The sequence below is a fragment of the Brucella pseudogrignonensis genome (genome assembly GCF_002252525.1).
Lineage (GTDB): Bacteria > Pseudomonadota > Alphaproteobacteria > Rhizobiales > Rhizobiaceae > Brucella > Brucella pseudogrignonensis.
On sequence record NZ_NNRM01000048.1, the window covers coordinates 56,580 to 114,250 of the forward strand.

A 57,671-nucleotide genomic window follows, 5' to 3' on the forward strand; every position below is an offset into this window, starting at 1 on the left:
ATTTCTCATCATGTTCCGCGAAGGCGTGGAAGCTGCGCTAATCGTTGGCATTATCGCGAGCTATCTGCATCAGACCGGGCGCAGCGCCTGGATGCCGGTTGTGTGGATTGGTGTCCTGCTGGCTCTGGCGATGTCGCTGGCAGTTGGCGCAATCCTTCAGCTCGTAAGCGCAGAATTTCCGCAAAAGGCGCAGGAGCTTTTCGAGGCCATTATCGGGCTCATCGCCGTTTTCGTGCTGACGTCCATGGTTTTCTGGATGCGTAAGGCCGCCCGGTCCATCAAGGCGGAACTGCATCATTCGATTGATGCGGCGTTTGAAACGCCCACGCATAAGGGCTTCGGCCTGATCCTGATGGTATTCTTTGCTGTGGCCCGTGAGGGGCTTGAGTCGGTCTTCTTCTTGCTTGCCGCATTCCAGCAGAGCGAGGGTGGCGCGGCACCGCTTGGTGCATTGCTCGGTGTTCTGCTTGCCGCTCTGGTTGGTTACGGGATCTATCGTGGTGGCCTGAAACTCAATCTGCGCCGCTTCTTCCGCTGGACTGGTGTGTTCATCCTGATTATCGCAGCTGGCATTCTCGCAAATTCGGTGATGGCGCTGCATGAGGCTGGCATCTGGAACCAATTCCAGACGGTCGTGTTCGACACGAGCGAAATCCTGCCGCTCGACAGCACGCTTGGCTCGGTTCTGGCTGGTATCTTCGGCTATATCGCAACGCCGACGATCAGCGAAGTGGTTGCCTATCTCGGCTTCCTCGTGCCTGCGCTCATTATTTTCCTGATGCCATCTTCCGCACCTGCGCAGAGCGCAGCCGCGAAGCACACAGTTTAATCGAAGAGATTTTCCATGACCAAGCCGCAAAGCCCAAAACCTGCTGCACCATTCTCCCGCAACCTCGTGCGAGCGATTCTGGTGCTGGCCATTCTGCTGGTGCTGGCGGCAGGCGCTGCTTTCTATTACGCCTCGCGCGTTTCAGATAAATCGCGCCATGCAGATGGTGATGGCAAAGTGCAGATCGTGGTCAATGCGAAAAGCTGCGATCCAAATGAACTGACGGTTCCGGCTGGGCGCACGGTTTTTGAAATCGTCAACAAGTCTGACCGCTCGGTTGAATGGGAAATTCTAGACGGCGTGATGGTTCTCGAAGAGCGCGAGAATATCGCACCGGGCTTCAAGCAGACACTTTCCGCCAAGCTTTCGCCAGGCGAGTACCAGATTACTTGTGGCCTTCTTTCCAATCCGCGCGGAAAGCTGATTGTGACGCCATCGGCAAGCAGTGAAGCCGAAAAGGGTAAGATGCCGTTGACCGCTTTCCTTGGTGCGTTGGCTGAATATCAGATTTATCTCGCTACCGAAGTCGCTGAGTTCCAGAAGGCTGTTGCAACGCTTTCGGATGCCGTTTCAAGCGGCAATATTGACGCCGCACAGGCTGCTTATGCACCCGCGCGCGAAGCTTATGCCCGTATTGCTCCCGTTTCAGAAGCTTTCTCTGATCTTGATACAGCGATCAATGCGCGCGCCGATTTCTTTGAAAAACGTGAGCAGGACCCTGCATTTGGTGGCCTGCATCGCATTGAATATGGGCTGTTTGAACAGAAGTCGCTGGACGGCTTGCAGCCCGTCGCCACAAAGCTTGTTCAGGACGCGGCTGGTCTGAAAGATCGTATCCGCGCGTTGCGTATTTCGCCTGACCGGATGCTGGCAGGCACATCATCGGCGCTCAACCGCTTTGCGTCTACCGCTGCTGACGCAGGCGACGATCGCTACGCACACACAGATTTGCAGGTATTTGCAGGCCTTGTTGAAGGTTCCGCAAAGACGGCGGACGTATTGCGTCCGATCGTTGTAAAAGTCGATCCCAAGGCATTTGAAGGGATTGATGCTCAGGTGTCGGCCGTGAAGGCGCTGCTAAGTGCTCAGAACGGCAAGGCATATGACACGCTTTCTACTGACGAGAAGGCGAAGATCAAGGACGGCGCGACTGCTCTCGCCGACCAGTTTTCAAAACTCCGCGATCAACTTGGAGTGGATTAATGACCAAGAAATTTTTCAAAGACGATAGTTCTGAAACAGACAATCCAACATCGCCAACGCGCCGCGCCCTTTTGCTCGGTGCCGGTGCTACAGGTGTCGCGAGCGTGCTTGCATCGCAGGCGGCTAACGCACGCGCCTCTAACAACGCGCTTTCATCGGAAAGCGTGACCAATGCCCCTGAAAGCGACAAGCTGCAGGAGAGCCAGCCATTTTATGGCGTGCATCAGCCCGGCATTGTGACGCCGCGCCCTGCCACTGGTCTCGTGGCCTCTTTCGATGTTCTGGCGCGGGATCGCGCGGGTCTCGAACGCATGTTCAGACTTTTGACAGAGCGCGCAGCCTTTCTCATGAAGGGTGGTGAGCCACCGGCGCTTGATCCCAAGTTTCCGCCATCCGATTCCGGCATTCTCGGGCCGACCGTAACCCCTGATAACCTGACGATCACCGTGGGGCTGGGTAGTTCGCTTTTTGATGATCGTTTTGGGCTCAAGCCGTTCAAGCCAAAGCAGTTGCAGCGCATGACGGGCTTTCCCAATGATGCATTGCAAAAAGATCTCTGCCATGGCGATCTGGTAATCCAGTTCTGCTCGAACACCGCAGACACGAATATCCATGCGCTGCGCGATATTATGAAGAACATGCCTGATCTTCTGATGGTCCGCTGGAAGCAGGAAGGTTCTGTGCCGGTGCAGCCGCCGCATTCACCGAAAGCCAAGGAAAGCGCACGCAACTTCCTCGGTTTCCGTGATGGCTCTGCCAATCCTGATGCCGCTGATGAAGCCTTGATGGATCGCATCGTCTGGATCCAGCCCGGCAAGGATGAGCCCGAATGGGCTTCTCACGGCAATTATATGGCCGTGCGTATCATCCGCAATTTTGTCGAGCGCTGGGATCGCACGCCGCTGCAGGAACAGCAGACAATTTTTGGCCGTCACAAGGATAGCGGTGCGCCATTCGATGGCAAAACCGAAGCTGATGTGCCTGACTATTCAAAAGATCCGGAAGGCAAAGTTACGCCGATGGATTCCCATATTCGGCTGGCCAATCCACGCGATGCCAATGCCGAACAACATCTGATTCTGCGTCGTCCGTTCAACTATTCCAATGGGGTCACGAAGTCCGGCCAGCTCGATATGGGGCTGCTGTTCATCGCTTATCAGGCCGATCTGGAAAAGGGCTTTATCACTGTTCAGAAGCGCCTCGATGGCGAGCCTCTGGAAGAGTATATCAAGCCAATCGGCGGCGGTTATTTCTTCACGCTACCCGGCGTGAAAAATCAAGATGACTTTTACGCAAGTGCTCTTTTGCAGGCGAGTGGGCCGCAGAATGCGCGTGGGTGAAGGTCTTATCACCACGGAGAGGTAAACATGAAATATCGTCTGCCATTGCTCGCGTCGGCTTGCGTCGTCGCCCTGTCTCTCAGCTTCGGTGCTGCAAAGGCCGAAGTGTCCCCACTCGATCTCGTTCAGCCAATTGCTGACTACAAGATTTACGTGCAGGAAAATCTCGATACGCTCGTGAAAGACACCAAGGCTTTCACCGATGCGATCAAGGCTGGCGAACTGGATAAGGCGAAAGAGCTTTATCCGTCTTCACGCGTTTCCTATGAAAAAATCGAGCCAATCGCAGAGCTTTTTGCGGATCTCGATGCTTCTATCGATAGCCGTGCTGACGATCACGAAGATGCGGAGAAGTCGGAAGACTTTACCGGCTTCCATCGACTCGAATACGGCCTGTTCGCTCAGAATTCGACCGAAGGTCTCGATAAATATGCTGACAAGCTCTACGCAGATGTTGTCGAGCTGCAGAAGCGCATCAAGGACATGACCTTCCCACCTGAAAAGGTTGTTGGTGGTGCAGCAGCACTTATGGAAGAAGTTGCAGCAACCAAGATTTCCGGTGAAGAAGATCGCTACAGCCACACGGATATCTGGGATTTCCAGGCTAATGTTGATGGCTCGCAGAAGATCGTCGAACTTTTCCGTCCGCTGATCGAAAAGGAAAATCCTGAGCTTCTGAAGAAGTCGGATGCCAATTTCAAAACCGTCAACGACATTCTTGTGAAATACAAGAAGGGCGATGGTTATGAATTATACGACAAGCTGACCGAGGAAGATCGCAAGGTCATGGCTGGTGCCATCACCACGCTGGCAGAAGATCTTTCGACACTGCGCGGTACGCTGGGTCTTAATTAAGGCATTTACAGCGGTTCCATTTAAGACGGAATCGTTGGAGCCGCTGTTTGTTTTTACGCATTATCTGACGCATAACTGCTTCGCATTTTTGCTGGAAATGCTTTTAAGTTGCACTGAAAATGGCGGGCTTGGCCCGCCATTTTTATTTGTAATGTACGATACTTATAAAGAGATATTGCCCACTGCGATATCAAGCCATAGGCTGGGTTGTCTGGATTCATCGAGGAGGATTGTAAGTCATGACCAAGCTGTCCCGCGCAACGCTCAAGAGCTTCAACAAAGTTGATAAGCCTGGTTATGATCTGGAGGCGCTGACACCGGGAATTGTGCATTTTGGCGTGGGTAATTTCCATCGCGCGCATCAGGCCGTTTATCTCGATGACCTGTTTGGTCTGGGGCTCGATCACGATTGGGCTTTGGTCGGCGCAGGCGTGCGGGCCAGCGACGATGCCATGCGCGATACGCTGAAAGCTCAGGATTGGCTCACCACGGTGGTCGATCAGGAAGCAGAACATTCAGAAGCGCGTGTAACTGCTTCGATGGTCGATTACGTGACTATATCGACGGATGAGGGCCGGAAGGCCTTGATGACCTATCTTACATCGCCGGATATCCGCATCGTTTCGATGACGATCACCGAAGGCGGCTATTATATCGATCCGGCAAGCCAGCATTTTGATCCCGCGCATCCGGATATTGTTTATGACAGCGTTCATACCGACAAGCCGAACACGGTCTTCGGCCTCATCGTGCAGGCGCTGAAACTGCGCAAGCAAGCCGAAGTTGAGCCGTTCACGGTCATGTCCTGCGATAATATTCCCGGCAATGGCCATGTTACCGAAGATGCTGTCGTTGGCCTCGCGAAGCTCAGCGATCCGGAATTTGCGGACTGGATTGCGGCCAATGTGGCTTTCCCGAATTCGATGGTTGATCGCATCACACCTGCAACCGGTGCGCGCGAACGTGATATCGCGCTGAACGAGTTTGAAGTTGAAGATGGCTGGCCGGTTTTCTGCGAAGGTTTCAAACAGTGGGTGGTCGAAGACAAGTTCCCGACCGGACGTCCACGGCTGCATAAAGTAGGCGTGATCTTCTCCGATCAGGTCGACGCTTATGAGCTGATGAAAATCCGTATCCTCAATGGCGGACATGCGGCGATTGCCTATCCGGGCGGGCTTCTCGACATCCATTTCGTTCATGAAGCAATGGAAAATCCTCTCATCCGGCAATATCTGGAAAAACTCACCAAGGAAGAAATCATTCCTGAGGTGCCACCAGTTCCAAATACGGTTCTTGAAGACTATCGCCTGCTTATCGACAAGCGTTTTGCCAATCCAAAGATCGGCGATACGATCCGCCGCTTGTGTCTTGACGGGTCCAACCGTCAGCCAAAATTTATTCTGCCGACAGTTTCAGATCGCCTGGCCAAAGGTCATTCGGTCACGGGCCTTGCACTGGTATCTGCTCTCTGGTGCCGCTACTGCTATGGAACGACGGACAGCGGTGCGGTGATCGAACCCAATGATCCGTCATGGGATCGTCTGGTAAAGCAAGCGGTGCTTGCCAAGGACGAGCCGGCGCGCTGGCTCGAAATGACCGACATCTTCGGCGCATTAGCCAACAATCCTGCTTATATCGATGCCTTCTCGGCGGCGCTCAAGCGTATCTGGCAGGATGGTACAGCCAAAACGCTCGAACGCTATCTGGCAGATCAGACGCTATGAAATCTATCCCGAAAAGTGGAACCAGTTTTCGGGATAGACGTGAAGTGAACAGTTACAATGCGCCCGGATAAACTCTGACTGGGCGGTTGTCTTTGACAGACTCCATCACCACAAAAGTGGAGGTGCTTGCCACATTCGGCAGGCTCGAGATTTTCTCGCCCAGCACCTCGCGGTAACGCCGGATGTTGGGCGTCCGCACTTTCAGCAGATAGTCGAATGAGCTTGCAATCATATGGCATTCTTCGACTTCGCGTATTTTGCGCACGGCAACATTAAAGGCGGTGAGGGCCGCTTCGCGCGTGTCGGATAATTTCACGGTCGTAAAAGCGATATGATCAAGGCCAAGCTTTTCGGGATCAATCGCGGCGCGAAAGCCGATAATATAGCCTTCATCGACCAATCGTTTGACGCGTGCCTGACACGGCGTCTTGGAAAGGCCGACTTTTTTTGACAACTCCGTCATGGCAATGCGACCATCATCGCTCAGCACTTCAAGAATGCGACGATCGAACTGATCCAGATCGTCTACAGAGTCTATCTTTCGCATTCAAACTGCCTCTTAAAGTCACTTTAATAAGATCGATTTGCCTTTATATGGATCAAATGAAGACAGAATGCAATTTGCGTCGATGATAGTGTGCGACCACATATAGCGCATCCCGAAAAGTGTGAAACGGTTTTCGGATAAGATGCGCTTTAAAACAAAGAATGAGAGCGCCGATCTGATAAAATCAGATCGAAATGCGCTCGGAAGCATAGTTGAATTGGGCTTAAGCCTGTTTTTGCGAGCATTGCACCATGACTGATAAAGTATCCGCTCACACCACTACTGTTTTCCAGAGCTTCGCGCCGCCAATCCGCGAGAAGACTCCTCTGCGCAAGGCGATCACCGATGCCTATCGTCGGCCAGAAGCTGAATGCGTGACCGCGCTGGTTCAGCAGGCGACCCTGCCTGAAGAAACGACCAAACAGATCAGAGCGACCGCTCGCAAGCTGATCGAAGCCCTGCGTGCCAAGCACAAGGGAACAGGCGTTGAAGGTCTGGTGCATGAATATTCACTGTCGAGCCAGGAAGGCGTGGCGCTGATGTGCCTTGCCGAAGCTCTGCTGCGTATTCCGGATATGGCAACGCGTGATGCGCTGATCCGCGACAAGATTTCCAATGGCGATTGGAAGTCGCATGTTGGCGGTGGTCGTTCGCTGTTCGTCAATGCTGCAACCTGGGGGCTTGTTGTCACCGGCAAGCTCACCAACACCGTCAATGACAGCGGTCTTTCGGCAGCGCTTACTCGCCTGATCGCCCGTTGTGGCGAGCCGGTTATCCGTCGCGGCGTGGATATGGCCATGCGCATGATGGGTGAGCAGTTCGTCACCGGCGAAACTATCGATGAAGCACTGAAGCGCGCAAAATCGCTTGAAGAACGCGGATTCCGTTATTCCTACGACATGCTCGGTGAAGCTGCCACGACTGCTGCCGACGCAGAACGTTATTACAAGGACTACGAAACTGCGATCCACGCGATTGGTCGCGCTTCCGCCGGCCGCGGCATTTATGATGGTCCGGGCATTTCGATCAAACTTTCGGCGCTGCATCCGCGTTATGTTCGCGCTCAGAGCGAACGCGTCATGGGCGAACTTCTGCCAAAGGTGAAGGCGCTCGCAGCCCTTTCCAAGAAGTACAATATTGGCCTCAATATCGATGCTGAAGAAGCAGACCGTCTGGAGCTGTCGCTCGACCTTCTGCAGAGCCTGATTGAAGATCCTGATCTGGCTGATTGGGAAGGCATCGGCTTCGTGGTGCAGGCCTATGGCAAGCGCTGCCCGTTTGTGCTTGATTTTATTATTGATCTTGCTCGCCGCAACAATCGTCGCGTCATGGTTCGTCTCGTCAAGGGCGCTTACTGGGATGCCGAAATCAAGCGCGCGCAGGTTGATGGCCTTGAAGATTTCCCGGTCTATACGCGCAAGGTTCATACCGACGTTTCCTACATTGCTTGCGCCCGCAAATTGCTTGGCGCCCGTGATGTGATCTTCCCGCAGTTTGCAACGCATAATGCGCAGACGCTTGCCACGATCTATCATCTGGCAGGCCCGGACTTCAAAACCGGCTCTTATGAATTCCAGTGCCTTCATGGCATGGGCGAGCCGCTTTATGACGAAGTTGTCGGTGCATCGAAGCTGGGTCGTCCAGCTCGCATTTATGCTCCGGTTGGTACGCATGAAACGCTGCTGGCCTATCTGGTCCGTCGTCTGCTCGAAAACGGTGCGAACTCTTCCTTCGTCAATCGCATTGGCGACAAGAGCGTGTCAGTTGATGAACTGATTGCCGATCCTGCGGAAGTCGTTCGTTCGATGGCCGTTGTCGGTGCACGTCACGACCAGATCAACCTGCCGGAAGGCCTTTATGGCATTCGTAAAAACTCGGCAGGTTTCGACCTTTCCAATGAAGAGCAGCTGGCAGAACTGAGCGAAACGCTCAAGGCCAATGCTACGCGTGCCTGGACTGCAGAACCGCAGATTGCTGGCGCCAAGGTTAAGGGTGAAAGCCGTCCGGTTCTGAATCCCGGCGATCATTCCGATGTCGTGGGTACGGTTACGGAAATCGCCGCCGACGATGTTGCACAAGCAATGAAAGCGGCTGAGAAGGCTGTTGCAAGCTGGTCTCAGGTTTCGCCTGCTGATCGTGCAGCCTGCCTTGATCGCGCTGCGGACATCATGCAGCGTGAAATGGCAGAACTGCTCGGCCTCATCATGCGTGAAGCTGGCAAGTCCATGCCAAACGCGATTGCAGAAGTACGCGAAGCGATCGACTTCCTGCGTTATTATGCCGAACAGACCCGCCGCACGCTGGGCGTTGCGCACAAGCCGCTTGGTCCAATTGTCTGTATCAGCCCGTGGAACTTCCCGCTGGCGATCTTCACCGGCCAGATTGCAGCAGCCCTTGTTGCAGGCAATCCGGTTCTCGCAAAGCCTGCTGAAGAAACCCCGCTCATCGCAGCACAGGGCGTGCGTATTCTGCATGAAGCTGGAATTCCTGCCGATGCATTGCAGCTTCTGCCGGGCGATGGCCGCATTGGTGCAGCCCTCGTTGCGGCTCAGGAAACATGTGGTGTGATGTTCACCGGCTCGACCGAAGTTGCACGTCTCATTCAGGCGCAGCTTGCGTCGCGTCTGCTGCCAAATGGCAAGCCGATCCCGCTGATTGCTGAAACCGGCGGCCAGAACGCCATGATCGTGGATTCGTCCGCTCTTGCCGAGCAGGTCGTGTTCGACGTGATCGGTTCAGCTTTCGACAGTGCCGGTCAGCGTTGTTCGGCTCTGCGCGTTCTTTGCCTGCAGGAAGATGTTGCTGATCGCATTCTGACCATGCTCAAGGGCGCGCTCAAGGAACTGTCCATTGGCCGCACTGACAAGCTGAAAGTTGATATTGGCGCTGTTATCACTGCGGAAGCCAAGGACATCATCGAGAAGCACGTTCAGACGATGCGCGATATGGGTCGTAAGGTGGAGCAGCTTCCGCTTGGACCTGAAACCGGGAAGGGCACTTTCGTTGCGCCAACCATCGTCGAGATCGACAGTCTGCGTGATCTGAAGCGTGAAGTGTTTGGTCCGGTTCTGCATGTTGTGCGCTACAAGCGTAACGACATGGACCGCCTGATCGATGACATCAATGCAACCGGCTATGGCCTGACTTTCGGCCTGCATACGCGTCTTGATGAAACTATCGCTCACGTTGCTGATCGCATCCGCGTTGGCAACGTCTATATCAATCGCAACGTTATCGGTGCGATTGTGGGCGTCCAGCCTTTCGGTGGCCGTGGTCTGTCCGGCACGGGCCCGAAGGCTGGCGGTCCGCTTTATCTCGGTCGCCTCGTTGATACAGCGCCAATCCCGCCCCGTATGGCTTCGGTTCACACCGATGCCGCGCTCAACGATTTCGCAAAGTGGCTTGGCAATCGCGGCATGAACGAACTGGCGCAGGCCGCTCGTGAAACCGGCAGCGCTTCTGCACTTGGTCTGAATATAGAGCTTCCGGGTCCGGTTGGTGAACGCAACCTCTATGCGCTTCATGCGCGTGGTCGCATTCTTCTGGTTCCACAGACTGAAACCGGTCTTTATCGTCAGCTGACAGCGGCACTCGCCACTGGCAACGAAGCGGTCATCGACGAGGCTTCAGGCTTGCGCAATGTTCTGAAGGACTTGCCTTCAAGCGTCGCTGCTCGCGTTGTCTGGACAAAGGGCTGGCAGGCAGATGCGCCTTTTGCCGGTGCGCTTGTTGAAGGAGAGGGCGAACGCCTGACCGATATCAACAAGAAGCTGGCAGCTCTTCCAGGCCCGCTCGTGCTGACACAGGCAGCAACTTCGGCGCAGCTTGCCGATAGCGCTGATTGCTATTGCCTGAGCTGGTTGCTTGAAGAGGTTTCGACCTCCATCAACACTACGGCTGCAGGCGGCAATGCCAGCCTGATGGCCATCGGCTGATTGGTCTTTAGAGCGCCGATCTGAATGAAACAGGTCGGACTAAGCTCTAAATCAGTTAGAAAGAGGCGATCTTCGGGTCGCCTCTTTTGTTTTTGTGCATCGTTGCAAGGCTGTGCAGAAACAGAATTATTAGACCGTTTCCAGAATTTTCAGAATGAAATTTACAAAAGCAGATTGACACATAAGCTTAAAAGGCAAAGACTGTGCACAGGCTTGCAAAAAGCCGCAGCGTGGAGGCGCTGCATAACAAGTGGAGGTAGAGCGCGATAGGCTTTCAGCCGATCAAGCCGTGCTCTAAAGGGAGGAATAATGATGCGTTGGGCACTCACAGCCGCGGCACTTGCCGCTGGCGTTTCATCATTTGCGGTTTCGGCACAGGCTTCTGGTAATCTCAATCTCATTTGTTCGGCGGACGTGGTGATCTGCGAGCAGATGAAGAACAATTTCGAGAAAGAAACCGATATCAAGGTCAATATGGTGCGCCTGTCTTCTGGTGAAACCTATGCCAAGGTTCGCGCCGAAGCGCGCAATCCGAAGACCGATATCTGGTGGGCTGGTACAGGCGATCCGCATCTGCAAGCTGCTTCCGAAGGCCTGACACTCGAATATAAATCGCCAATGCTCGACCAGTTGCAGGATTGGGCAAAAAAGCAGGCAGAAAGCTCGGAATTCCGCACTGTGGGCGTCTATGCCGGTGCGCTCGGATGGGGCTATAACACCGATATTTTCAAGAAGAAGAATCTGAAAGAGCCAGCCTGCTGGGCTGATCTGCTCGATCCGTCCTATAAGGGCGAAATTCAGATGGCTAATCCGAATTCTTCGGGCACAGCCTATACGGCGCTGGCAACGCTCATCCAGTTGATGGGCGAGGAGAAGGCGTTTGAATATCTGGCAAAGCTGAATGCAAATGTGGCCCAATACACCAAGTCGGGTTCGGCACCTGTAAAGTCAGCTGCGCGCGGTGAAAACGGCATCGGCATTGTGTTTATGCATGATGCGGTTGCGATGACTGCCGAAGGCTTCCCGATTAAGTCCATCGCGCCTTGTGAAGGCACCGGCTATGAAATCGGCTCCATGTCGATCATCAAGGGCGCGCGTAACCTTGAAAACGCCAAGAAATGGTATGACTGGGCGCTGACAGCAGAAGTTCAGTCGAAGATGAAGGATGCAAAATCCTTCCAGCTTCCATCCAACAAAAACGCCGAAGTGCCGAAAGAGTCGCCACGCTTTGAGGATATCAAGCTGATCGACTACGACTTCAAGACCTATGGCGAGCCGACCAAGCGCAAGGAAATCCTTGAGCGCTGGGACAAGGAAATCGGCGCAAAGGCGAATTAAACCTTAACCGCCTCTGCGGTTAGCAATCCATTTTCGTTATCGACCCTCCCGCCGTTATCCGGCGGGAGACGGATAATTGCGTCCACTTTGCCCGCCATGAGCAAAAAATGAGCAGAAAAGCGGATAGGTATGAAACAACACAATCGACGGCTTGATCTGGTTCTGGTGCTGGCTTTGGTCGCGTTCCTGATCCTGCCCTGGTATCGCATCGAGCAAGGCTTCTTCCGTTTCAGCTGGCTTGAAGGGTTTTTCAGTCAGGCCGAAAACGGTCCCGGTATTCTGCAAATATTCGCTTATGGCCGCCCATGGCTGGCTGTTGTCGCTGTACTGATGCTCATTTGCGGCTTCGCACGCTTTGCGATGACGCCGGAAAAACGAACATCCGTTCTGATCGGCGCTAGTCTTCTGGGCGCAGGCTTCCTTGCGCTGCAAGGACTGGCAATCGGTTTCACCGGCTGGAACTGGATGGTAAGCGAAACCCTCTTCGGTCAGCTTGCCGATGGACAACCGGCCTTCGGCGCAGGTGCCGTCCTAACAGGTCTTTGTTTCCTGCTGATCTTTTCTTTCGGGCTTGCCGAACGCGGAGTGATGAAAGGCGATGCCTTTGTCGTTTCCTCGATTACGCTGCTTGTCGCTCTCGTCAGTGTTTTTGTGTTCTATCCGATCTTCAGCATGTTTGCAGGTTCGGTTCAGGATTTTGACGGTTCTTTCAAGCCAGATGGCTTTATCGGCAATATTCAGGATTCTTCCATCTGGAGCCTTGCCTGTGTGATCGGCGAGGGGCGTTGTGGTGTTGCATGGCGCACGCTCTGGCTGGCGCTGATGACGGCAACAGGCTCGACAGTGCTTGGGCTTTCCTTCGCACTCGTTGCAACCCGCACAGGCTTTCCGTTCAAGAAAGGCTTGCGCATTCTCACAGTGCTGCCGATCATCACGCCTCCCTTCGTGATTGGTCTGGCGCTGACATTGCTGTTCGGTCGTGCCGGCGTTGTGACAGAACAGATTTCCAATCTCTTCGGCGTTGAACCGGGCCGTTGGCTTTATGGTCTTACGGGCATCTGGATCGCGCAGGTGCTATCCTTCACACCGATCACTTTTCTTGTGCTAATTGGTGTCGTCGAAGGTGTTTCTCCTTCCATGGAAGAAGCATCGCAAACTCTGCGTGCCGACCGCTGGCGGACGTTCAACCGTGTTTCATTGCCGCTTATGGCGCCGGGGCTGGCCAATGCATTCCTGATTGCTTTCATCGAAAGCATGGCTGATTTCGGCAATCCGATGGTGCTTGGCGGTAGTCATGGTGTGCTTTCGACGGAGATATTCTTTGCCGTTGTGGGTGCGCAAAACGATCCGTCGCGTGCGGCTGTTCTGGCGATTGTGCTGCTCTGCTTCACGCTTTCAGCCTTTCTCATCCAGCGTCTTTGGCTGTCCGGCAAAAACTTTGCAACAGTCACCGGCAAGGGCGACTCCGGCATTCATGCTGGCCTGCCAAAAGGATTGAAGATCGGCGTCTATGCCCTTGTTATTCCGTGGATGGTCTTCACTGTTGTCGTCTATGTCATGATCCTGATTGGCGGGTTCGTGCGCACATGGGGTCTCGATAATTCGCTGACACTTGACCATTATCGCCGTGCTTTCTCTGTGGCATGGACGGATAGCGGCTTTGCATGGACGGGCGTTGCCTGGAACTCGTTCTGGACGACAATGGAAATATCGCTGATCTCGGCACCACTCACTGCTGCAGTCGGATTGCTCACCGCCTATCTGATCGTGCGGCAGCGCTTCTTCGGACGCAACGTGTTTGAGTTTGCACTGATGCTGAGCTTTGCCATTCCGGGTACGGTCATTGGCGTCAGCTACATCATGGCATTCAATCTGCCTCCGCTTGAAATGACCGGCACGGCGCTGATCCTGATTGCCTGCTTCGTGTTCCGCAATATGCCGGTTGGCGTGCGCGGCGGTATCGCTGCCATGAGTCAGCTCGACAAAAGTCTTGATGAAGCATCGCTCACGCTGCGTGCAGGCAGTTTCCGCACGATCCGCAAGGTGATCCTACCGCTTCTGCGACCGGCGATTACTGCGGCTCTGGTCTATTCTTTCGTGCGTGCGATCACATCGATCAGTGCTGTAATCTTCCTTGTTTCGGCGGAATACAACATGGCGACCTCTTATATCGTCGGCCTCGTCGAAAATGGCGAATTCGGTGTGGCGATTGCCTATTCGTCGGCACTCATTCTGGTGATGGTGGTTGTGATTGTCACCTTCCAGCTTCTTGTCGGCGAGCGCCGGTTGCGGCGTGAAAACCGCGTTGCCACGCTCACGCCGATCAAAACCGTTCAACAGGAGAAAGCCGTATGACCACGATCCGTCCCGGCTCCGTTACCTTTCAAAACGTCACCAAGAAGTTTGGCAATTTCACCGCTCTGCCCGATCTGTCACTGACAGTGGAACCCGGCACGCTTGTCACGCTGCTTGGTCCTTCGGGTTGCGGCAAAACCACGACCCTGCGCCTTTTGGCGGGGCTGGAACATCCGACATCGGGCCGCATCCTGATCGGCGGCAAGGATGTGACCATGCTGCCTGCCAATGAGCGCGATGTGTCCATGGTGTTTCAGTCCTATGCGCTGTTTCCACATATGAGTTCGCTCGATAACGTCGCCTATGGGCTTGAATCTTCGGGATTAAAGAAGAAGGAAGCGCGTGAGCGGGCGGAGGAAGGGTTGAAGCTTGTTGGCCTTGCCGGTATGGGGCATCGACTTCCGGCCGAGCTTTCAGGTGGGCAGCAACAGCGTGTGGCCGTGGCCCGCGCATTGGTGCTGGAACCACAGGTTCTGCTGCTTGATGAGCCGCTTTCCAATCTTGATGCGCGTCTGCGCCGCCGTGTGAGAACGGAAATCAGAGAACTTCAGCAAAGGCTTGGTTTTACTGCAGTTTATGTCACCCACGATCAGGACGAAGCTTTGGCCGTGTCCGATACAATTATTGTCATGAAAGACGGCGATATAGCGCAGCAAGGCAGTCCGCGTGACCTTTATGAGTCTCCCGCATCTGCCTTCATTGCAGACTTCATGGGTGAGGCCAATGTCGTGCCCTGTGAAGTTGTCAGCGCAGAAAATGGAGAAGCTGTCATTCGTATCGGGAAGCTCAGTCATCGACTGGCATCGTCACATGCAAGGCTAGGACCAGCGCAGCTGGCGGTGCGCCCAAATGCGGTGAGCCTGCAAGCCCAGAGTGGCGGAGACTTTCCGGGACGCGTGGCCCATTCCGCCTATCTCGGTGATCATATCGAATATGAAATTGAGACTGAACACGGCAAGCTTTTCATTGTCGATCCGGCTGTGGAAGAAGCGCTTCCGCCACAAACGGATGTGGCTATCCATTTCAAGCCGCGCGGCCTTGCCATCATCAACAATTGAGCGCATGAACCATGCGCCTTTATTCCCTCTGACTGGAAACCAAGCATGACATCGGACATTTCAAAAGAGCTTGAAGCACGGTTTAAGCTTGCGCAGGATATTGCGCGCGAGGCTGGTGCGCTGGCACTCGATTATTTCAATCGCCGCGAGACGCTGGTGATTGAAATCAAGCGCGATCCGCAGGATGTGGTGTCCATTGCTGACCGCAATGTCGAACAGCTGATCAATGAACGTGTATCGGCAGCTTTCAGCGACGATGGCTTTCTGGGTGAAGAATATGGACTGAATGCGGGTAGCTCAGGCTATACATGGGTGGTTGATCCCATTGATGGCACCAGCCCTTTTGTCAACGGAATGCCGAACTGGTGCGTTTCCATTGCCGTGCTGAAAGATGGTGAGCCGGTGATCGGTGTTATTCAGGCGCCATGTTTTGATGAGCTTTACGCATCCGCCAAGGGGCAGGGTGCAACGCTTAATGGCAAAAAGCTTGTGCTTGATGAAACGCGCACAATTCGCAACGCGGTGACGGGCATTGGTGCCAATAATTACGTAACGCCGCAGGTGGTTGCGAAGATTGTCGAAGATTTGCTTGAAGCAGGCGGCACATTCATTCGCAATGGCTCTGGCGCGCTGATGATTGCCTATGTGGCAGCAGGGCGCCTGGTGGGCTATTACGAGCCATATATGCACGCTTGGGATTGCATGGCAGGTTTTTGCCTGGTCCGCGAAGCAGGGGGCTATACGCACCCATTTCCAACGGAAGGCGAGCAACTGACCAAGGGTAGCAAGGTTTTCGTTGCTGCACCCGGTGCGGTGGACGATTTGAAAAAAGTGGCAAAACTCTAAGAAAAAAGCCCCGGAAATCCGGGGCTTTTTTTATGCTGATGGATTGTCGCGTTTATAAATCCAGTCGTGATCCGGATGGTTTTTAAATCGCCATTTGCGGATCGGTCCAGCCATGACGTTGAGATAGTACATCTCATAACCATAGGGCGCGCCGCATGGGTGATGTCCCTTTGGCACCAGAACGACATCGCCGTCAGAAACGGCCATGGTTTCATCGAGACTGCCATCTTCGGTAAAGACCCGCTGAATACCATAGCCCTGCGATGGGTTTAGGCGATGATAATAGGTTTCTTCTAGGTAAGTCATATCCGGGAAGTTATCTTCATCATGTCTGTGCGGCGGGTAGGATGACCAGTTGCCCTGTGGCGTGAAAACTTCCGTCACCAAGAGGCTGTCGGCGACATCGCGGCCTTCCATGGCAATGTTGAAGATGTTGCGGGTATTCGCACCTTGTCCACGTGTATCGAATGTCAGTCCTTCCGGTCCGAGTTTTTGTGCCTTGCGGCCCGGTTTGCCAGGTGCTGTGCAGACAGCAAGCACGCAATCGGTTGTTGCCACTGCGTCCCAGTCGCTCTCAGCAGGCACATAGAGGCAATGCGGAGCGAGTTTTTCAAACACGCTCATTCGCTCGCCCATTTCGCCGAAATCTTCTCCCGAGGCTTTGAGCTTTGCTTTGCCTTCGACCAGCACCAGAATGACTTCCCGGTCGCCGGTTTTCTCGGTTGCGGTTTCACCTGCTTTCAGACGATAGAGGCCAAAGCCAACATAGCCCCAATTGGCGCTTTCCGGCGTGATGTCATGCACCTTGCCATGCTTGCCGCTCGGTTTGCGTAACAGATTGGCCATAGCTCAGTCTCCTTTGTCTAACCCTGCTTCGCGCGCAAATGCTTTGAGCGATTTTAGCCCTAGCGACTGATATTCAAATGGATTGCGCACATCTGGGTCCTGTTCGGCTTCAATCACCAGCCAGCCCTGATAGCCATGCTGGGCCGCGACCTTAAGCACCGGTACAAAATCGACACCGCCTTCATGATCGCCGGGAACCGTGAATACGCCGCGGCGCACACCTTCCAGAAAGGACAGGCTCTGGTCGCGTACCTGTGCCGCAATCGCTGGGCGCACATTCTTGGCATGGATATGCCGGACACGCCCCATATGGTTCTTTGCAACGCGTTCAGGATCACCGCCGCCAAACAGACAATGACCTGTATCAAGCAGCAACTTGGCATGTGGGCCGGTATGTTTCATTAGAAGGTCGATCTCGTCTTCGCTCTGAACAATCGTGCCCATGTGATGGTGATAGACGAGTGCAATACCCTGCGCGCTCGCATGTTCGGCCAGTGCTTCAACGCCTGCACCAAACTCAGCCCAGCGTGCTTCTTCCAGCACCGGACGTTCGGAGAGCGACTTGCTATCGTCGCCATGAATGGCGTTCGACGTTTCGCAAACGATGATGACCTTGCAGCCCATGGCGTTCAGAAGATCAAGTGCTGGCTGCATTGCAGCCTTCTCATCCTCAACGGAATTGGTAAGAAGGTTCAGCGAATGCCAACCGGATACGTAGCGCAGATTGCGTGGTTCGAGTGCCGCTTTAAGTTCCGCTGCAACTTGCGGAAATTTATGACCTTTTTCGATTCCGTCGAAGCCGATTTTTGAAGTCTCATCAAGACATTTATCAAGGCTTATATGCGCGCCAAGGCTGCGATCATCATCGTTCGACCAGGCAATCGGGTTGGTGCCATAGAGGATCATCGGTCAGTTTCTTTCTTTGATCTGAGCTTCATAATTTTCACGCGCGGCGCGTACTTGGTCGCGGTCCGAGACTTCTGGCACAGCCACGTCCCACCACCAGCCACCGGTTTCAGGCGTTGGGTAAGGATCGGTATCGATGACGATAACTGTGGTGCGCGGGCTGTTGCGCGCTTCTGCCAGCGCATCTTCAAGTTCGCGGATAGAACCGACTTTCTTACTGTCGGCACCCATCGCACCTGCATGGGCCGCGAAGTCGATATTCGATGCATTCACATGGGTTGTGTGGTCGAGCAGATTGTTGAACTCGGCACCGCCGGTCGCCATTTGCAAACGGTTGATGCAGCCATAACCGCGATTGTCTGTAAGCACGACTGTGATCTTGATGCCCATCATCACAGAGGTCGCAAGCTCTGAATTGGCCATCATATAGGAGCCGTCACCGATCATCACGATCACGTCGCGATCCGGTTCAGCCATCTTGATGCCAAGTCCGCCTGCGATCTCATAACCCATGCAGGAGAAGCCATACTCCATGTGATAGGACATCGGGCGACCGGCTTTCCAGAGCTGGTGTAATTCACCCGGCATGGTGCCAGCCGCGCACATGACGACGGTATTTTCTTTCGACTGACGCTGAACCGCGCCGATCACCTGCATGTCTGTGGGAAGCTGGTTGGCATCACCGGGAGCCGCCGTGAAACGGTCTGCTGCTTCAAACCAGCGTGCTTTAAGCGTGGTGTCGAGTGCGCTGCGTTTATAGTCTTTTAGGCCATTTGAGAGCGTTTTTAGCGCAATTTGTGCATCTGCAACGAGTGAAATCGCGGCATTCTTGTGGCTATCATATGGCTGAACATTGACCGAGAGCAGCTTTCGGCCCGGATGTTTGAACAATGCCCACGAGCCGGTGGTGAAATCCTGAAAACGTGTTCCCACCCCAATGACCAGATCAGCGCTTGCTGCAACTGCGTTTGCACTGTCTGCACCAGTAACGCCGACTGGACCGAAATTGAGCGCGTGATCCCACGGCAAAGCCGATTTGCCTGCCTGTGTTTCGATAACCGGAATGTTGTGAGTTTCTGCAAAGCTTTTCAGCGCTTCATGGGCGCCTGAATAATGTACGCCGCCGCCCGCAACGATAACCGGGGTCTTGGCAGCTTTGATCGCTGCAATTGCCGTTGCCAGCTCGTGTTCATCGGCTGGTGGTCGCCGCCAATGCCAAACCTTTGGCGCAAAGAACTCCTCTGGCCAGTCATAGGCTTCGGCCTGCACATCCTGACAGAAAGACAGCGTTACAGGCCCGCAATCCGCAGGATCTGTCATTGTGCGGAAGGCACGCGGCAGAGCAGTGAGAAGCTGCTCAGGGCGGGTAATGCGATCAAAATAGCGGCTTACGGGCCGGAAACAGTCATTGACGGTCATGGTGCCGTCGTTGAAATCCTCAATCTGCTGCAACACTGGATCAGGACCGCGATTGGCGAAGACATCGCCGGGAATGAACAGGACCGGCAGTCGGTTCACATGGGCGAGTGCCGCCGCTGTGACCATATTGGTTGCGCCGGGGCCGATGGAGGAGGTGACAGCGCAAGCGCGTTTGCGACCGAGCTGCTTGGTATAGGCAATCGCCGCATGAGCCATGGTTTGCTCATTATGGCCGCGCCAGGTCACGAGCTTGTCGCGGATGCCATGCAGCGCCTCGCCAAGCCCTGCCACATTGCCATGGCCAAAAATCGCCCAGACGCCAGCGATGAAGGGTTCACCTTCGGATGTCATCTGATTGGCAATATAACGCACAAGAGCCTGTGCCGCTGTCAGTCGAACGGTCTTCATTTTTCCTCCCAGCGGAAATCCGCTTTCTCGCAATTTCAGATTCAGGCCTCCACCTGTTTCCGAGATGCGTTTATTTCTGTCGCAGCCTATCCCAAAGATCGCAGAAACCGCGATAGCGTTTTGCCATTTCTGTAATGGCTTCTGCATCGCTTATCTTGTTCGCAAGCCACTGGCGCGCAACATCGCCCAGAATGGTTCGACCAATAGCAAAGCCTTTCACCAGTTCAAAATCGGCAGCAACTTTCAGGCTTGCTTCCAGCTCTTCTGCGGGCGCATCAAGCCCCAGAACAACAATGCCACGCGTATGAGGATCATTGCGGGTGATCGCCTCACAAGCATTGCGCCATGCTTCTGTGGTCTTCAGTGGCTCAAGCTTCCACCAGTCTGGATAGACACCAATCTCATAGAAGCGCTCAATGACTTTTGCCGTGCTCATATCATCGACGGGGGCGACCTTTGATGGGATGATTTCCAGCAGAAACTCCAGACGATTACGCCGGGCAGCAGTGAAAAGCCTCTTTACGGTGGCTTCCTGCTGCGCCTTCACGTCGTCGCTGTCGTCAGGGTGGTAGAAGCAAAGAAGCTTCACAACATTTTCGACGGGCCATTCCACAAGGCCACCGCAATCAGGGCCGAGTTCTGGTTCAAGCTCCAGGGGACGTGACCCCGGCCATTCCGTCGGGCGTCCGATCCACAGGCCGCTGCCAGCCGCGCGGTGGAGTGCATCGCGGCCAAGTCGTCCATCGCATAGGATGCCATAGCCGTTTTCACCGCCCGAAACCTCTAATGCAGCTTTCAAGCATAGTTCCTTGAATTCACCGATCTTTTCATCTGTGGCACCAGTTTCCTGCGCCATTTCTTCCAACTGGATACGGTGGTCAAAAGCGAAGACCCGCATATGCGGCCAGTCGCCATTGCGGTTGGTTGACCAATGCACTTGTTCAAGCGCCTGATCCTTGCGCAATGCCTTGTCGCGAATGCCGGCCTTGAAGAAATACTGCAGCTCTTCCCAGCTTGGATAGGCGGGTGTGCAACCATGACGTGACACGGCAAAGGCACCGCAGGCATTGGCGAACTTCAGGCTGGTCGGCCAATCTTCCCCCTTGAGCCATCCGCGCAAAAGGCCAGACATGAATCCATCGCCCGCGCCAAGCACATTGAAAACTTCAATCGGAAATCCTTGTCCTGATTGCCCCTTGTCGAGATGGTCAGGAATGTCGTCTTCCAAAACCACAGCACCCATCGGCCCACGTTTGCAGACCAGTGCTGCCTTGGTAACTTTGCGGACGGCTTTGAGCGCCTCAAGCGTATCGGTTGAGCCGCCAGCGATATGAAACTCTTCTTCTGTGCCGACAATGAGATCGAAGAGATGGAGCGTTGATTGCAGCTTCTTGGTTACGGCAAGGGATTCGATGAAACGGTTCTCGCCATCACCATGGCCTGAAAGCCCCCAGAGATTGGGGCGGTAATCAATATCGAGCACGGTTCGGCTGTTGTTTTCGCGCGCAAGCCTGAGCGCCTTGATGACAGCTGCTTCAGTGCGCGGATGCGAAAGATGCGTGCCAGTGGCGAGCACACATTCGGCCTCCGCGATGAAGTCGGGATCAATATCATCTTCGCAAAGCGCCATGTCGGCGCAGTTCTCACGATAGAAGATCAGCGGGAAATGTTCCTGATCCCGGATGCCAAGGATGACAAGTGCTGTCAGACGCTGCGGATCGGTGACAACGCCGCGTGTATCCACGCCTTCGCGCGCAAGTTCGCGCAGCAGAAAGCGTCCCATATGCTCGTCGCCAACGCGGGTTATGAGAGCAGATTTGAGACCAAGCCTTGCGGTGCCGGTTGCAATATTTGTCGGAGAACCACCAACATATTTGTTGAAGGACGACATATCCTCGAGAAGACCGCCGACCTGTGCGCCGTAAAGATCTACCGAAGATCGGCCAATCGTAATCAAATCCAGCCGCTTCATTCTGTTCCTCCCTCGGCACATGCGTCTTTTTTTAGCTTGGGAAGGCTGTGTGTGACTCACATTACGCAGCAGCCATTCTATTTCTGATTAAAATGGATTTATTATTCCATTTCAACCGAAAAATAGAATGCTGTATTATTTTACGATTGACGTTCCGTACCGACGGCAACGGCGAGGGTAATAGCAAGGCAGAGTGTGGCCGAAAGTGACCTGAATGCGCCGAAGTCCACTTCTGAAACAAGCAGCGATTGCTGAGCAAACTTGCTCATTGGGCTGACAATGGTGTCGGTAATCGCAACAACATCGATGCCGCGCTCGCTCGCATTTTCCGCCATTGCTATGGTTTCGGGCGAGTATGGCGAAAAGGAAATGGCAAGGAGCACATCGCCTTTGCGAATGGCGTGCTGGTTCTCCAATTTTCCGACAGTGCTGTGAAGCATCGCTGGAACCTGCATCTTTTCAAGCGCATAGGCCAGATAGCTCGCAACCGGAAATGCGCGCCGAACGCCAATGATGTGTATGGTTTCTGCCGTTGCCAGCAGCTTGACAGCTTTCTCAAGTGCTTCCGGCTCGATGGTCTTCAACAGACTTTCAAGTGAAGTGCGGCCTGCCTCGGCAAACTCTGCCAGAAGGGCCGGGGCGCTTCCAGCCGCCGTTTCACGCAGATGTTCAAGCCGCGTGGAATAATCGGGCCAACCGCCAGCATAGGAGTCGCGAAAAAGTTTCTGCATTTCCGAAAAGCCGGAAAAGCCCAATATCTGACAAAAGCGCATGAAGGCCGAACTTTGAACGCCTGCGCCTTCTGCCATTTCCGCGACTGTTGAAACAGCTATACGGTCCTGATTGGCAGCAACAAAATCGGCGCATTGTTTGAGACGTTTTGGCAATCGGTCTGCGACTTCGAGCAGTCTCGCCTCAAATTCTTTGACATTCGTTGGGGCTGGCACACTGGCGGGAGTATCGGCTTGTGCTGCAACAGCTTGTTCGGTGTCCATTGCCATCCTTTCAGAAACGGTCTCTTGACATCCTATATATCACAATCTAGCAAAATAGAATAAATATTCCATTGCGCTTTGTTTCTCCCGAATAGTCGGGAATCGCGCAAAACGGAATAGCGAAACTGTTTTGTCGGTCAATCGAGGATGACCGTTTTGGGAGGATGAAGGCAATGGTTACACGTCTTGCTCTGCTCGGTGCTGGCCGTATTGGTAAGGTTCATGCAGGCGCGATCGCTTCCGACAAGCGCGCGAAGCTTATCGCAGTGGCGGATGCCAATCAGGACGCAGCACGCGCCATTGCTGATGCCGCTGGCGCGGAAGTGCGCACCATTGACGAGATTGAAAATTCGTCTGATGTGGATGCGGTGCTGATCTGTACGCCAACCAACACTCATGCCGATCTGATCGAACGCTTCTCCCGCGCTGGCAAAGCCGTGTTCTGCGAAAAGCCTATCGATCTAAACATTGAGCGCGTGCGTGCGTGTCTCAATGTCATCAAGGAAACCGGCGGCAAGGTTATGCTCGGGTTCAATCGGCGTTTCGATCCGCATTTTGCGGCTGTTCGTAAGGCTATTGATGACGGTCGGATTGGCAAGGTCGAAATGGTCACGATCACCAGTCGCGATCCTGGCGCGCCGCCTGCGGAATATATCAAGGTTTCTGGCGGTATTTTCCGCGACATGACCATCCATGATTTTGATATGGCGCGTTTTCTGCTGGGTGAAGAAATTGCAACGGTTTCTGCATCGGCTTCGGTTCTTGTCGATCCAAAGATCGGTGAACTGGGTGATTTTGACAGCGCAAGCGTGATCCTGACCACCGCTTCCGGTCGCCAATGTGTGATTTCCAATTCGCGTCGAGCTTCCTACGGTTACGACCAGCGCGTCGAAGTGCATGGCTCGGACGGAGCGGTGTCTGCTGAAAACCAGCGCCCGGTTTCCATCGAAGTGGCATCGAAGGACGGCTATACCCGTCCGCCGCTGCATGATTTCTTCATGACCCGCTACACGGATGCTTATGCGGCTGAAATTGCTTCGTTCATCGATGCGATTGATGGCGGCAAGGCACCCAAACCTTCGGCGGAAGATGGTTTGCAGGCTTTGGCGCTTGCAGAAGCAGCTCTCCTTTCAGTCAAGGAAGGTCGCACTGTGAAAGTTGCGGAAGTTCTGGCTTAGAGCATTTCCAGCAAAAGTGCGAAGCGGTTTTGCGTAGGATAATGCGTGGAAAAAAGAGTTAGAGCAGTTTGAATGCTCCTGCTTAGATAGAAATTGTTCTAACCGCTCATTTTCGTTTGCCTTTTTCCGCAATCGGTTGCGATATGCGGAACATGGCTTATGAATTCGACAAACTGCCGCTCGATGAGCTTTTTGTGCCCGTGACGAATGCCACGGCTGCATTAACGAGGCTTGACGAGCGGCTCGCCCGTTCTCCAATCCGCGACGGAATGCTGGAGCGTATGCATATGCAGGACGCTGTAGCATCCATGTGGCTTGAGGGTGAACTGGTGCATCTGGAAGATCTTGTTCTGCATGATGCGCTTATGGATACGCGCACGCCCAGCCATGCTCTGACGATTGCTTATTCTGTGTTGCGACTGCGTCGGCAGATTGTCAGTCGTGCGCCGGGCTGGGCTTTAAGCACGGCAGGTATTCAGCAATTGATTGGCCGAAATATCGAGGTACGTGAGGAAGAAAAGCGTGATTATAGCGAAGTGGCGGAGGGCGAAGTTGATCCGCTGCTGGAAGATATCGACGCTCTGCTAGCTCGTACGGATGCTTTGTTAAAAGGCGTTGTCAAAGAGAAACCAAAGCCGCAGCCTGTTGAGGCGGAAGCCCTACTTTATGACGATGACTGGGATGAAGATGCGCGTTTGCAGGAATGGCGCGACCTGTTTGCCAAGACTGCACATCTGCCTTCGATACTATGCGCTGCAATTATGCATGATGCCTGGTATTCTCTTGAAGTGGTGCAGCGTTCAAACTGGATCGGCCGTTTGTTGACGTCTGCATATCTGCGTCAGTCGGGGATTACGACTAATCACCTGCCTGCAATCAGCATAGGCCTTCGGACGAAAAGGCCAGATGAGCGCCGCTCGTCAAACCGGTTGATACGGTTGAAGACATTTTTGTCGGCAATTGAGGACGCGGCGGACGCAGGCATGAAAGAACATGACCGCCTGATGCTTGCGCGTGAACAAATGCAACGCAAGCTCAGAGGACGGCGATCAAATTCACGTCTTCCGCAATTGGTTGATATGATGATGCGCAGCCCTCTGGTTTCGAGCCAGATGGTTGAGAAAGAGCTTGCAGTCACGCAACAGGGTGCGTTGAAGCTGATATCCGATCTCAACTTGCGGGAAATTACCGGACGCGGCCGGTTCCGCGCCTGGGGCGTTTTGTGATTTATTTCTTCATGCAGTGATTGCGCAGATGGGCCGCAAATAGCTGATACTCGTTGCGGCGGGCAGCATTGGCGCGCCATGCCAAAGCAAGCGAACGGTAATTGTGCTGCCCTTCATAGGGCACGGTGCTGATCTCGCTGCCGCGTGTAACGCCCGCCTTGATGGCGACTTCCGGCAGCAGCGTCACTCCCATTCCGAATTCCACCAACTGCACCAGCGTCATGATGCTGGTTGCATGAACATCGCCGCCTGTCTGCGTTGGCTTTGAACCGATTGCCGCCATGACGTGTTCACGCAGACAATGGCCGGTTTCAAGCAACAGAAAAGGCTGATCCTGAAGATCGCTTGCGTCGATGCGGTCACGGTTGGCGAGCGCATGATCGCGGCGCACTGCAAGAAAGAACGGGTCCTGACCGATTTCAGCGACTTCAAAGTCATCAAGATCATAGGGATGGGCGACGAGCGCCACGTCAAGGGAGCCTGAGCGCAGACTGTCGAGCAGAGTGCGTGTCAGGCCTTCGCGCACGCTCAATTGCAGTTCTGGAAAGGCCTTGGCCGTCGTGGGCAGCACTTTGGGCAGAAGAAACGGCGCAATCGACGGAATGACACCGAGCCGCAAACGTGTGGTCAAAGGGCGCTCTGCCTGACGTGCATGTTCCGGCAGTTCTTCGATTGATGCGACGATTTCCTGCGCACGATTGAGGAAGTCTTCGCCTGCTGGCAGCAGTTGCATCCGCCGCCCGGTGCGGTCGATCAGAGTAACCCCGATCTCCGCTTCAAGCGCCTGAATTGCTGCACTTAACGTGGATTGTGTCACGCCGACGGCCTCAGCTGCACGCGAAAAGGAGCCTGCTTTGACGAGGGCGATAAAATAGTGGAGCTGGCGAACGCTGATATTGAGCATGGTCTTGGGCTAAACTTATCCCCATCGTTAAAATCGATGGAATTGATCGTTTTAATCGCTTTGACCGATTGATTTAGAGTGCCTATATATGACTCGCAAGCGGATAGTTCTGAAACTTCTGAATTTTCTGCATAACAACGAATTTACAGGCAGGTATGAGATGCTCGGTATCGGTGACAAGCTTCCTTCTTTCAAAGTAACTGGCGTAAAGCCAGGCTTCAACTTCCACGAAGAAAATGGCGTTTCGGCTTTTGAAGAAGTCACTGAAGCAAGCTTCGAAGGCAAGTGGAAGGTCATCTTCTTCTACCCTAAGGACTTCACTTTCGTTTGCCCAACGGAAATCGCAGAATTCGCGCGTCTGGCTTCGGATTTCGAAGATCGTGATGCGGTTGTTCTCGGCGGTTCGACCGACAACGAATTCGTGAAGCTCGCATGGCGCCGCGATCATCAGGATCTCAACAAGCTGTCAATCTGGTCGTTTGCTGACACCAACGGTTCGCTGGTCGATGGCCTCGGCGTTCGTTCGCCAGATGGCGTTGCTTACCGCTACACCTTCGTTGTCGATCCGGACAACACGATCCAGCACGTTTATGCAACCAACCTCAATGTTGGCCGCGCTCCTAAGGACACGCTGCGCGTTCTCGATGCTCTGCAGACCGATGAGCTTTGCCCATGCAACCGTGAAGTTGGTGGCGAAACGCTCAAGGCTGCTTAATCAGCATCCAATTGCTTGAGAGAAGGCGGGTTAAGGCCCGCCTTTTGTTTATCCAGAACTGACAGTTAAAGAGGGTTCCATGTCCATTGATGATCTGAAGTCAAGAATTCCGGACTTTGCCAAGGATGTTCGTCTTAACCTTTCGTCCATGGCGAGCGATGAAACGCTGACGCCACAGCAGAAATACGGCCTGTTCGTCGCCTGCGGTATTGCTTCGCGCAACGCCGATGTGCGCAAGGCGCTGACTGCTGAAGCAGCAGGTAAGGTTGATGCTACGGTTGTGCAGGCTGCAAAATCTGCAGCATCCATCATGGGCATGAACAACGTTTATTATCGCTTCGTGCACCTTGCCACCAACAAGGAATACCGCACGCTTCCTGCCAAGCTGCGCATGAACGTGATTGGCAACCCAGGCGTCGACAAGGTTGACTTCGAACTGTGGTCACTGGCCGTTTCGGCAATCAATGGCTGCGGCATGTGCATCGACGCCCACGAAGATGTGTTGCGTAAGGCTGGCGTTTCGACGGAAGCAATCCAGACTGCTGCACGCTTCGCCTCGATCATTCAGTCTGTTGCTATTGCTCTGGAAGCTGCTGACACCGAATAAGGTTAGTCGAGCTTACATTTAAAAGAAAAGCCCGCTTGGATCGCTCCACGCGGGCTGTTTTTTTTGGTATTTAGTTTGGCTTATTCGCCGCGCTTGAACGAGATGAATGCAAAGCCGATCAGAGAAATCACGGCGGCAGCAGTCATGTAGTAGCCAACATAAGCAAAGCTATAATGGGTCGCGAGCCATGTTGCGATGTAAGGTGCAACCGATGCGCCGAGAATGCCTGCCAGGTTGAAGGTAAGCGAAGCGCCGGTATAGCGAACCGAAGTCGGGAAAGGTTCAGCAAGCGCTGCACCAATTGGACCGTAAGTCAGTCCCATCAAGCCAAAACCAAGGATAAGGAAGGCGAGAACGCCAGCTGTTCCGCTCAGGAAAAGCGGAGCCATGAGGAAGCCATAGATACCAATCAGCACCGTGACGATGATCATGACCGGACGCATTCCGTATTTATCGGAAAGCAACGCTGCGACCGGGATGGTGAGGCCGAAGAATATCACGCCGACCATCTGCAGGATGAGGAACTGCTCACGGCTATAGCCGAGCGCACGCGTACCCCAACCGAGCGAGAACACGGTCATGAGATAGAACAGAACGAAGGTTGCAACAGCGCCGATGGTGCCGAGAAACAGGCTCGCCTTGTGCTTCTTGAAAAGCGTTGCGACTGGAACTTCAACGCGTTCAGCCTTGTCGATAGCCTTCTGGAATTCTGGTGTTTCAGCAATCTTCAAGCGAATGAAGAGGCCGACGCCAACCAGCAGTGCACTGGCGATGAAAGGAATACGCCAGCCGAACGACATGAACTGTTCTTCGGTCAGGAGTTCAGCCAAGACCAGGAAGATACCCGTTGCAAGGATGAAGCCAACAGGCGCACCGAGCTGTGGGAACATGCCGTACCAGGTACGCTTGCCTTCCGGTGCATTTTCGGTTGCGAGCAGAACTGCACCGCCCCATTCGCCACCAAGGCCAAGGCCCTGACCCAGACGGCAGAGTGCGAGCAGGAGAGCCGCCCATACGCCGATGGATTCATAAGTTGGCAGGAAGCCGATAGCGACTGTGGAAATGCCCATGGTCATAAGCGCTGCAACGAGCGTTGCCTTACGGCCAACCTTATCGCCGAAGTGGCCGAACAAAGCGCCGCCGATCGGGCGTGCAAAGAAGGCAATAGCGAAAGTTGCCAAAGACTGGAGCAGCGCCGAGTTACCGTCACTTGCCGGGAAGAAGAGGTGCGGGAAAACGATTACCGCGGCGGTAGCATAAATATAAAAGTCAAAGAATTCGATTGTTGTGCCGATCATGCTCGCGGCCAAAACGCGGCGCGCAGAATTTTTCTTCGGAACAACTGCTTGAGCTACAGTCATTGTTTCATATCCATATTTGTGGGCTGTACGTTTTGGGGGAAAGCCCGAGATATTGCCTTCTTAGTGCCACAAAATACGAAACCGCAAGCTTAAAAGGGCTGTCACGTAATTTTCTAATTTCGAATGTGCTGTTTTCGAAACAAAATGAATGCCAGAGGTAGTTTCAAGGAAAAGGATGGAGGTCTTTCAATTGCCTTAAGGTAGCCTTAAGCTGAAATTCAGAACATGGAATCACAATGACTGCGCAGGTTTTCAGAAACAGCAATATTGGTATGCGTTTTCGCAAACATTCTGTTTTGCGAATGCCTTCCCGTATGCTGATTGCGCTGTTCTCGTTGCTGTTTCTGGTTTCAACGCAATTTTGTTATGCCATGGCGCATGATCTGCCACTGACGGCAGCAGTTATTGACTGTCACACGACTGCGCAGGTTGCCAAACATGGCGGCGGGCATTCAACGCCGACGGATCATGGCAAGAAGGCATCTGCCGCCTGTGTAATGATGAGCTGTGGGGGCATCATACAGCTTAGCTCCAGCGTTGCTCTGTTCACCCCCGATCACGAATTCGGCTTGCCGCCACGCGTCGCATCATTGAACAGCAACGACCCCTTCGGCGTTCTCCGACCTCCAATAACCAGCCAGATCTGATCTTCTGAAACGCTGCCGGTTTTTCGGCGGCAATAAGCGCATTTCGAAGGTTTCGATGTGCGTTGATAGAGATTTATCTGGAGAATTATCATGACGAGTATGACTCGCCGTCGTCTTTTGACGCTTGGAGCAAGCGCTGCTGCCTTATCCATTGTCCGGCCTTTTGAGGCCTTTGCGCAGGACCCACATCAGCAGCACATGCAGCATGGTGCAGCCAGCGCACAGGCAAAGGCGCAGGCGCTGCCTATTCCGGCTTTAATTGAGCCTGATGCTGAAGGTGTGGTGAAGCTGACTGTCCAGAAGGGACGCCATGCTTTCGCGCAAGGCAGCGATGCGGCCTCTGCCGGGATAAACGGCACATATCTTGGGCCGGTCGTCCGCCTCAAAAACGGTGAAGCGGTGACGCTTTCGGTAAATAACGGCATGGACGAAGACACAACGCTCCATTGGCATGGTCTTTTTGTTCCGTCGGTTCTCGATGGCGGGCCGCATAATGTCATTGCGGCAGGCACTAGCTGGGAGCCAAAGGTTACGGTCAACCAGCCGGCTTCATTCAACTGGTTCCACCCGCATATGCATGGGGACACTGCGCGGCAGGCGCATATGGGAATTGCCGGGTTGATGATTGTCAGCGACGGCAAGGACGGGGAACGCGGCTTGCCTCAAACCTATGGTGTTGATGATATTCCGCTCGTCTTGCAGGATCGCAGGGTGATCGATGGCGATAAGGTTTACCAGCCTGACATTATGGATCTGATGCATGGCTTTCGCGGCGACAAGCTTATTGTGAATGGCGTTATCGCGCCGCAAGCGCGTGTTCCTGCTTCAGTGGTTCGGTTGCGTATTCTGAACGGTGCAAATGCGCGCAACTTCCACATCCGTCTTAGCGACGACCAGCCGTTGCAAGTCATAGCATCTGATGGCGGCTTTATAAGTACGCTTGATCCGGTTAAACGCCTGACAATCAGTCCGGGCGAGCGCTACGAGGTGTTGGTCGATTTTTCCAAGTCGAAAGATGTGCTCGACCTGCTGACAGCCAGTGATGACAGCGGTGGCGATGACCAGCCTTTGATGCAGTTCATCATCGATGACCAAATCGAAGGCGCAATCAAAACCTTGCCGACAAAGCTCGATGGTCCGGAACAGCCGGATGAAAAGCTTTCTGTTCGCAGACGTTCATACTTTTTCGATGAACGTATGGCGGATAATATGAAGCTTATGATGGGCGGCAAGTCGAGCGATCCGCATGCTGGTCACAACATGGCGAACATGAGTGACCATGATATGCATGGTGGGCGGAGCAATGCCGACGCCGGACCTGCGTTGCAGGCTTTGACATCAGGCGTTCAGATGGCGATTGCGGAGAAGCCTTTCGACATGAACCGTATTGACGCCGAGGTTAAGCTTGGATCGTGGGAGATCTGGGAGTTGTCGACGAAAGAAATGGCGCATCCATTTCATATTCACGGAGCATCGTTTCGCATCCTGACATTGAACGGCGAAACGCCGCCACTGCATCAATCAGGCTGGAAAGACACAGCACTGATTAACGGCAAGGCAGAAATTCTTGTACATTTTGATCGTGAAGCGAAACGCGATCATCCTTTTATGTTCCATTGCCATGTGCTGGAACATGAGGATGTTGGCATGATGGCGCAATTCGTTACGGTCTAAGTTTCAAGTGTTCTGCGCGCCGGCAAAACTGGCGCGCAGTTTTTTAAATTTCGAACAATTCGCGCGTCTACGCGTTTATCGCTTATCCCACACCAAATTATAGGAGGAGATAATGCGGTCTCTGATTTTAGCTTCGACTATTGTTCTTATCGCCGGTCCGGCTTTGGCGGAGGGCGTAACCGTAAAAATGTTTGAGGCATTGGAATCCGGCCAAGGCAAAGAAATGGGTACTGTTACAGTTTCCCAGAGCGCCGATGGTCTTTCTTTCAAAGCAGATTTGAGTGGTTTGCCAGCAGGTGAGCATGGTTTTCATGTTCATGAGAAGGGAAGTTGTGCGCCCGCTGAACAAGATGGAAAAATGACGCCGGCGCAAGCTGCTGGTGGTCACTACGATCCGGACGGCTCAAAACACCACATGGGTCCAGAAGGACATGGTCATATGGGTGACTTGCCGCTTCTGAAGGCCAATGCGGATGGCAAGGTTAGTGAAACCGTTGTCGCACCCCGTTTGAAATCACTGGATGAAGTCAAAGGTCGCGCATTGATGGTTCATGTTGGTGGCGATAATTATTCCGACAAGCCTAAGCCGCTCGGTGGCGGCGGTGCGCGCTTCGCCTGTGGTGTGATTGAATAAACTTCATCTGTGTTTGCACGCTTCTACCGGTACTGCCTTAACCCCAGTTCTCAATACGGATTTTCGAGCCGTCGGAGAAACGCGAGATATGGAACGGCGACGGATCGACAACCGGCGTTTCGCCGCTGACCATATCGGCGACCAATCGTCCTGCACCGGGGCCGATGCCAAAGCCATGGCCTGAAAAGCCTGTGGCGACGATCAGCCCGTCAATGCCGGGCAGGGGTGAGATAACCGGAATGACATCCGGCATCGTATCAATCAGACCGGCCCATTCCTGCGCGATCGTTGCGGATGCAAAAGATGGGATGGCGGCTTTAAGTTTGCTCAGCACTGCTGCATTCGCTGCCCGGTGCGGTTCGGGATCAAGCGTGCGGATTTTTTCAAACACCGAGACCTGATCTGCCGGACGGAGCTTCCATTGGAAAGCTTCTTCAAAAAAGCGTTCACCGAAACGGAAACGCAGGGATTTCCATTCTGTTGAGAGCGATGGAAGGAAGTCGCGGAAGAAGCGAAAACTGTCAGGCACAATGTCGGCGATGGAGCCGCCAAGGCTCGCAACTGTATATCCGCCATCAAGTCGCTTGCGCAGTGCGAAGTCCGAAAATGCGATTGCCGGTTCAACGCCACTCTCGATAGGCGAGGTGCGGAAGACGGACGAGCGCACTTTGAGCTGTGGTAGATGGGCATCAAAGGACGATATGATCAGTCGTGACCATGCGCCGCCAGCAACGACAATCGCTTCGCAAGCCACGCGGCCTTTTTCAGTCAGGACAGCTGACACACGTCCATTGGTGGTTTCGATCCCGCGCACGGCACAGTGTTGCAGAATGACAGCACCGAGTTCCTGCGCCTTTGCGGCAAAAGCAGGTACTGCCTTTTGCGGCTCCGCACGGCCATCGAGCGGCGTGATCATGCCACCTTTGAGTGGACGCGTTAGTCCCGGTGCGAGACTTGCTGCCTGCTGGCCGTTCAGCAGTTGGGTTTCGATGCCGTGCTCGCTGGCAATTTTGATCCACTCTGCGTAGCGTTCGACTTCCTCTTCCTTCTCGGCAGTGTAGGCAATGCCGGTAACGCGAAATCCGGTTTCGCGACCCACACGTTCATTCATGCCGTCCCAGAGACGCATACTTTCGACAATCAACGGCATTTCGCGGCTGTCGCGCCCGGTCCGACGGCACCAGCCCCAGTTGCGACTGGATTGCTCCCCTGCGATTTCACCCTTTTCAAAGAGGGCAACAGGAATGCCGCGCTCGGCCAGAAAAAGCGCTGTCGATACCCCGATCACACCACCGCCGATAATGGCGACCTTCGTTTCCTGCGGCAAACGCTCGGCGGTTGCCACTTTGTCGGTGATCGGCCCCATGATCAGACTCCTGCAATGCGAATACGAAATGATTTGTGAGCAGAATTGCGCGATTTGCAAGCCAGTTCAACTGGATAGTGCAGCAAACTATTGCGCTTTAAAGGGTGTTTCGACAAATGCCTGACGCGTTTGGTCGGGTTTTATTGGCAAAGTCGTCCAAGTGCATTTATATGCGGATTGATGATAACAGGACTCTCGGCCTCATCTATGGATGCACGCACTCTGCAGGATACGAAGCTCGGTAATGAAACGGCTCCGGCACTGACCCTCTCGGGAATTGGTCGGCAGTTTGGAACCGTGCGCGCACTCGACAAAATATCGCTGGATGTGCAGCCCGGTGAGATCATCTGTCTGGTTGGGCATTCCGGTTGCGGCAAGACTTCACTCTTGCGGATTATTGCTGGCATTGATGCACCCGATGAAGGCCAGCTTACGATGGGCGGGCGCACGCTCGTCGGGCCATCGATCTTCGTTGAACCGGAAAAGCGAAACATTGGTGTGGTCTTTCAGGACTACGCGTTGTTTCCACATCTGACCGTGCGTGAAAATGTGCTGTTTGGTCTGCGTAAGGTTCGCAAGGAACAAGCGCTCAGCCGCGTCGATGAATTGCTCGAACTTGTCGGTCTTTCTTCGATGGCGGATCGTTACCCGCATATGTTGTCGGGTGGGGAGCAGCAGCGCGTGGCACTCATTCGGGCTTTGGCACCGAAGCCTGATCTGCTGTTGATGGATGAGCCGTTCTCCAATCTGGATCGCGGCTTGCGCGCGCGCGTTCGTAGTGAGACGATGGCACTGTTGCGCGCACTCGGCACGCCGGTCATTATCGTTACGCATGAGGCGGAAGAAGCGCTTTCAACGGGCGACCGTGTTGTCCTGATGCGCTCTGGCGAAATCGTGCAGCAAGGCTCTGCCCGTGATCTCCATAACCGCCCGAACTCTCGCTATGCAGCCGATTTCTTCTGCGACTTCAATGCGTTTGAAGGCAGTGTCCGCGGCAAAATGATTGAAACAGAGCAGGGCGTCTTTGATGCTGCAGCGGACTTCGCAAGCACTGGCGAAGTTCTCGTTTATATCAGACCGCGCGACATTGAAATTCTGCCGGATGCTACTGCGGGCGCTTTAAGCGGACAGATCGAAACGCGAATCTATCTTGGTGAAACCGAAGAGTTGCTAATCCGCCTTGACGGAAGCGAGCAGCGTCTGCGTGTGCGAACCGACCATCACGTTCCGGAAAGTGCTAATTCGGTCTTCCTTCGAATAAATTGGAGCAGAGTGCTGGTTTTTGCAAAATAATGAGTAAACAGGTCATATTTAGAGTGCCGCGCAATTGACCCTGCAAAACCGAGTTCTTATATTCCAATTGCATACCATATAGTTCCAAATGAACCATATTTTTTCGGAGGTAAAATGCCCAAGATCGCGCGTGCTGGACTTGCACTCATGGCTGCGACGTTTCTCTCAGGTGCTGCAAATGCAAATGAGATTAATATTTACACGACGCGTGAGCCAGGCCTGATTCAGCCTTTGCTCGATGCCTATAAGGAAAAGACGGGCACCACCGTCAATACCGTTTTCCTTAAGGATGGTCTCGCTGAGCGTGTAGCTTCCGAGGGCGAAAAATCCCCCGCCGATATTCTGATGACGGTCGATGCAGGCAATCTGGTTGATCTCGTCGACAAGGGCCTTACCCAGCCTATCGATTCCAAGGCTTTGAAGGATGCAATCCCTGAGCAGCTCCGCGATGCAAATGGCAACTGGTTTGGCCTTTCGATGCGCGCGCGTGTTGTCTATGCCGCCAAGGATCTGGAACTCGACAAGATCACCTATGAAGAGCTGGCCGATCCGAAGTGGAAGGGCAAGATCTGCATTCGCGCTGGTCAGCATCCATATAATACTGCCCTGATCGCCGATTACATCGCTCATCACGGCGCAGAAAAGACTGAAGAGTGGCTGACTGGCCTCAAAGCCAATCTGGCTCGCAAGGCAGCCGGTGGTGATCGTGATGGCGCCAAGGATATCGTCGGTGGTATCTGCGATATCGCAGTTGCCAACTCCTATTATGTTGGTCTGATGCGCTCGGGTAAGAGCGGCGACGAGCAGAAGGCATGGGGCGACGGCATCAAGGTCATTCTCCCAACCTTTGCCGATGGTGGCACCCAGGTAAACATCAGCGGCGCATCTGTCGCCAAGAACGCTCCGAACAAGGACGAAGCTGTCAAGCTTCTCGAATATCTTGCTTCGGACGAAGCCCAGCAGCTTTATGCGAAGGCCAACTACGAATATCCGGTCAAGGCAGGCGCTCCGGTTGATCCAATCGTTGAATCCTTCGGCGAACTGAAGATCGATACGGTTCCGCTTTCGGAAATCGTCAAGCATCGCAAGCAGGCCAGCGAACTGGTCGACAAAGTCGGCTTTGATAACTAAAAGCTGATTATCCCTGTAAAAATGACGCCGGTGCAAAACCATTGCGCCGGCGTTATTAAACGGTTCCAGTTAAAGCTGAATCGTTGGAACCGCTGCAACTATTCGTTTTTACGCATTATCCGACGCAAAACCGGTTCCCACTTTTGCTGGAAATGCTTTAATATGAAGGTCGACCAGAGTGCCGGAACCTGTGCAAGCCGCGTCATCATCCATGCCTTATCGTACCCGTTCGGGTCGAGGCTGGTTGTGGCTTTCAGGATTGATTGCGCTGCTGGTCTGCCTGCCTGTGCTTGCACTGGTTATCGAAGCGCTTCGCGGCTCATCCGGCCTGTGGAGCCATCTTTTCTCGACGATTTTCGCGACAGCTTTTACTGATACGATCATTCTTCTGGCAGGCGTTGGGCTTATCACCGCATTTGTCGGCACGTCCGCAGCATGGCTGGTGACGGCTTATGATTTTCGTGGACGCGGTGTGCTGGAATGGGCGCTTTTGCTGCCCTTAGCGGTGCCGACCTATATCATCGCCTATGCTTATCTTGATATTCTGCATCCGATTGGCCCGATACAAAGTGCGATCCGCTTTGTGCTGGGTTATGAATCGCCGCGCCAGTTTCGCTTGCCGGATATAAGATCAATGACGGGCTGCATAATCCTGCTCGGCTTTGTACTTTATCCGTATGTTTATATTCCAACACGCGCCATGTTCCTCACGCAGTCAGCGAGCCTGATTGAAGCAGCACGAACATTGGGCGTCAGTCGCAGAGGAATATTCTGGCGCGTCGCCCTGCCACTCGCACGTCCAGCTGTGGCTGTTGGTGTCAGCCTTGCATTGATGGAAACGCTCAACGATGTTGGTGCTGCCGAGTTTCTCGGCGTGCGGACGCTGACGGTTTCGATCTACACCACATGGGTCACGCGCTTCGATCTGCCGGGAGCAGCGCAACTCGCCTTGGCGCTTTTATTGCTAGTTGTCGCCATAGTATCAATTGAGCGATGGGCGAGGCGGAAACAGCGCTTCTCTTCCAATATCCGCCACTCGCGGGGCTTTGAACCGCTAAAGGTCAGCGGCGTAAAGGGCATTTGGCTGTTCATTATCTGCGCCGTACCGATCATTATCGGCTTCATCATGCCCGCGACCTATCTCGTCATTGAAGCAGTCAAGCGGATGCGCTTTGCGGGTATCTCACCCCGTCTGGCGGGTGAAGCATTCAACACCGTCATGCTGGCGTCTGTCGCAACCATTCTGGTGCTGCTGTTTGGCATGATGGTGGCCTATGCGATGCGGCTGTTTCCGGGCACGGCTTCGCGATGGTTCTATCGCTTCTCGACCATGGGCTATGCTGCCCCCGGAACAGTGATTGCCATTGGCATTATGATCGTGTCCGGTGCGGTTGACCGTTTTTTCGATCAGGTGTTCAGCACGTTTTTCGGTATCTCCACGGGACTACTGCTGATTAGTACCGGCGCGGCCATTGTCTATGCTTATGTCGCACGCTTTCTGGCTATATCTGCGGGCGGCATTGATGCCGGTCTTGAGCGCATCCCACAATCGCTGGACCAGGCCTCCCGTACGCTTGGTCGTGGCGTGACTGCAACCTTCTGCCAGGTGCATCTGCCGCTTTCAAAGACGGCCATTGTTGCCGCTGGTTTGCTGGTTTTTGTCGATTGCGTTAAGGAATTGCCTGCCACGCTTCTGTTGCGCCCGCTCAATATCGAGACTTTTGCCACGCATCTTTATGGCGAGGCCGCACGCGGAACCTATGAAGAGGCGTCAGTTGCAGCATTGGCAATTGTGGCCGTCGGGATTTTGCCGGTCATTCTGCTTTCGCGTGTAGGGCGTCGTTTGGGCGGCGCTCGCGGCAAATTGCAGAAGTTCTGCAATATCAAATTGTTACAATGTCGTTATGGTTCGCGACTTTAACGTGATGCCCGGTATGGTTGCCGAAGTTCCATAAATTCAAAAAATGCTGATCTATCAAGGGGTTTGAGGCGTATGTAGCCTCGCGCTCAGCGGAGATAGATGAATGTTTTCAACACGATATTTCGCGTGAACGCAATAATATGTGACTGTATTATGAAGCCGTTTCCATGCTTCTACCACAAAGCGAAAGCTCAATGGTCACAATTGAAACAAGACCGCGCAATCTGAGATGCAAATGGCCATGAAGGTCGATGTCAGGATCGCGGAAGGAATGAGATGATGGAAACTATGCTGAATACGCAACAATGGCTTCCGGTCGAGTTGCTGAACATCGGTTTGGCAGCAGCCGTTTTCTTCGCCTGTCTTGTGCTTTCGCTGTGGAAGGCAGTTTTTGACGAACTCAACCCGGTTTTCTGGCGCCGTACGGCCGCTGTTCTTTGGGCCGGTGTTGTCATCGTTGCTCTGAGCACCGGTATTGAAAGCTTTAACTGGCCGCAGATTGTTGGCTGGGTGATGGTTGCTGGCGGTGTGATCGCAACAGCTACTCGGATGGGCATGAGCTATTATCGCCAGTATTCGGCTCATAATGTTCGCCGCGCCAAGTTTACAAATCCGCGCTTTTCCGGCCCGCGCGCTACTGGACGGTGATCACCATGTTTGCAAAGACTGTTCAAATGCCTTTGCGGCAACACCGCCCGTATAGCTTGCGCTCTTTCTTTATCCGCGCTTTTGGTTCTGCACGATACCGTAAATATTCGTAGAGCGCGTGCCTGAACGGCAATAGCCCAGAATTGGGCCTTCGGCTTCGGCAAGTGCCGAGGCCATTTCATCGACATTCTCCTGCGTCAGTTGTCCACCAATGACCGGGATGTAATAGGTCTTGATGCCAGCCTTTTCCGCTACCTTCGCGACTTCCGCAAAAGTTGGCTGGTCCGGTCCTTCTTCGCCATCTGGACGATTGCAGATGATCGTCTGAAAGCCTTCAGCCGCAATATCGCGCACGTCATCCGGCGAAATTTGTCCGGTGACTGAGTAATTGTCGTCGATCTGGCGAATATCCATCGTTTTGCACCTAAAAGATTAGCTGTCGGAAGCGGGAGCTCACGTCTTGTTCAGACGTTTTGAGGCCTGCAGGTATAGCTTGTTCGCAATGCTTGCCGCAAGGGCATGATGCCGCCGCTTGGAGTATAAGTGCCATCGGAATGAAACGAGGATCGATAAGATTCCGCTTGAAATGAAAGAGAGCAGATCGGCCCTCTGAATAAGAAAATTATCCAATATTTGAGCTCATTTGCTCCGGTAAGATTAGCTTGTCTGTCGCTTCAAAGACATTGAGTAGCTGACGGTAAATGATAAGACAGGTCGGAAGTCTTAACGACCATTGACGGAATGATATGAGGATACCGAAGATCAGCCAGAATCTGCCGCGTCTTGCGCGTCGCGAGGCAGGCTTTCATGAAAGCTCCCGCGAGGTGCCGGAAGAGGTGCCGGTTGCCATGAGCTACAATGGCACAACCCATGCCGTCATGATGGCAACGCCTGCCAATCTGGAAGACTTTGCGGTCGGTTTCAGCCTGACGGAAGGTATCATATCCAACATTTCCGAAATCGAAGATTTGAGCATTGAGGTCTTTGAAAAAGGTATCGATGTTCAGATGCGACTGGCTGTACAGCCGGGCGATGCGCTTGCCGCGCGGCGCAGGTTTATGGCCGGACCTGTTGGCTGTGGCTTGTGCGGGATCGATTCCATTGATCAGGCTCTGCGACCATTATCGGCATTGTCTGCCGACAGTTTACGGTTCAAATCTGGATCGATCATTGCCGCTATGGGCGCTTTAGGTGGTTCGCAGACTTTGAATGCAGAAACGCGCGCGGTGCATGGTGCGGGTTTCTATATTCCGGGTGAGGGGCTGTTTGCCGTTCGCGAGGATGTCGGACGACACAATGCTTTAGATAAGCTCATTGGCGCAATGGCGCGTGCTGACCGGCCTGCGGAGCAGGGTTTGGTAGCGATTACCAGCCGCGTATCTGTCGAAATGGTGCAAAAAGCCGTCATTCTTGGCGTGCCATTATTGGCCGCAATTTCGGCACCGACCGCATTGGCAATCCGCACCGCAGATGAAGCCAATCTAACGCTTGTAGCGCTTGTTCGGGGCGACGACTTCGATGTCTATTCGCATCCCGAGCGCATCATAAGCGAGTAGCCGACCTCGAAAATGCAAGGTCGGCTATGTCGTTTAGACGTTGGCTTACACCAGAGCTGCGATACGTGCGCGTTCGCTGACGATCTGTAGCGCTGCATGTGCAGCTTCCACGCCCTTCTTCTTGAAATGGTTGAAGAAGAACTCGTGATGTTCCTTGCTGTCGTGGTAATGATGCGGGGTGAGCGAAACGCTGAGAACCGGAACTTCGGTCTCCAGCTGCACCTGCATCATGCCGTTGATGACGGCAGTAGCCACAAAATCATGACGATAAATTCCGCCATCAATAACGAATGCAGCACCAACGATTGCCGCATAGCGACCGGTCTTGGCGAGCGTTTTGGCATGAAGTGGAATTTCATAAGCGCCGGGAACATCGAAGACTTCAACTTCGACATTGGTGCCGGTCTTGGATTCCAGTTCAGCAATGAAGCTCTTGCGCGCTTCGTCGACGATGTCGGCGTGCCAGCGAGCCTGAATGAAGGCGATTTTGAAAGATGTCTTGTTCGGATAGCTCTGGTTCATAGGTTCCTCACGAAACTAGAATCAGGGCGCACAAAGGAACGCAAGCCCGCGCAATAGCCGGGTTTAACGCTCTTTCGCTCTCTTCCATCCGGACTTTAACCGTCGGCTCCGGCATCTCACCGGATCTGCTGACCCTGAAACTACACCCCAAAAGGCGTTTGCTACAGGCGCTCGCGGGCTCGAAGATCGCTCTTCATACCGCCGGTGGGGAGTTTCACCCCGCCCCGAGAACAAACCCGCACACCATTGTGCGAGCAGCCGGAAATTATGCATTTCAGAGCGCAATGTCCAGTACACTCACGGGAAATTTATACTGATACCAGCGTCGCTTGACGGCAATTTTTGGCTCATTCTCATAAGGTGTTGAAAGCTTGTCGCCAGAAATATTTTAATCGAACTAAGTCACTATTATTGCTTCATTATTTAGATGAAAATTTCAGCTTCAGGTTTCAATGAACGCGTTATTTCGCTCTTCGCTGTTCAAACCATATTGACACACATCCGGTATCTGAGCCTATGTTAAGGGCACATCTTGTCTTGGGCGAAGGCTTTCATCCAAAAAAGACAACGTTGTCAATCGCAGGAGGAGCTGCGAGAAACATAGTGGGATGGAGGTCTCAAAGCAGATTGAATGCTCTTCTGGATGTGCGGGTCTGAGGCTCGCATAACGTCCGACGAAATTTTGTTTTGTAGAGTTCTACGGGAGGTAGACATATGCATAAATTTTTCAGAATGGCCGCAATGGGCACAGCTGCCTGTGCAATGCTTGCAGCAATGGCGCCTGTTACAGCCAGCGCTCAGGACAAGCAGAACGTTGAAGTTCTGCATTGGTGGACAGCCGGTGGTGAAGCTGCGGCTCTTGATGTTCTGAAGAAAGATCTTGAAGGCAAGGGTATCAGCTGGACAGATATGCCAGTTGCAGGTGGTGGCGGTACGGAAGCCATGACCGTTCTGCGCGCACGCGTTACTGCAGGCAATGCGCCAACCGCTGTGCAGATGCTCGGCTTCGACATTCGCGATTGGGCAGAGCAGGGCGCTCTGGGCAATCTCGACGAGATTGCTGGCAAGGAAGGCTGGGACAAGGTTATTCCGGCACCTTTGCAGGAATTCGCCAAGTATGATGGCCACTGGATTGCAGCACCCGTCAACGTTCACTCCACCAACTGGATGTGGATCAACAAGGCTGCTCTCGACAAGGCTGGCGGCAAAGAGCCAACCAACTGGGATGAACTCGTAGCTCTTCTCGACAAGTTCAAGGAACAGGGCATCACCCCGATTGCTCACGGCGGTCAGCCATGGCAGGACGCGACGATTTTCGACGCTGTTGTGCTTTCTTTTGGTCCTGACTTCTACAAAAAGGCTTTCGTTGATCTCGATCCAGAAGCTCTGGGCAGCGATACGATGAAGCAGGCGTTCGACCGCATGACCAAGCTGCGTTCCTATGTGGATGACAACTTCTCCGGTCGTGACTGGAACCTTGCTTCGGCCATGGTGATCGAAGGTAAGGCTGGTGTTCAGTTCATGGGTGACTGGGCGAAGGGCGAGTTCGTCAAGGCTGGCAAGAAGCCAGGTGAAGACTTTGTGTGCATGCGTTACCCTGAAACGCAGGGCTCTGTAACCTTCAACTCTGACATGTTCGCAATGTTCAAGGTTGCTGAAGACAAGGTGCCAGCACAGCTCGAAATGGCTTCGGCTATTGAAAGCCCGGCATTCCAGTCGGCCTTTAACGTCGTCAAGGGTTCGGCTCCTGCACGTACTGACGTGCCTGATACCGATTTCGACGCTTGCGGCAAGAAGGCCATCGCTGACGTGAAGGAAGCTGCAGGGAAGGGCACAATGCTCGGCTCGATGGCTCACGGCTATGCAAACCCGGCTTCCGTCAAGAACGCGATCTATGACGTTGTGACCCGCCAGTTCAACGGCCAGCTGTCTTCTGAAGACGCTGTCAAGGAACTGGTCTCCGCTGTCGAAGGCGCGAAGTAAGCAAAAGTGAGCGCCCGGCACTTCCGGGCGCTCTCCTTTCAAGCATGACAATTCATTGAACGATCGGCGGATTTTTCGCCTGAACAAATTCATTGCAGTGAACGGCAGACAATAATGCCGTTGAAACAATAGCCCGCATCAAGAGCGCCGCGATTGAACGGCACCGGGTGCGCAGCGCAGAAATGGGTGGCGCAAATATGCAGCGTAACAGACGACTACAGGAACTGGTGCCCAAGCTGGTATTGGCGCCGAGCTTTCTCATCGTCCTCGTCTTTGTCTATGGATTCATCATTTACACAGGCGTTCTTTCCGTCACCAACAGCCGAATGCTGCCTTCCTATGGCTTTGTCGGTCTGTCGAATTACGAAAAATTATGGGCCTTGCCGCATTGGTGGCGTGCTGTCACCAATCTCGCGATCTTCGCGTCGCTCTACATCATCATTTGTTCAGTTATAGGCCTGTTTCTGGCTATTCTGCTCGATCAGAAAATCCGTGGCGAAGGCTTCCTGCGCCCGATTTATCTCTATCCGATGGCGCTTTCATTCATCGTGACGGGCACGGCATGGAAATGGTTCCTCGATCCGGGCATCGGTCTTGAGCACACGATGCGGCTATGGGGCTGGGAAGGCTTCACCTTCAACTGGATCAAAAGCAACACGATGGCGATCTATTGCCTTGTGATTGCGGCTGTCTGGCAGTCGTCGGGCTTTGTCATGGCGATGTTCCTGGCAGGTCTGCGCGGCGTCGATAATGAAATCATCAAGGCTGCTCAAATTGACGGTGCTTCGACCAGCACGATCTACCGCCGCATTATCATCCCATTGATGCGTCCGGTATTCTTGTCGGCTTTCGTGGTGCTCGCCCATCTTGCAATCAAGGCTTATGATCTTGTGATTGCGCTAACCGGCGGTGGGCCGGGGCAAGCGACCGAGTTGCCTGCGACATTCATGTATTCCTACACATTTACGCGAAATCAGATGGGTATTGGTGCCTCGTCGGCAATCATCATGCTGGTGATGATCTTCTCCATCATCATTCCGTATCTCTATTCTGAAATTCGTGGAGGGTCGCGCTCATGAGTGCTCAGACCCAGGAAAATGCGATCAACAGCGGCAAACTCACGCGCGCCCTGATCTATTCCGCGCTGCTGCTGTTTGCGATCTACTACCTGTTGCCGCTCTATGTGATGCTGGTGAACTCGTTCAAGCCGCTGGATGAAATCCGTCAGGGCGGTATGCTAGGTCTGCCGCAGCAATGGACGATTGAGCCATGGCTTTCAGCCTGGTCAACCGCACAGATTGGTGTGCAGCCAACGGGCCTCAAGCCATTCTTCATCAACTCGATCCTGATGGTCGTGCCTGCGGTTGCGATTTCAACAATTGTCGGCGCTTTGAACGGTTACGTGCTGACGAAATGGCGTTTCCGTGGCTCTAACATCTTCTTCGGTTTGCTGTTGCTTTCATGCTTCATCCCGTTTCAGATTGTGCTGATCCCGATGGCGCGTGTGCTCGGTATGCTCGGCATTGCTGGCACGATTTGGGGTCTGATCCTCGTTCATGTGGTCTATGGTATCGGCTTTACGACGCTTTACTTCCGCAACTATTACGAGGCGTTCCCGACTGAACTGGTGCGCGCAGCGCAGATCGATGGTGCGAGCTTCTTCCAGATTTTCTGGCGCATTCTCCTGCCGTCGTCAGGCCCGATCATCGTTGTGTCGGTCATCTGGCAGTTCACCAATATCTGGAACGACTTCCTGTTCGGTGCTTCCTTCTCTGGTGCAAATTCAACGCCGATGACGGTGGCATTGAACAACCTCGTTTCCTCCTCCACAGGCGTCAAGGAATATAACGTCCATTTCGCAGCTGCTATTCTGGCCGCTCTGCCGACGCTGATCGTTTACATCGTTTCCGGGCGCTACTTCGTGCGCGGCCTGATGTCCGGTGCCGTTAAGGGATAAGTCTCATATGTCATTTCTGAAAATAACCGATCTCTACAAATCCTACGGCAATGTTTCGGTCTTGAAGGACATCAATATCGAAATTGAAGAAGGCGGCTTTCTGGTTCTCGTCGGCCCTTCAGGGTGCGGCAAGTCTACGTTGCTCAACACGATTGCCGGTCTTGAGCCAATTACGTCGGGCGATATTTCGATCAATGGCCGCTCGGTATCGGGCCTGCATCCTTCGCAGCGCGATATCGCGATGGTGTTTCAGTCCTATGCGCTTTATCCAAACATGACAGTGGGCGGCAATATCGCCTTCGGCATGGAAATTCGTAAAGTTCCAAAGCCTGAGCGTGACAAGGCTATTCAGGAAGTTGCTGATATTCTGCAGATCGGTCATCTCCTCGACCGTAAGCCAAGCCAGCTTTCCGGCGGCCAGCGTCAGCGCGTTGCGATGGGGCGCGCGCTTGTTCGCAATCCGCAGGTCTTCCTGTTCGACGAACCATTGTCCAATCTGGACGCCAAGCTGCGCGTGGATATGCGTACCGAGATCAAGCGTCTGCATCACCGCATGAAGACGACAATCGTTTATGTGACGCATGACCAGATCGAGGCCATGACGCTTGCAACCAAGATTGCAGTCCTCAAAGACGGCATTTTGCAGCAATTCGGTACGCCTGCTGAAATCTACAACAATCCGGCCAATATGTTCGTTGCAGACTTCATGGGCTCTCCTGCGATGAACCTGCTCAAAGCGAATGTCGAAAAGAATGGCTCGGAGTTTGCGATTACGCTCACACAGGGCGAAGGCGAGGCTCTGAAGCTGCCGCTGAAGGTTTCCCCCGAGACCCTAGGCGATTTTGTAGGGCAGGAAGTGATCTTCGGCATCCGCCCGGAAGCGCTGACAGATCCTGATGGTGCGGATCGCAATGCAAGCTCGGTCGTGGAAGGCGATTGCCTTATTGATGTGGTTGAACCGGCTGGTTCCGACACTTTTGCGGTGACGCGGATTGGTGGAAAACAAGTTGTGGCGCGCCTTCGTGCAGATGCACGCATTTCGGCAGGCCAGCGTTCACGCCTGGCTTTCAATCTCGACAAGGCCGTATTCTTTGATCCGAAAACGCAGGCGCGTATTCTTTAGAGTGGTTCCAGCTAATACTGAATCATTGGAAATGCTCTATCTATTTGTTTTACGCGCATCTTATTCCGAAAACCGCTTCGCACTTTTCTGGATGCGCTTTAAGCCGAGTAGATAGTTAGCAATCTATTGGAATTGCCTCGAATTATTATAGGTTTACTTTCCAGCGCATGTTTTTTGAATCAAAGGTCAAAATATGCGCTGGAAGTCGAGCTTGCTTGTCATGGCATTAATCGTTGTCGGAAGTGGCGTCGGTCATGCTGAAGGCATGAACCCGTTCGATGAATTGAAAAACAACCTATTCGCAGGAAAAAGAACAACGTCTGTCTTGCAATTGGGAAAATGCGAACAGACTTCAGGCGAGACGCTTAAATCCAAGAACATCGCCGGTGGTTTTGTCATTGATGCATTCATGAGCTTGCCTGAACCTCAGCAGGCGATTGTTTATTCCAACACACATCAAACCGTCGCCATGGACGGGAAGCCGATTTTCGAATTTATTCGTTATCGAGTGCTGCCGGATAAAACGGCTACTGTTTCGATGAAGACCTTCTCAGCCAAAACGCATGAAGAAATCGGCAAGGGTAAAGCGTTCAAGTGCGGACTGGGCGAGGGACTGAGTTTTGCTTATCAGCCAAGCAATTAGCGTTGGTAAAAGATCGGACTTCTATCATCGAGGCTCAAATGAAAAGGGTGCTCCCAAATTCGGGAACACCCTTTTTCATGCTTGCCTGGAGGGCAAAATTCTTTATTGCGGATGCCGCGCCTAGCGCAGGAAGTCCAGCCCAAGAAGACCAATTGCCAGTGCAGTGTTCAGTGAAATGATCATCATTCCATAAACGAGCGCTGTTCTAGTAATGTCATTCATTTTCTACCTCCTTGAACCACGACGCCTCCACATCGGATTCTAAAGCTCGAGAACTGTAACGAAATGTAACAGCCTGTTACGGGTAGCGCAACCCATTTTACATAAATGTGAACGAATGTAACGCTGCGTGAGAAGTCATGAGATGGGTCGGCACATCTCAAATCTCAAGACAGTCACCGTAATGTGACGGCGAATTAACTGGAAAAATTCAGACGGACGCTACATAAAGCGGGAGATATAATCGACTGGCAAAGTCGTGTTTAATTCTCTGCTTTTATTCGGATTTTCACTGTGAACCGGATCGTTCCTCTTGTGCTGGCAATTGCTCTTTTCATGGAGCAGATGGACTCGAATGTTATTTCAACATCGCTTCCTGCTATCGCCGCTGATATCGGCACCAGCCCTATCGCATTAAAGCTGGCGCTAACCGCCTATCTCGTGGCGCTTGCGGTTTTTATTCCCGTCAGCGGCTGGATGGCAGACCGATTCGGGGCGAAGAATGTTTTCCGTGCAGCGATTGCGGTTTTCGTTGTCGGTTCGGTCGCCTGTGCTGCATCGAATTCACTAGCAGCCTTTGTTGTCTCGCGTTTTCTGCAGGGCATGGGCGGCGCGATGATGACGCCAGTCGGACGACTTGTGCTTATTCGTTCAACGCCCAGAAGTGAACTTGTGTCGGCCATGGCCTGGCTGACGATCCCCGCAATGGTTGGCCCTTTGGTCGGGCCACCAGTGGGCGGCTTCATCACGACTTTTTTCTCGTGGCACTGGATATTCCTCATCAATGTTCCGATTGGTTTAATCGGCATCTGGTTTGCAACGCGCTTTCTGCCGGATAATGACGAGAGGATCGTCAAGCCGCTTGATTGGCCGGGTTTCTTTTTGTCGGGCATTGCCATGTCGGGTGTGGTGTTTGGACTGTCAGTTGTCAGTCTTCCCGCACTTCCGCCCGTCATCGGGCTCGTCACTGTCACAGTCGGCCTTATCTGCTCGGCGCTTTATATATTCCACGCACGGCGAACGATTGATCCGCTGCTGAACCTGAAACTCTTTGACAATCAGGTTTTCCGCTCGGCTGTTTTTGGCGGTAGCGTGTTTCGGCTTGGGATTGGCGCCATCCCGTTTTTGTTGCCGCTCATGTTCCAGCTTGGCTTCGGTATGACGCCGTTCCAATCAGGTATGATGACATTTGTCTCGGCAATCGGTGCCATCAGCATGAAGTTTGGAGCGAAGCGAGTATTCAATCTTTTCGGTTTCCGGCGCACGCTTATGTATGGCTCGCTGATTTCTGCCGGATTTATTGCAGCAAATGGCTTGTTCTTCCCTGAAACGCCTTATGGTGTCATTGTCGGCTTCCTGCTGATCGGTGGTTTTTTCCGCTCGATGTTCTTTACGGGCGTCAATGCTCTAGCTTTTGCTGAAATCCCCGATGACAAAACCAGTCAGGCAACGCCGATCACAGCGGTTGCGCAGCAAGTTTCGATTGCGCTCGGTGTCGCCATGGCAGGTGGAATTCTGGAAATCAGTACTGGCCTTCGCGCAGCCCCGTTGCAGCTCACAGATTTTCATGTTGGCTTCTTCGTTGTTGCAGCGGTGTCTGCGACTGCGTTCTTCTGGTTCGCAAAGCTTGCACCAGATGCCGGGCATGAACTTTCAGGTCCGAAAATCACCAAATCAAAGAGCAAAGAACGGACTGCACTCGAAGCTGCAGATTCAGCAAACGGCAAATAAAAAAGGCGGCTTTGATGCCGCCTTTTCTCATTCTGATATAGCCCGATAACTAGCCTTTAAAATCGCGAGCGAGCAGATAAAGCTCGACAGATTCTGCGCGCGATGCGGGTGGCTTGATGTGATGCACTGAGCGAAACTTCTGTTTCAGCATAGCAAGCAGATCGTTTTCTGTGCCGCCCTGGAATGTCTTGGTCAGGAAGTGGCCGCCGGGCTTGAGCACGGAAACAGCAAAATCAGCCGCGACTTCACAAAGATGCACGGTGCGCAAATGATCTGTGCGGCGATGACCTGTCGTCGGTGCAGCCATGTCAGAGATCACGAGATCTGGCTTATCGCCAAGTGCTTCCATGAGCTTTTCAGGTGCCGATTCATCGAGAAAGTCCATCTCCAGCAGAATGACACCTGCCAGCGGATCAACATGCAGATAGTCGATGCCGACAACCTGCGGGTTCTCATCTGTTGAGCCGACGATCTTGGCCGCGATCTGCGACCAGCCGCCCGGAGCTGCGCCAAGATCGATAATACGTTGGCCTTTCTTCAGCAGATTATAGCGGTCGTTGATTTCGATCAGCTTATAGGCCGCGCGCGAGCGATAGCCATCCTGCTTTGATTTGTGAACGTAAGGATCGTTCAGATGGCGTTCCAGCCAACGACGCGAGGACTCCTTGATTGTTCCGGCTTTCTTCTTCACTCGAACGCGAAGATTGCTTGTGCCCGCGCCGCCGCGTCCGCCGGTTTTCGTGCCGCCTTTGTTTCCGCCTGCTTTGCTCATCTTCAATGCCTGTTTCTTACGTCGGTTTTACTGCCAGTCTTGGCAGTATGGGCGCGGTTATGGCGCCAGGCACCGTCACGCGACATGAGTTCCGTTAAAATGCCTTCGCGCAAACCGCGATCGGCAACCAGTAGTTTTTCACTCGGCCATACATTGCGTATGGCGTCAAGAATGGCACAGCCTGCCAAAACAAGATCAGCACGATCCGCGCCAATACAAGGATTAGCAACCCGCGCATCAAAATCCCACGACAGCAGACGTTGCGTCATCTGTGTCACGTCATCCGAGCCCATCCACATACCATCGACGCGGCGGCGATCATAGCGCTCAAGTCCAAGATGGATGCCGGCGAGTGTCGTCACCGTGCCGGATGTTCCAAGAAGGTGAAAGCGCGATCCGACCGTAAGCTTGCCAAGACAATGACGCTCGGCAAAACCTGAAAGCAAATCAGTGACATGGTCAACCATGGCGCCAAAGCTTTCCGGCGTAACATTTCGACCACCGAAACGTTCCGCCAGCGTGACGACGCCGACGGGCAGGGAGGTCCATGCGGTAATGTGCTCTGCAAGACGTGGAGAACGACGCTGAGAAACGTCGATGAGCGCGATCTCAGACGAACCACCACCAATGTCAAAGAGGACGACAGCGTCGGTCTCACGCGTTACCAGCGTGCCACAACCGGAAACCGCAAGTCGTGCTTCTGTCTGACGATCGACAATTTCAAGCTCTAGTCCCGTTTCTTCGCGGACGCGTGCCAGAAACTCTTCGCCATTTTCTGCTGCACGGCAGGCTTCAGTGGCGATCAGACGAGCACGTCTGATCTTGCGTGCGGCAAGCTTATCGTGACAAATCTTGAGCGCATCAATGGCACGCTGCATAGCGTGTTCGCTCAGACGCCCCGTCGAGCTGAGGCCTTCACCAAGACGAACGATACGGGAAAAAGCATCGACAACGCGAAACTGTCCCGGACGCGTTGGTGACGCAATCAACAGGCGACAATTATTGGTCCCGAGATCGAGGGCCGCATAAAGCGGAGCTTCCTGCCCACTGGTACGCGGCTGTTGCGATCCGGTATGATTACGCTTGGCCTGATGTGTCTGATTATTATCAGAGCGTGCAGGTGCGTTCTGTGTTTTTGCCGTGTTATCGGTGTGAAGCGGTGTACCGGTTTGCTGGCGGGCCTGCTTTTTCTTGCGAGCACGGCGACGACGATTCGATAGCTTCCCGGCAGGCTTGCCGTCTGAAGGCTTTTCGTTCGCGGAGGGTTCAGCAGAAACAGTTTTTTGCGCAGGGCCTTCTGCACCACGAGACAATTTCCCGCGATTACGCCTACGCGCACGCTTCCTCTGGCTTTGAGAGCCCTTGCTTTCAGTGTCTGAGCGCCCTGAATCGGAGGCTTGGATGGCCTTGCCGACTTCTGAAACAGCATTCTTGCGCGGTTTGCGCTTGCCGTTTTCGGACGGATTCCGGGTCTTTGAATTGCCCGCTAGTCCGCCGGACGCCCCTTGTTGCGCCATTCCTGCGGGGCGCTCCTCGGGGTTCTTCAAGGTTTTTATCCTTATGGCGCCGCGCGAGCCTAAAAGGACGCAATCAAGGCGCTTCAATTTTTACGTTGCCCCTAATGTAACAGCGCTTTGGGCATTTACCAAGGGGCAGGCCCGGAACAGCCGTTGGAAAATTGATAAAACACGAGTGATATTAGTAAGGAGATAAAAATTAGGGCTCTTGCAATATGCAAAAGCCCTTCATTGCAAACAGAAACGACCAGATGTCTCTATATGTCGTAGGTATGCGCTGCGTTGATCGTCGCAACAAACTGTCTTGTGCGATCGCGTGTGGGATTTGCGAAAACGTCGTGAGCGCTTCCTGTCTCGACGATGTTGCCTGATTCCAGGAATACGACATTCTGCGCGATCTTGGAGGCTAAGCGTAGATCGTGGGTCGCGATGACCATGGTCGTGCCTTCCTTCGCAAGCTTGCTCAAAACATCGACCACTTCGGACGCAAGTTCCGGATCAAGTGCTGAGGTCGGCTCGTCACAGAGAAGGACACGCGGCGACGGTGCGAGCGCGCGGGCGATAGCAATACGCTGCTGTTGTCCGCCCGATAGTGTCGAGGGCCATGCATCGGCTTTATGAGCCATGCCGACCTTTGTCAGAAGTTCCATCGCACGTTCCTGGGCCTTTGCCTTAGGCCATTTCAGAACAGTAACCAGACCTTCCATCACGTTCTGAATGGCTGTCTGATGCGGAAAAAGCTGGAAGTTCTGAAACACCATGCCTGTTTGGCGGCGGATCGACTGAACTGATTGCCAGCTTGGCTTGCGATCAGGGTCGAGCGTAATGCTCTGGCCGCCCAAAACCAGCGTTCCCGAGGTTGGAATCTCAAGCAGATTGATGCAGCGCAGCAGCGTGCTTTTGCCGCCGCCCGATGGGCCGACAAGTGCTGTGACGGTGCCTTCGGCGATCTTCACATTGATATCATTGAGGATAACAACATTGTCGAAGCTTTTGACGATGTGCTGTAGCTCGATCATGCGTTTGTCTCCAGAGTTCCGCCATAGCGACCGAAGCGCTTTTCAAGCCTAGCCTGAAGATTGGACAGGATCGTGCTGAGCACCAGATAAATCAGTGCTGCTTCAATGTAGAGAATGAGCGGTTCATATGTCGTCGCAACAATGCGCTGCGCCGACTGGAATAGTTCGGGCACGGTGATGGCTGCTGCAAGTGAAGTATCTTTCACCAACGAAATGAAGGTGTTGGAAAGCGGCGGGACGGCTGTGCGGGTGGCTTGTGGCAAGATCGTGCGTGTGAGCGCCTGACGCCAGCTCATCCCGATGGAATAGGCTGCCTCCCACTGGCCTTTTGGCACGGAGGAGATGACCGCGCGGATGACTTCGGAGCTATAAGCGCCCACATTCAACGAGAAGCCAATGACTGCAGCAGTGAAGGCGTCAAGATAAATGCCTGCACTTGGCAGGCCGTAGAAAATCACGAACAGCTGTACCAGTAGAGGCGTGCCGCGGAAAATCCAGACATAAAAGCGAGCAATGGCCGAAACCCAGACTGGTGCAAACAAACGCACAAGTGCGGTCAGCAATCCAAGCGAAAGTCCGAAGATGAAGGATAGAATTGTCAGAGGAATGGTGAACAGCAGTCCAGCCCAAAGTAGGGTGGGCAGGGAATCCGCCATGAGTTGAAACCAATCGGGCACTTGTTCGGTCCTTAGATGGAAGATTCCTGAAATAGACGTTTGCTACATTTCTATATAGCCACAACGAAAGGAAGCCGGAAACATGTTCCGGCTTCCTAAATTACACTTATCCGAAACTTACTTGGATACGTCCTGACCGAAGTACTTCTGAGAAATCTTGTCGTAAGTGCCGTCGGCCTTGATTTCGTCGAGCGCCTTGTTGATTGCGGCGACGAGATCGTCATCGCCCTTGCGCACGATGATGCCCGAAGCGTCTGCATTTTCCTTTTCAGCTACGACCTTTACAGGTGCATTTGGCTGATGCTTCTTGAAGTCGAGGAAGGAAAGGCTGTCGTTGAGCGTGGCGTCTGCGCGACCCGTCAAAACCAGCTGGATCGACTGATCAAAGCCATCCGTGGCGACCAATTCAGCACCGGCTTCCTTGGCAATACGACCGTAATTGCTGGTCAGCGACTGTGCGGACTTCTTGTCCTTCAGGTCAGCGAAATCCTTGATCGTATCATTCTTGTCATTGACGATAAGAACGACCTTGGAAACGATGTAAGGGTTAGAGAAGTTGAACTTTTTCTGGCGTTCTTCGGTGATGCCAACCTGATTGATAACGGCGTCATAACGCTTGACGTCGAGACCGGCGATCAGGCCGTCCCACTTGCCTTCAACGAATTCAGGCTTCACGCCAAGCTTCTGGGCAACCGCTTCGCCGATTTCCACGTCAAAACCGACAAGCTTGTTGTCCTTATCGTGGAAGGTGAACGGTGCATAGGTGCCTTCCGTGCCAATCTTCAACACGCCTGCTGACTTGATGGCATCGAGGTTTTCGCCCGCCATTGCGGTCGAGAAGAGAGCTACGTTGAGAACACCGACCGTTGCGAGGATTTTTGCGAACTTCATTTGTAAGGTCACCTGTAAAAATATTCGATGAGACGTAAAATACAGGAATTTAATTCTAACGTAGCGTCTAAAATCGCAGTCTTTGCCCGACTTGGAGAAATTATTTCTATTTTCTTATCAAGTACAGCAATCTGAATCCGTATATAGCGGTTTGGCAATTTCTGGTTCTAAACATCAATAAAAACGCCGCCTCGCGGCGGCGTTTTTAACTCGTATGTTTTGCTATTAAGCTTTACCGAAGCCACCGCCTGTTGGCGTTATGACGGTGAAAGCTTCTCCTGCTTCAAGTACGGTCTGATCGCAGTTGCCCAGCACTTCAATCGTACCATCCTTGCGACGAACTTCGTTGCGTCCGGTCTGACCGGCTTCACCACCTTCCAGACCGAAAGGAGCCACACGGCGATGGCCTGAAAGGATCGCGAAGTCGAGCGTCTTCAACGCACGGATCGTGCGCTTCGTGCCGTCGCCTGCGTGCCATTTGCCTTTGCCGCCTGATCCTTCACGTACATGGAAATCTTCAAGAAGCACGGGGAAACGTGTTTCCAGAATTTCCGGATCGGTAAGGCGGGAATTGGTCATATGCGTATGGACCGCATCGGCACCATTGAAGCCAGGTCCGGCTGGTGCGCCGGAGCAGATGGTTTCGTAATACTGATATTCGTCATTGCCGAATGTCAGGTTGTTCATGGTGCCTTGTGCTGCTGCCATGGCTTTGGTCGCGCCAAACAGACAGTTGGTGACGGCCTGACTAACCTCCACATTGCCTGCAACAACAGCTGCCGGGAAGCGTGGCGAAAGCATCGATCCCTGTGGAACAATGATCTTGATCGGACGCAAGCAGCCCGCGTTCATCGGAATGTCGCCTTCAACGAGCACGCGGAACACGTAAAGCACGGCAGCGCGTGTTACTGGTTCTGGCGCGTTGAAGTTGTCTGGACGCTGTTCAGATGTGCCGGTGAAGTCAACTGTCGCCTCGCGCTTATCACGGTCGATAGTGACGCGAACTTCGATCTGGCAGCCCTGATCCATCTCGTAGGTGAAATGCCCATCAGGCAATTTGTCGAGCACGCGGCGCACGCTTTCAGCTGCATTGTCCTGAACGTGTCCCATATAGGCCTTCACTACGTCTTCACCGAAGAGACCAATGATCTTCTTCAGCTCAGCGACACCTTTTTCATTGGCGGCGATCTGAGCTTTAAGATCATTGACGTTCTGCGTGAGATTACGCACCGGATAGGTTGCTCCGGTCAGGAGAGCTGAAAGGGCATCTTCACGGAAGGTGCCGCGATCAACGAGCTTGAAGTTGTCGATATAAACGCCTTCCTGCTCGATATTAACGGCCAGCGGCGACATCGAACCAGGGGCAATACCGCCGATATCGGCGTGGTGGCCACGGCTTGCAACCCAGAAGCGGATCTCGCGATTATCGTCATCGAAAACCGGGGTGCAAACTGTCAGGTCGGGCAGGTGAGTGCCACCATTGTAAGGCGCGTTGATCAGGAATACGTCGCCCGGCTTGATATCCTTGTTCTCACGGATTGCCGTTGCAACAGAAGCATCCATCGATCCCAGATGCACAGGCATATGCGGCGCATTGGCAACCAGATTACCCTCGGCGTCGAATACGGCGCAGGAGAAATCGAGACGTTCCTTGATATTGACAGAGTAGGCGGTGTTCTGGAGCGTCACACCCATCTGCTCTGCAATAGACATGAAGAGATTGTTGAAAATCTCAAGCATGACCGGATCGGCTTCAGTGCCGATCGCCGTGCGTAATGGCAAAGCCTTGATACGGGTAAGAACGATGTGATCGTGCTTGGTCAGGCGTGCCTGCCAGCCATCTTCGATAACGATCGTCTGGTTCTTTTCGATGATGATTGCTGGCCCGGTCACGGTCTGGCCGCGCTGAATGTGCTCGCGAATAACGACACCAGTATCGTGGAAATCACCTTGGGAGAAGAAACGTGCGCGCTTGGCTGTTTCGGCCTCAAGGTCGCTTTCAAGCGGCAGGCTGGTCTCGGTTTCGCCCGCACCGCCGCCGACTGCTTCGACTTCAACGGCATCGATTACCAGCGCCTTGTTTTCTGCGATGAAACCGAAGCGACGCTTGTGCGCGGTTTCGAATTCAGTGCGCAGACGATCGGCATCGTCCTCGGCAGGGAAGGTTGCTTCGATGGAAAGTACCGTGTCGGTGCCTGCGTAGCGGATATGCGCGCGAAGATGACGCTGAATTGTGGCTTGTTCGATGCCCTGTGTCGCAAGTTCTGCAACACATTCCAACGCAAGTTCTTCACCAAGCGCTTTCAGTGCTGCCGGAGCGGATGCATCGAGTGACACGCCGAGCGCTTTCTGTCGGGTGGCGCGAATATCGGCCAGGCCCATGCCATAAGCGGAGAGCAGGCCGGACATTGGATGAAGAAGAATGTTCTTCATTCCAAGTGCATCTGCGACGAGGCAGGCGTGCTGGCCACCAGCACCGCCAAAGCAGCTTAGCGCATAACGAGTGACGTCATAGCCACGCTGTACGGAGATCTTCTTGATCGCTTCGACCATATTCGCAACAGCAATGCGAATGAAACCATCAGCAACCGATTCTGGTGAGCGGCCGTCGCCAATTTCATCAGCAAGAGCTGTGAAAAGTGTGCGAACGCGTTCCACATCAAGCGGCTGGTTCTGTTCAGGGCCAAAGATAGCCGGAAAGTAATCCGGGATGAGTTTGCCGAGCATGACATTAGCGTCAGTAACAGCAAGCGGGCCACCATTTCGGTAACAGGCTGGGCCGGGATTGGCTCCTGCTGAATCCGGGCCGACGCGGAAGCGCCCGGCATCATAATGCAGGATCGAGCCGCCACCAGCAGCAACAGTGTGGATTAGCATCATCGGCGCGCGAACACGAACGCCTGCAACTTCCGTTTCGAAGGCGCGCTCGTATTCACCATCAAAATGGGCAACATCCGTCGATGTGCCGCCCATATCGAAACCGATGACTTGTCCAAAGCCCGCCGTCTCGCCAGTGCGTGCAAGACCAACAACACCACCCGCTGGGCCGGAAAGAATTGCGTCTTTACCCTGGAACAAGTCAGCTGCCGTAAGACCACCTGAAGACATCATGAACATGACGCGTGCGCCGGTGCGCTCAACGTCGAGTTCGTTGGAAACCTGTGCAACATAGCGACGAAGGACGGGTGACAGGTAGGCATCGACGACTGTTGTGTCGCCACGGCCCACCAACTTAATCAGCGGCGAGACTTCATGGCTTACAGAAACCTGCTCGAAACCGATCTCACGGGCAATGCGTGCTATTTCAGCTTCATGCGCCGGGAACTTATAGGCATGCATGAGGGCAATCGCGATAGACTTATAGCCCTGATCTTTCAACGAAAGGAGTGCCGCTTCTGCTTCAGCGCTATCAAGTGCCTGCTCGACAGTTCCATCGGCGTGGATACGCTCATTGAGTTCGGTTACGCTGTCATAAAGCGCTTCCGGCTTAATGATCTCCGTTGCAAAGATGTTTTTGCGTTCCTGATATCCGATGCGCAGAGCGTCGCGGAAGCCCTTGGTGGTGACAAGTGCCAGCCGCTCGCCCTTACGCTCGAGAAGCGCATTGGTAGCAACGGTCGTACCCATGCGCACTTCGCCGATCAACCCAGCCGGAACCGGCTCACCAGTCTTGAGGCCGAGATGCAAACGGATGCCGTGAACGGCTGCATCGCGATAGGCTGAAGGGTTTTCGGAGAGAACCTTGCGTGCATGCAGAATGCCTTCAGGATCGCGTCCAATGACGTCGGTAAATGTGCCGCCACGATCAATCCAGAAGTCCCACACGCCGCTTCCCGTTCCGCTCATTATTGGCTCCCTCATGCATGAAGACAGTGTATTTTGAAATCTTTTCAGAATTTCATACTTCCACTTTATTGACAAAATGTCGATAAGATGGTGACATAAAATTCACAAAAATAAGGGAGCAGCAATAATGGGGAATAAACGAGACTCGGAGTTAATGGCGGAAACGCCCATAGAGATGCGAGAACAGAGCTTCGATGAAGTTTCTCTTCCAAAGCATCTGCGCTCTGTTGCTTCTCTAGGGCCCATTGTTTCGTCTGCGCACCTTGCGGAAGGCGGTTCGCCTGGCATGTCAGAGGTCGAATACGGCCTCATTCTGGCTTCGCACGCATTCTCGCGCTGGATGGTTCGCTGCATGGCAGCAGCTGGTTTGCCGGGGCTTTCTCCAATTGAAGTTTTGATCCTGCATTCGATCCGCCATCGTGGACGTGAGAAGAAGCTGGCCGATATCTGTCTCGTGCTCGATATCGAAGACACACACATCGCAACCTATGCGATCCGCAAGCTTGAGAAAGCGGGGCTACTTACCACTGGTAAGGCATCCAAGGAAAAGACGGTCAAAATAACGGAGAAGGGCGCTGAAGCCTGTGCTCGCTATGCGCAGATTCGCGAACGCCTTCTGGTTGATTCCACTGCGAACGCACGGCCGTCTGAAGAAACCCTATCTGAAGTAGCGGCCTTATTGCGCTTCATGTCCGGTGCATTCAATCAGGCCACCCGGTCTGCCATCACGTTATAAGAGAGTTACAAGTTTGAACGGAACCGAGTTGAACTTATCTGTTTCAAAACCTCTGCTGACGGTCGAGGGCCTCAGTGTTGAATTCGGCGCCAGTCGGGTCGTCGATGATTTAAGTTTTTCGGTTGCACCTGGCCGAACGCTGGCCGTCGTCGGTGAATCGGGGTCGGGCAAGTCGATCACGTCGCTTTCGATCATGCGCCTTGCCGATATGAGCGGCGCGAAATTCCCCAACGGGCGCATCCTGTTCAATGGTCCCGAAGGCGAACGCGATCTGCTGAAAGCCGATCAGAAAGCAATGCGCGGCATTCGCGGCAAAGACATTGCGATGATCTTTCAGGAGCCGATGACATCGCTCAACCCGGTCTTCACCATCGGCAATCAGATATCTGAAGTGTTGATGTTGCATGAAGGCATGTCGAAGAGTGCGGCTCTGGCTGAAGGCAAGCGGCTGCTGGAAATGGTACGCCTGCCAGATGCTGAAGGGCTTCTCAAGCGCTATCCACACCAGCTTTCCGGCGGTATGCGTCAGCGTGTGATGATCGCGATGGCGCTCGCTTGCCGTCCGAAGCTGCTTATCGCTGATGAACCGACCACTGCA

Annotated in this window: 47 protein-coding genes and 1 riboswitch (2 of these 48 cut by a window edge); of the genes, 30 read left to right on the top strand and 17 right to left on the bottom strand. The window is 53.6% G+C overall.

What is annotated here, in order from left to right; genetic code table 11:
- The 5 genes from efeU to CEV34_RS23640 all read left to right on the top strand — a co-directional run.
- Positions 1–829: the 3' portion of an iron uptake transporter permease EfeU gene (efeU, locus tag CEV34_RS23620; protein ID WP_007879530.1), read on the top strand. 11 nt of this gene lie to the left of the window's left edge; 829 of the gene's 840 nt are visible here — the last part of the coding sequence; its start codon lies off the left edge, out of view; its stop codon occupies positions 827–829.
- Between the two features lie 15 nt (positions 830–844).
- Entirely contained in the window at positions 845–2,032 is a 1,188-nt protein-coding gene (efeO, locus tag CEV34_RS23625) for an iron uptake system protein EfeO (protein WP_007879527.1), read from the top strand.
- Positions 2,032–3,372 (top strand): iron uptake transporter deferrochelatase/peroxidase subunit, encoded by a 1,341-nt coding sequence (gene efeB, locus CEV34_RS23630; protein WP_007879526.1) that lies wholly within the window; start codon positions 2,032–2,034, stop codon positions 3,370–3,372. Before efeO (CEV34_RS23625) ends, efeB begins: the two co-directional genes overlap by 1 nt.
- A gap of 27 nt (positions 3,373–3,399) precedes the next feature.
- Entirely contained in the window at positions 3,400–4,227 is an 828-nt protein-coding gene (efeO, locus tag CEV34_RS23635) for an iron uptake system protein EfeO (RefSeq protein WP_007879525.1), read from the top strand.
- Positions 4,228–4,466: 239 nt separating this feature from the next.
- Positions 4,467–5,951, top strand: coding sequence for a mannitol dehydrogenase family protein (locus tag CEV34_RS23640; protein ID WP_007879524.1), 1,485 nt, complete (start codon positions 4,467–4,469; stop codon positions 5,949–5,951).
- A 52-nt stretch (positions 5,952–6,003) separates the two neighbouring features.
- Here CEV34_RS23640 and CEV34_RS23645 read toward each other — a convergent pair whose 3' ends face one another.
- On the bottom strand, positions 6,004–6,498 hold the full coding sequence (locus CEV34_RS23645; protein ID WP_007879523.1) for an Lrp/AsnC family transcriptional regulator: 495 nt from the start codon (positions 6,496–6,498) through the stop codon (positions 6,004–6,006).
- Positions 6,499–6,749: 251 nt separating this feature from the next.
- On the opposite strand from CEV34_RS23645, the gene putA reads away from it, so the two are divergent.
- The 5 genes from putA to CEV34_RS23675 all read left to right on the top strand — a co-directional run bounded on the left by putA (position 6,750) and on the right by CEV34_RS23675 (position 16,030).
- Positions 6,750–10,433 (top strand): trifunctional transcriptional regulator/proline dehydrogenase/L-glutamate gamma-semialdehyde dehydrogenase, encoded by a 3,684-nt coding sequence (gene putA, locus CEV34_RS23655; RefSeq protein WP_007879522.1) that lies wholly within the window; start codon positions 6,750–6,752, stop codon positions 10,431–10,433.
- 312 nt (positions 10,434–10,745) lie between these two features.
- On the top strand, positions 10,746–11,771 hold the full coding sequence (locus CEV34_RS23660) for an ABC transporter substrate-binding protein (RefSeq protein ID WP_007879521.1): 1,026 nt from the start codon (positions 10,746–10,748) through the stop codon (positions 11,769–11,771).
- A 129-nt stretch (positions 11,772–11,900) separates the two neighbouring features.
- Positions 11,901–14,126, top strand: coding sequence for an ABC transporter permease (locus CEV34_RS23665; RefSeq protein WP_094544707.1), 2,226 nt, complete (start codon positions 11,901–11,903; stop codon positions 14,124–14,126).
- Complete coding sequence (locus tag CEV34_RS23670) at positions 14,123–15,184, top strand: ABC transporter ATP-binding protein (RefSeq protein WP_007879519.1); 1,062 nt, start codon at positions 14,123–14,125, stop codon at positions 15,182–15,184. The genes CEV34_RS23665 and CEV34_RS23670 overlap by 4 nt, the downstream gene beginning before the upstream one ends.
- Before the next feature lie 45 nt (positions 15,185–15,229).
- The gene (locus tag CEV34_RS23675) at positions 15,230–16,030 is read left to right on the top strand and encodes an inositol monophosphatase family protein (protein ID WP_007879517.1); all 801 of its coding nucleotides are present in this window, start codon (positions 15,230–15,232) and stop codon (positions 16,028–16,030) included.
- A gap of 30 nt (positions 16,031–16,060) precedes the next feature.
- On the opposite strand, the gene iolB is transcribed toward CEV34_RS23675, so the two are convergent.
- From iolB to CEV34_RS23700, 5 genes are all read right to left on the bottom strand, one after another.
- Complete coding sequence (gene iolB / locus CEV34_RS23680) at positions 16,061–16,876, bottom strand: 5-deoxy-glucuronate isomerase (protein WP_007879514.1); 816 nt, start codon at positions 16,874–16,876, stop codon at positions 16,061–16,063.
- A 3-nt stretch (positions 16,877–16,879) separates the two neighbouring features.
- Complete coding sequence (iolE, locus tag CEV34_RS23685; protein WP_007879512.1) at positions 16,880–17,782, bottom strand: myo-inosose-2 dehydratase; 903 nt, start codon at positions 17,780–17,782, stop codon at positions 16,880–16,882.
- A 3-nt stretch (positions 17,783–17,785) separates the two neighbouring features.
- Positions 17,786–19,609: a 3D-(3,5/4)-trihydroxycyclohexane-1,2-dione acylhydrolase (decyclizing) gene (iolD, locus tag CEV34_RS23690; RefSeq protein WP_007879504.1), complete on the bottom strand. Its 1,824-nt coding sequence runs from the start codon at positions 19,607–19,609 to the stop codon at positions 17,786–17,788.
- 70 nt (positions 19,610–19,679) lie between these two features.
- Positions 19,680–21,581, bottom strand: coding sequence for a bifunctional 5-dehydro-2-deoxygluconokinase/5-dehydro-2-deoxyphosphogluconate aldolase (locus tag CEV34_RS23695; protein WP_007879502.1), 1,902 nt, complete (start codon positions 21,579–21,581; stop codon positions 19,680–19,682).
- Positions 21,582–21,721: 140 nt separating this feature from the next.
- Positions 21,722–22,576: a MurR/RpiR family transcriptional regulator gene (locus tag CEV34_RS23700; RefSeq protein WP_007879498.1), complete on the bottom strand. Its 855-nt coding sequence runs from the start codon at positions 22,574–22,576 to the stop codon at positions 21,722–21,724.
- A 173-nt stretch (positions 22,577–22,749) separates the two neighbouring features.
- Here CEV34_RS23700 and iolG point away from each other — a divergent pair, with 173 nt between their 5' ends.
- Both iolG and CEV34_RS23710 read left to right on the top strand, forming a co-directional pair.
- On the top strand, positions 22,750–23,754 hold the full coding sequence (gene iolG, locus CEV34_RS23705; protein ID WP_007879491.1) for an inositol 2-dehydrogenase: 1,005 nt from the start codon (positions 22,750–22,752) through the stop codon (positions 23,752–23,754).
- A gap of 152 nt (positions 23,755–23,906) precedes the next feature.
- The gene (locus CEV34_RS23710; RefSeq protein ID WP_007879489.1) at positions 23,907–24,980 is read left to right on the top strand and encodes an RHE_PE00001 family protein; all 1,074 of its coding nucleotides are present in this window, start codon (positions 23,907–23,909) and stop codon (positions 24,978–24,980) included.
- A gap of 1 nt (position 24,981) precedes the next feature.
- On the opposite strand, the gene CEV34_RS23715 is transcribed toward CEV34_RS23710, so the two are convergent.
- Positions 24,982–25,884, bottom strand: a complete 903-nt coding sequence (locus CEV34_RS23715) for a hydrogen peroxide-inducible genes activator (protein ID WP_007879488.1) — start codon at positions 25,882–25,884, stop codon at positions 24,982–24,984.
- A gap of 160 nt (positions 25,885–26,044) precedes the next feature.
- Between CEV34_RS23715 and CEV34_RS23720 the strand changes: the two genes are divergently transcribed.
- Complete coding sequence (locus tag CEV34_RS23720) at positions 26,045–26,599, top strand: peroxiredoxin (protein ID WP_007879486.1); 555 nt, start codon at positions 26,045–26,047, stop codon at positions 26,597–26,599.
- A gap of 79 nt (positions 26,600–26,678) precedes the next feature.
- Positions 26,679–27,206, top strand: a complete 528-nt coding sequence (locus CEV34_RS23725; RefSeq protein ID WP_007879485.1) for a carboxymuconolactone decarboxylase family protein — start codon at positions 26,679–26,681, stop codon at positions 27,204–27,206.
- Between the two features lie 80 nt (positions 27,207–27,286).
- Here CEV34_RS23725 and CEV34_RS23730 read toward each other — a convergent pair whose 3' ends face one another.
- On the bottom strand, positions 27,287–28,567 hold the full coding sequence (locus CEV34_RS23730; RefSeq protein ID WP_007879483.1) for an MFS transporter: 1,281 nt from the start codon (positions 28,565–28,567) through the stop codon (positions 27,287–27,289).
- 236 nt (positions 28,568–28,803) lie between these two features.
- On the opposite strand from CEV34_RS23730, the gene CEV34_RS23735 reads away from it, so the two are divergent.
- From CEV34_RS23735 to sodC, 3 genes are all read left to right on the top strand, one after another.
- Positions 28,804–29,214, top strand: coding sequence for a hypothetical protein (locus CEV34_RS23735; RefSeq protein WP_007879481.1), 411 nt, complete (start codon positions 28,804–28,806; stop codon positions 29,212–29,214).
- 90 nt (positions 29,215–29,304) lie between these two features.
- Complete coding sequence (gene cueO, locus CEV34_RS23740; protein WP_094544708.1) at positions 29,305–30,888, top strand: multicopper oxidase CueO; 1,584 nt, start codon at positions 29,305–29,307, stop codon at positions 30,886–30,888.
- A 112-nt stretch (positions 30,889–31,000) separates the two neighbouring features.
- Positions 31,001–31,522, top strand: a complete 522-nt coding sequence (gene sodC / locus CEV34_RS23745; protein ID WP_007879478.1) for a superoxide dismutase family protein — start codon at positions 31,001–31,003, stop codon at positions 31,520–31,522.
- Between the two features lie 37 nt (positions 31,523–31,559).
- Here sodC and CEV34_RS23750 read toward each other — a convergent pair whose 3' ends face one another.
- A complete protein-coding gene (locus CEV34_RS23750; protein ID WP_007879477.1) occupies positions 31,560–32,888 on the bottom strand; it encodes an NAD(P)/FAD-dependent oxidoreductase in 1,329 nt (442 codons plus the stop codon).
- Positions 32,889–33,095: 207 nt separating this feature from the next.
- Here CEV34_RS23750 and CEV34_RS23755 point away from each other — a divergent pair, with 207 nt between their 5' ends.
- From CEV34_RS23755 to CEV34_RS23770, 4 genes are all read left to right on the top strand, one after another.
- Positions 33,096–34,181, top strand: a complete 1,086-nt coding sequence (locus tag CEV34_RS23755) for an ABC transporter ATP-binding protein (protein WP_007879476.1) — start codon at positions 33,096–33,098, stop codon at positions 34,179–34,181.
- Between the two features lie 114 nt (positions 34,182–34,295).
- On the top strand, positions 34,296–35,312 hold the full coding sequence (locus CEV34_RS23760) for a Fe(3+) ABC transporter substrate-binding protein (protein WP_007879474.1): 1,017 nt from the start codon (positions 34,296–34,298) through the stop codon (positions 35,310–35,312).
- A gap of 211 nt (positions 35,313–35,523) precedes the next feature.
- Complete coding sequence (locus tag CEV34_RS23765) at positions 35,524–37,233, top strand: ABC transporter permease (protein WP_094544709.1); 1,710 nt, start codon at positions 35,524–35,526, stop codon at positions 37,231–37,233.
- Between the two features lie 276 nt (positions 37,234–37,509).
- Entirely contained in the window at positions 37,510–37,881 is a 372-nt protein-coding gene (locus CEV34_RS23770) for a hypothetical protein (RefSeq protein WP_007879469.1), read from the top strand.
- Positions 37,882–37,950: 69 nt separating this feature from the next.
- Here CEV34_RS23770 and CEV34_RS23775 read toward each other — a convergent pair whose 3' ends face one another.
- Positions 37,951–38,295, bottom strand: coding sequence for a protein tyrosine phosphatase family protein (locus CEV34_RS23775; protein WP_007879466.1), 345 nt, complete (start codon positions 38,293–38,295; stop codon positions 37,951–37,953).
- 332 nt (positions 38,296–38,627) lie between these two features.
- Between CEV34_RS23775 and fdhD the strand changes: the two genes are divergently transcribed.
- Positions 38,628–39,437, top strand: coding sequence for a formate dehydrogenase accessory sulfurtransferase FdhD (gene fdhD, locus CEV34_RS23780; protein ID WP_007879464.1), 810 nt, complete (start codon positions 38,628–38,630; stop codon positions 39,435–39,437).
- 45 nt (positions 39,438–39,482) lie between these two features.
- Here the strand turns inward: fdhD and CEV34_RS23785 are convergent, their stop codons facing one another.
- Entirely contained in the window at positions 39,483–39,959 is a 477-nt protein-coding gene (locus CEV34_RS23785) for a 6,7-dimethyl-8-ribityllumazine synthase (protein ID WP_007879463.1), read from the bottom strand.
- A 72-nt stretch (positions 39,960–40,031) separates the two neighbouring features.
- Positions 40,032–40,195: riboswitch (FMN riboswitch) on the bottom strand.
- A 478-nt stretch (positions 40,196–40,673) separates the two neighbouring features.
- Between CEV34_RS23785 and CEV34_RS23790 the strand changes: the two genes are divergently transcribed.
- The 6 genes from CEV34_RS23790 to CEV34_RS23815 all read left to right on the top strand — a co-directional run bounded on the left by CEV34_RS23790 (position 40,674) and on the right by CEV34_RS23815 (position 47,615).
- Entirely contained in the window at positions 40,674–41,942 is a 1,269-nt protein-coding gene (locus CEV34_RS23790) for an ABC transporter substrate-binding protein (RefSeq protein WP_007879461.1), read from the top strand.
- A gap of 197 nt (positions 41,943–42,139) precedes the next feature.
- Positions 42,140–43,021, top strand: coding sequence for a carbohydrate ABC transporter permease (locus CEV34_RS23795; protein ID WP_007879460.1), 882 nt, complete (start codon positions 42,140–42,142; stop codon positions 43,019–43,021).
- Positions 43,018–43,899: a carbohydrate ABC transporter permease gene (locus CEV34_RS23800; protein ID WP_064321805.1), complete on the top strand. Its 882-nt coding sequence runs from the start codon at positions 43,018–43,020 to the stop codon at positions 43,897–43,899. The genes CEV34_RS23795 and CEV34_RS23800 overlap by 4 nt, the downstream gene beginning before the upstream one ends.
- Before the next feature lie 7 nt (positions 43,900–43,906).
- Positions 43,907–45,022: an ABC transporter ATP-binding protein gene (locus CEV34_RS23805; RefSeq protein ID WP_007879454.1), complete on the top strand. Its 1,116-nt coding sequence runs from the start codon at positions 43,907–43,909 to the stop codon at positions 45,020–45,022.
- A 193-nt stretch (positions 45,023–45,215) separates the two neighbouring features.
- Positions 45,216–45,665 (top strand): VirK family protein, encoded by a 450-nt coding sequence (locus CEV34_RS23810; RefSeq protein WP_007879452.1) that lies wholly within the window; start codon positions 45,216–45,218, stop codon positions 45,663–45,665.
- Positions 45,666–46,178: 513 nt separating this feature from the next.
- Positions 46,179–47,615, top strand: coding sequence for an MFS transporter (locus CEV34_RS23815; protein WP_007879443.1), 1,437 nt, complete (start codon positions 46,179–46,181; stop codon positions 47,613–47,615).
- A 49-nt stretch (positions 47,616–47,664) separates the two neighbouring features.
- Here CEV34_RS23815 and CEV34_RS23820 read toward each other — a convergent pair whose 3' ends face one another.
- The 6 genes from CEV34_RS23820 to CEV34_RS23845 all read right to left on the bottom strand — a co-directional run bounded on the left by CEV34_RS23820 (position 47,665) and on the right by CEV34_RS23845 (position 56,337).
- Positions 47,665–48,387 carry an RlmE family RNA methyltransferase gene (locus CEV34_RS23820; protein WP_007879442.1) on the bottom strand — a complete coding sequence of 241 codons (723 nt, stop codon included), beginning with the start codon at positions 48,385–48,387 and terminating at the stop codon, positions 47,665–47,667.
- Between the two features lie 2 nt (positions 48,388–48,389).
- The gene (locus CEV34_RS23825) at positions 48,390–49,934 is read right to left on the bottom strand and encodes a Ppx/GppA phosphatase family protein (protein ID WP_235819169.1); all 1,545 of its coding nucleotides are present in this window, start codon (positions 49,932–49,934) and stop codon (positions 48,390–48,392) included.
- Between the two features lie 227 nt (positions 49,935–50,161).
- Positions 50,162–50,923 (bottom strand): amino acid ABC transporter ATP-binding protein, encoded by a 762-nt coding sequence (locus CEV34_RS23830; RefSeq protein WP_007879429.1) that lies wholly within the window; start codon positions 50,921–50,923, stop codon positions 50,162–50,164.
- The gene (locus CEV34_RS23835; RefSeq protein ID WP_007879428.1) at positions 50,920–51,600 is read right to left on the bottom strand and encodes an amino acid ABC transporter permease; all 681 of its coding nucleotides are present in this window, start codon (positions 51,598–51,600) and stop codon (positions 50,920–50,922) included. Before CEV34_RS23835 ends, CEV34_RS23830 begins: the two co-directional genes overlap by 4 nt.
- Positions 51,601–51,717: 117 nt before the next feature.
- On the bottom strand, positions 51,718–52,491 hold the full coding sequence (locus CEV34_RS23840) for an amino acid ABC transporter substrate-binding protein (protein ID WP_007879427.1): 774 nt from the start codon (positions 52,489–52,491) through the stop codon (positions 51,718–51,720).
- A gap of 225 nt (positions 52,492–52,716) precedes the next feature.
- Positions 52,717–56,337, bottom strand: a complete 3,621-nt coding sequence (locus CEV34_RS23845) for a hydantoinase B/oxoprolinase family protein (RefSeq protein ID WP_007879426.1) — start codon at positions 56,335–56,337, stop codon at positions 52,717–52,719.
- Between the two features lie 127 nt (positions 56,338–56,464).
- Here CEV34_RS23845 and CEV34_RS23850 point away from each other — a divergent pair, with 127 nt between their 5' ends.
- Both CEV34_RS23850 and CEV34_RS23855 read left to right on the top strand, forming a co-directional pair.
- A complete protein-coding gene (locus tag CEV34_RS23850; protein WP_039860837.1) occupies positions 56,465–57,073 on the top strand; it encodes a winged helix DNA-binding protein in 609 nt (202 codons plus the stop codon).
- Between the two features lie 13 nt (positions 57,074–57,086).
- Positions 57,087–57,671: the start of an ABC transporter ATP-binding protein gene (locus CEV34_RS23855; protein WP_007879423.1), read on the top strand. The gene runs 1,263 nt beyond the window's last position; the window shows 585 of its 1,848 coding nt (coding positions 1–585); its start codon is at positions 57,087–57,089; the stop codon falls past the right edge of the window.

Coding starts and splice junctions, on each gene's coding strand:
- CEV34_RS23790 (WP_007879461.1), top strand. CDS start 40,674: ATGCATAAATTTTTCAGAATGGCCGCAATGGGCACAGCTGCCTGTGCA.
- CEV34_RS23785 (WP_007879463.1), bottom strand. CDS start 39,959: ATGAACCAGAGCTATCCGAACAAGACATCTTTCAAAATCGCCTTCATT.
- sodC (WP_007879478.1), top strand. CDS start 31,001: ATGCGGTCTCTGATTTTAGCTTCGACTATTGTTCTTATCGCCGGTCCG.
- fdhD (WP_007879464.1), top strand. CDS start 38,628: ATGAGGATACCGAAGATCAGCCAGAATCTGCCGCGTCTTGCGCGTCGC.
- cueO (WP_094544708.1), top strand. CDS start 29,305: ATGACGAGTATGACTCGCCGTCGTCTTTTGACGCTTGGAGCAAGCGCT.
- CEV34_RS23665 (WP_094544707.1), top strand. CDS start 11,901: ATGAAACAACACAATCGACGGCTTGATCTGGTTCTGGTGCTGGCTTTG.
- iolD (WP_007879504.1), bottom strand. CDS start 19,609: ATGAAGACCGTTCGACTGACAGCGGCACAGGCTCTTGTGCGTTATATT.
- iolE (WP_007879512.1), bottom strand. CDS start 17,782: ATGATCCTCTATGGCACCAACCCGATTGCCTGGTCGAACGATGATGAT.
- CEV34_RS23845 (WP_007879426.1), bottom strand. CDS start 56,337: ATGAGCGGAACGGGAAGCGGCGTGTGGGACTTCTGGATTGATCGTGGC.
- CEV34_RS23640 (WP_007879524.1), top strand. CDS start 4,467: ATGACCAAGCTGTCCCGCGCAACGCTCAAGAGCTTCAACAAAGTTGAT.
- CEV34_RS23670 (WP_007879519.1), top strand. CDS start 14,123: ATGACCACGATCCGTCCCGGCTCCGTTACCTTTCAAAACGTCACCAAG.
- CEV34_RS23730 (WP_007879483.1), bottom strand. CDS start 28,567: ATGACTGTAGCTCAAGCAGTTGTTCCGAAGAAAAATTCTGCGCGCCGC.
- CEV34_RS23770 (WP_007879469.1), top strand. CDS start 37,510: ATGATGGAAACTATGCTGAATACGCAACAATGGCTTCCGGTCGAGTTG.
- efeO (WP_007879527.1), top strand. CDS start 845: ATGACCAAGCCGCAAAGCCCAAAACCTGCTGCACCATTCTCCCGCAAC.
- efeO (WP_007879525.1), top strand. CDS start 3,400: ATGAAATATCGTCTGCCATTGCTCGCGTCGGCTTGCGTCGTCGCCCTG.
- CEV34_RS23850 (WP_039860837.1), top strand. CDS start 56,465: ATGGGGAATAAACGAGACTCGGAGTTAATGGCGGAAACGCCCATAGAG.
- CEV34_RS23820 (WP_007879442.1), bottom strand. CDS start 48,387: ATGAGCAAAGCAGGCGGAAACAAAGGCGGCACGAAAACCGGCGGACGC.
- CEV34_RS23840 (WP_007879427.1), bottom strand. CDS start 52,491: ATGAAGTTCGCAAAAATCCTCGCAACGGTCGGTGTTCTCAACGTAGCT.
- CEV34_RS23800 (WP_064321805.1), top strand. CDS start 43,018: ATGAGTGCTCAGACCCAGGAAAATGCGATCAACAGCGGCAAACTCACG.
- iolB (WP_007879514.1), bottom strand. CDS start 16,876: ATGGCCAATCTGTTACGCAAACCGAGCGGCAAGCATGGCAAGGTGCAT.
- CEV34_RS23675 (WP_007879517.1), top strand. CDS start 15,230: ATGACATCGGACATTTCAAAAGAGCTTGAAGCACGGTTTAAGCTTGCG.
- efeB (WP_007879526.1), top strand. CDS start 2,032: ATGACCAAGAAATTTTTCAAAGACGATAGTTCTGAAACAGACAATCCA.
- CEV34_RS23660 (WP_007879521.1), top strand. CDS start 10,746: ATGCGTTGGGCACTCACAGCCGCGGCACTTGCCGCTGGCGTTTCATCA.
- iolG (WP_007879491.1), top strand. CDS start 22,750: ATGGTTACACGTCTTGCTCTGCTCGGTGCTGGCCGTATTGGTAAGGTT.
- CEV34_RS23830 (WP_007879429.1), bottom strand. CDS start 50,923: ATGATCGAGCTACAGCACATCGTCAAAAGCTTCGACAATGTTGTTATC.
- CEV34_RS23645 (WP_007879523.1), bottom strand. CDS start 6,498: ATGCGAAAGATAGACTCTGTAGACGATCTGGATCAGTTCGATCGTCGC.
- CEV34_RS23725 (WP_007879485.1), top strand. CDS start 26,679: ATGTCCATTGATGATCTGAAGTCAAGAATTCCGGACTTTGCCAAGGAT.
- CEV34_RS23720 (WP_007879486.1), top strand. CDS start 26,045: ATGCTCGGTATCGGTGACAAGCTTCCTTCTTTCAAAGTAACTGGCGTA.
- CEV34_RS23765 (WP_094544709.1), top strand. CDS start 35,524: ATGCCTTATCGTACCCGTTCGGGTCGAGGCTGGTTGTGGCTTTCAGGA.
- CEV34_RS23810 (WP_007879452.1), top strand. CDS start 45,216: ATGCGCTGGAAGTCGAGCTTGCTTGTCATGGCATTAATCGTTGTCGGA.
- CEV34_RS23710 (WP_007879489.1), top strand. CDS start 23,907: ATGGCTTATGAATTCGACAAACTGCCGCTCGATGAGCTTTTTGTGCCC.
- CEV34_RS23805 (WP_007879454.1), top strand. CDS start 43,907: ATGTCATTTCTGAAAATAACCGATCTCTACAAATCCTACGGCAATGTT.
- putA (WP_007879522.1), top strand. CDS start 6,750: ATGACTGATAAAGTATCCGCTCACACCACTACTGTTTTCCAGAGCTTC.
- CEV34_RS23760 (WP_007879474.1), top strand. CDS start 34,296: ATGCCCAAGATCGCGCGTGCTGGACTTGCACTCATGGCTGCGACGTTT.
- CEV34_RS23775 (WP_007879466.1), bottom strand. CDS start 38,295: ATGGATATTCGCCAGATCGACGACAATTACTCAGTCACCGGACAAATT.
- CEV34_RS23715 (WP_007879488.1), bottom strand. CDS start 25,884: ATGCTCAATATCAGCGTTCGCCAGCTCCACTATTTTATCGCCCTCGTC.
- CEV34_RS23735 (WP_007879481.1), top strand. CDS start 28,804: ATGACTGCGCAGGTTTTCAGAAACAGCAATATTGGTATGCGTTTTCGC.
- CEV34_RS23700 (WP_007879498.1), bottom strand. CDS start 22,576: ATGGACACCGAACAAGCTGTTGCAGCACAAGCCGATACTCCCGCCAGT.
- CEV34_RS23695 (WP_007879502.1), bottom strand. CDS start 21,581: ATGAAGCGGCTGGATTTGATTACGATTGGCCGATCTTCGGTAGATCTT.
- CEV34_RS23795 (WP_007879460.1), top strand. CDS start 42,140: ATGCAGCGTAACAGACGACTACAGGAACTGGTGCCCAAGCTGGTATTG.
- CEV34_RS23755 (WP_007879476.1), top strand. CDS start 33,096: ATGGATGCACGCACTCTGCAGGATACGAAGCTCGGTAATGAAACGGCT.
- CEV34_RS23750 (WP_007879477.1), bottom strand. CDS start 32,888: ATGGGGCCGATCACCGACAAAGTGGCAACCGCCGAGCGTTTGCCGCAG.